This window comes from Pseudomonas sp. S2_F07 (assembly GCF_054668325.1).
Genome location: NZ_CP162758.1, coordinates 5018642 through 5076312 on the forward strand (window position 1 = coordinate 5018642; position 57671 = coordinate 5076312).

A 57671-nucleotide genomic window follows, 5' to 3' on the forward strand; every position below is an offset into this window, starting at 1 on the left:
TGATCAACATGCTCGACGGTGCTGCCTTGCGCGCCGTGATCGAAGCCGAGAAACCGCATTTCATCGTCCCGGAAATCGAAGCCATCGCCACCGCGACCCTGGTGGAGCTGGAAGCCGAAGGCTTCAACGTGATCCCGACCGCCCGTGCCGCGCAATTAACCATGAACCGCGAAGGCATCCGTCGCCTGGCCGCTGAAGAGCTGGACCTGCCAACCTCGCCGTACCACTTCGCCGATACTTTCGAGGACTACAGCAAAGCCGTTGAAGACCTCGGTTTTCCATGCGTGGTCAAGCCGGTCATGAGTTCCTCGGGCAAGGGCCAGAGCCTGCTGCGCAGCATCGATGACGTGCAGAAAGCCTGGGACTACGCCCAGGAAGGCGGCCGTGCCGGTAAAGGTCGGGTGATCATCGAAGGTTTCATCGATTTCGACTACGAAATCACCCTGCTGACCGTGCGCCACGTCGGCGGCACCACCTTCTGCGCACCGGTCGGCCACCGTCAGGAGAAGGGCGACTATCAGGAATCCTGGCAGCCACAAGCCATGAGCCCGGTTGCCTTGGCTGAATCCGAGCGTGTCGCCAAGGCTGTGACCGAAGCCTTGGGTGGCCGTGGTCTGTTCGGCGTCGAGCTGTTCATCAAGGGCGATCAGGTGTGGTTCAGTGAAGTCTCGCCGCGCCCGCATGACACCGGCCTGGTGACCCTGATCTCCCAGGACCTGTCGCAGTTCGCCCTGCATGCCCGCGCGATTCTGGGCCTGCCGATCCCGTTGATCCGTCAGTTCGGGCCTTCGGCCTCGGCGGTGATCCTGGTGGAAGGGCAGTCGACCCAGACCGCTTTCGCCAACCTGGGTGCTGCCTTGAGCGAACCGGATACCGCGCTGCGCCTGTTCGGCAAGCCTGAAGTCAACGGCCAGCGCCGCATGGGCGTGGCCCTGGCCCGCGACGAATCGATCGAAGCCGCCCGCGCCAAGGCGACCCGTGCTTCGCAGGCGGTTGTCGTAGAGCTGTAAAAACTCTCTCGGGCAGGTCTGTAACCCACAGGTTCAGTGGTCCGGCCCGACTTTACGGGTCGACCTATAATTTGTGAATGCTCAAGTTCCTTTATTAAAGCTCCAGGCCTGTACCTCATGAATTCCCAAAGCATCATCGTCCCGAAAATCTCCACCCTGCCGGTACACGAACCCCGGGCCCGGGCCGTCGTGCGCTGGCTGGTGCGCAAGAACATCATCGAGGAAGAGCTGACCACCTGTGGCCGCACCGGCAATCGCATGGCCCACGCCATCGCCGACGGTGCCCGCGCAGTGGTCCTGCACCCCGAAGCCCTGCCGTTCGGCGAGCCGATCAATGGCCTGGAGATCATCACCAAGCGCTGCATCTATACGCCAGCCAAGGGTTTCCTTGAAGAGGCGGGCTGCGCCGAGTGCCGCAAGGAAGTGGGTGAAGCCCTGTTCGAAAGCCTGGAAGACTGGATGCCGGGGCGCACCGACAACTTCACCTGCCCCGAATGCGGGCATGAAGACGACATCAACGGCTTTCTGTTCCTGCAGGAATGCGGCTTCTCCAACCTCGGTTTCATCTTCAATAACTGGGCCGAAGCCGGGTTCAAGCAGAGCTTTATCGATGAGTTCGCCGATTGGCTCGATCAGCCGGTCAGTTGGGTGAAAGTCGAACTCTAAACGCCGTATTCCCCTGTAAGAGCTGCCGCAGGCTGCGATCTTTTGATCTTGTTTTGTGAAAATCAAAGTCAAAAGATCGCAGCCTTCGGCAGCTCCTACGAAAAGCCCAAATCCCCGTATATCTGTAACATCGATAATAGACAGAGTTTTACATTGAACCCGAGGGGGTGTCTGACTATAATGGCGCGCTTCCATTTTCCCGCTCGGGAGCCCCCGCGATGCTGCGTATCAGCCAAGAAGCTCTGACATTCGACGACATTCTCCTAGTGCCCGGTTATTCCGAGGTGCTTCCTAACGAAGTCAGTCTCAAGACCCGCCTTACCCGTGGCATCGAGCTGAATATTCCACTGGTCTCCGCCGCCATGGACACCGTCACTGAAGCCCGTCTGGCAATCGCCATGGCTCAGGAAGGTGGTATCGGTATCATCCACAAGAACATGACCATCGAGCAGCAAGCTGCCGAAGTCCGCAAGGTCAAGCGTTACGAAGCCGGTGTGGTCAAGGATCCGATCACCATCGTCGCCGACGCCACCGTGCGCGAATTGTTCGAACTGACCCGCATGCACAACATCTCCGGCGTTCCGGTGCTGCACAATGGCGACCTGGTCGGCATTGTCACCTCCCGTGACGTGCGTTTCGAGAACCGTCTGGAAGCCACTGTCCGTGAAGTGATGACGCCTAAAGAGCGTCTGGTCACGGTCAAGGAAGGCGCCGACAAGAACGATGTGCGTGAATTGCTGCACAAGCACCGCATCGAACGCGTGCTGATCGTCGACGACAAATTCGCCCTCAAGGGCATGATGACCGTCAACGACATCGAAAAAGCCAAGGCTTACCCGCTGGCCAGCAAGGACGATCAAGGTCGTCTGCGTGTTGGTGCTGCAGTCGGCACCGGTAAAGACACCGGTGACCGCGTTGCTGCACTGGTCGCCGCCGGCGTTGACGTGGTGGTGGTCGACACCGCTCACGGTCACTCCAAGGGCGTGATCGACCGCGTTCGCTGGGTCAAGCAGAACTTCCCTGAAGTGCAGGTCATCGGCGGCAACATCGCCACCGGCGCTGCCGCCAAGGCCCTGGCCGAAGCTGGCGCTGACGCAGTCAAGGTCGGTATCGGCCCCGGCTCGATCTGCACCACCCGTATCGTCGCCGGTGTCGGTGTGCCGCAAATCAGTGCCATCGCCAACGTCGCCGCTGCCCTTGAAGGCACTGGCGTACCGTTGATCGCCGACGGCGGCATCCGTTTCTCCGGTGACCTGTCCAAGGCCATCGTGGCCGGTGCTTCCTGCGTGATGATGGGCTCGATGTTCGCCGGTACCGAAGAAGCGCCGGGCGAGATCGAACTGTTCCAGGGTCGTTCGTACAAGGCTTATCGCGGCATGGGTTCGCTGGGCGCCATGTCCCAGGCCCAAGGTTCCTCCGACCGTTACTTCCAGGACTCCTCGGCAGGCGCCGAGAAGCTGGTTCCGGAAGGCATCGAAGGGCGTGTTCCGTACAAGGGCACCCTGAGCGCGATCATCCATCAGCTGATGGGCGGCCTGCGCTCCTCGATGGGCTACACCGGCAGTGCCGACATCGAAGAGATGCGCACCAAGCCTGAGTTCGTGCGGATCACCGGCGCCGGCATGGCCGAATCCCACGTTCACGACGTGCAGATCACCAAAGAAGCGCCAAACTACCGCGTAGGTTGAGCCTTCAAGCAACAAGCTAAGCAACCGGGGCTGTTTTATTCAGCCCCGAGTTGTTTCTGAATCACGACTGTTTCCGAATTTTTTAGACGAGACTGAATCATGGCCCTCGACATTCACGCCCACCGCATCCTGATCCTCGACTTCGGTTCCCAGTACACCCAGCTGATCGCCCGCCGCGTGCGTGAAATCGGCGTGTACTGCGAACTGCACCCGTTCGACATGGACGAAGATGCGATCCGCGAATTCGCCCCTAAAGGCGTCATCCTCGCCGGCGGCCCGGAGTCGGTTCACGAAGCCAACAGCCCGCGCTGCCCGCAAGCGGTTTTCGATCTGGGCGTGCCGGTCTTCGGTATCTGCTACGGCATGCAGACCATGGCCGAGCAACTGGGCGGCAAGGTTGAAGGTTCCGAGCTGCGTGAGTTCGGCTATGCCCGCGTTGACGTGGTCGGCAAGAGCCGCCTGCTCGACGGCATCGAAGACCACATCGACGCCGATGGCCTGTTCGGCCTCGACGTATGGATGAGTCACGGTGACAAGGTCACCCGCATGCCGGAAGACTTCCACATCCTGGCCAGCACCCCGAGCTGCCCGATTGCCGGCATGTTCAGCGACGAGCGTCGTTACTACGGCGTGCAGTTCCACCCGGAAGTGACCCACACCAAGCAAGGCGGTCGCATCCTGTCGCGTTTCATCCTCGACATCTGCGAGTGTGAAGCGCTGTGGACTCCGTCGAAAATCGCTGAAGACGCCATCGCCCAGGTTCGCGCCCAGGTCGGCACCGACAACGTCCTGCTCGGCCTGTCCGGCGGTGTGGACTCGTCCGTGGTTGCCGCGCTGCTGCACAAGGCCATCGGCGACCAGCTGACTTGCGTATTCGTCGACAACGGCCTGCTGCGCCTGCACGAAGGCGAGCAAGTGATGGCCATGTTCGCCGAGAACATGGGTGTCAAGGTGATCCGCGCCAACGCCGAAGAGCAGTTCCTGGGCAACCTGGCCGGCGAAGCCGACCCGGAGAAGAAGCGCAAGATCATCGGCCGTACCTTCATCGACGTGTTCGATGCCGAATCCTGCAAGCTCGACAACATCAAGTACCTGGCCCAGGGCACCATCTACCCGGACGTGATCGAGTCGGCTGGCGCGAAAAGCGGCAAGGCCCACGTGATCAAGTCGCACCACAACGTGGGCGGCCTGCCGGAAGAAATGAACCTCAAGCTGGTTGAACCATTGCGCGAGCTGTTCAAGGACGAAGTCCGTCGTCTGGGCCTGGAACTGGGCCTGCCGTACGACATGGTCTACCGTCACCCGTTCCCGGGCCCGGGCCTGGGCGTGCGCATCCTCGGTGAAGTGAAGAAGGAATACGCCGACCTGCTGCGTCGTGCCGACCACATCTTCATCGAAGAACTGCGCAAGGCCGACTGGTACCACAAGGTCAGCCAGGCATTCGTGGTGTTCCAGCCGGTGAAATCGGTTGGCGTGGTGGGCGATGGCCGTCGTTACGCTTGGGTCGTGGCCCTGCGTGCCGTGGAAACCATCGACTTCATGACCGCGCGTTGGGCACACCTGCCTTACGAACTGCTGGAAACCGTCAGCGGGCGCATCATCAATGAAATCGAAGGCATCTCCCGCGTCACCTACGACGTGTCGAGCAAGCCGCCGGCGACCATTGAGTGGGAATGATCGTATGAGCCTGTGAAGCCAGGCTCAAATCGATTATGCCAAGAAGCCCCGGGTCGAGAGACCCGGGGCTTCTTGCGTTTCAGGGGATGCGTGTGGGTTTCAAGCCGTTGCGGCGCAGTGCATCCGAAAGGTCGGCCAGGCTGGCAAATCGCTTGCAATTGATGCTGCCCCACTGTGGGCGCTCGATGTACACGCCTGTGGCGTCGGCGTGGATGAGTGTGCGTACCAGTGAGCCGTCGCGGGCGCGGTGAACCAATTCGAGCTGGTTGCCGTACTTCTCGATGCTGAGCATGCCCGGTTGATTGAGTGCAGCCTCGAGTACCAGTTCCCTGGCAAGCTCGGGGGATTCCACTTTCAGGAGCAGGTCGTTCTTGACGATGTATACGGTGGTATCCGTACCGCTGCTTCCGGATTCTCCCGGATCTGGCTCAATGCTCGTGGGCTGGGCGATCTCGGCACTTTTTACCCGCAGTCCGATGCCACCTTCCAGTTCACTGACACCCGCGACGCCTTCCCAGGTATTGGAGTGGGTATTGCCAACCAGTGCAATCCAGCGATGAGGGCCTTTGGCGGCCTGGTCACCTTCGATGATGATCTTGGTAAAGTAATTCATCATTTTTTGCCGGTGGGCGTGAGTTACCTCGAACATGTTATCGACGCGATAGCTGGCGGCGCAGTCGATCGCCTGCACACGAATGTGGTTTTTCTGCGCGGCCTTGATCACCTTCATAAAGGTGAATCGGCCAGAGGGATCGGTGAAATGACCTGCATCGAGGTTCTTCAGGTAACTTTTCAGGCTTTTCGACATTACGCCGCTCTTGTTGAAAACATCCAGGTCCGCCTGATGGAAGTCGTTGAGCAGATGCTCCATGTACAGGGTTTTAACCTTTTGTTTGCTGAGTATTTCCATGTTCTCAATCAAGAACTGTTTGCTACCAATACTGGAGTGGCTTTCGCCGACTACCAGGGCGGGTGACTCTTCGAACAGCGTCTCGATGATGTCCTTGGTTCGGCTCACCGAGCCAAAGGTCGGAATGGTCGGCCTGGGAGGGAGTTCCGGGAGGTTTTGATAGTAGGCCTGAGCGTCTCGATACAGGGTTTTTCTCAGGGCCTTGAACTGCATGAGAGCGCTGTCGGGATTAAGAATGTCGTCGTATGCGTCACTGAGTTCTTTGTCTGCGTTTACGTCAGTGACGAATGGCATCAACTCGGACCGTAACGCCTGGGGTACATCATAGATAGTGCTGGGGCTGGCTACGTCGGGCAAAGGATCTGGCGTCCGCCCCCATGGCCAGCGTCCGAAAATTTTACCGCCGCCATACAGCCCGGGCCGGGTCAGGAGTTCCCATTCACCCTCGGCGTTCAAGCGAACCGGCAGGTTGCGGAAAAAAGAAAACGGGTTGGCGGGGTCGATGATCACCCAGGTCTTCATTTCGTTGACGTAGCGCACCAGGTAGTAGGAATTGTCGATTCGGATGTAATTTTCGCCTCTTGGTGTTTGGTAAACGTTGCGGTATTGGCCTTCGTCGGCCACGACCTCCATCCCATCGAGTACTTCATTGGTCTCGAACGGAGCCAGCGGGTTTTCACCTTCCAGCACATAGGCCCGGCCAGGGGCGGCGACAGTGATTTTCGGCGGGGCGCCAGTGGGGTGTTCGATTTCGTCGGCGAGGTTCTCCTGGGGGGTGAACTCATCGTTGGCTTCATCGACCTCCGCTATTTCGGCCGAGCCGCCGAGCGCCAGTGCATTGAAGAGGGTTTCGATGCTGCTGGAGATGGCGCCGAGCACACCGGCCTTGCGATCTTGGGCATTCTTCCCGTTGACGGCCTGGTCGATGTTCAGGCCGATGTTGGCCAGGCCGGCGCCGACGGCCGCCAGGGCCACCGGCCAGCCCGCCACGGCCATGGCCCCAAAGAGGCGGGTGACGGTGCTGAGGTAGCCGACCCACATTTTTTCCCGTAGGTCGCCATTGGAGCGCAGGGACAGATCGGCATCGTCGAACATACGCTCCCTGACCGAGTCACGGATCCAGCTGAAGGTGTCAACGTTGATGTCAGGTGCGTCCTGATCGAACAGGCTGCTGTCGTATTTGCCCCAGGTCGAATACAACAGGTCGATGGTGTGATTCAGGCCGACGTTGTCGCCGTCCTGTTGTTGCGCCGACAGTGGAAAGTGCGCCATGAACCGGGCGCGATTGTCCGGGTGATTGTTCTGGCATAGCAGCCACCAGTGCAGGTCATGGGAGGTTTCGAACACATGGAAGGCATCTGTTTCGCCAGGTGTATACAGGATCTGCCGACCCTGACGGTCGATGATGCGCAGTATGTCGCAGGCACGGTAGTTGCCGATGTACAACGGCGCGACCCGCAACCCTTCGGCAGGCGGCTCATGGGCGTGGAGCAAATCGAGGGTGATGGGCCGGGAGAGATGGCCGGCCACGGCCTTGAGCACGGTCTTGAGGTTCTCGTTGCTCAGGCGTGAGCCGTCGTGTTCCTCCAGCGCCTTGGAAATGAAGTTGAGCTTGGCCAGGGTTCGGAAGTTGTCCGAATGCCGGCGCCAGAAGGCGCTCATCTTGTCCCAGTAGCGGTCGTGAAAATTGATGCGCCACAGGTCCTTGATGACCTTACTCGGATACATCTTCACTTCGTTGGTTTCGTTGTAGATCCGGGCGTTCGCTCCCTCGTAGTAGAAACCGCCGTCACTGTCCAGCAGGTCGGCGTTGTCCTGGTCATGGGCTTGAAAGCGCTGGATCACCAACTGCGGCAAAGTCAGCGACTCAATGGGCTTGGGGTAGTGTTCCCAGAACAGGAAGGCCTTGGTGCTGGTCACCGAGGTGTTGTCGAAACGGTGCCACCAGATCCGGTCCGGATCGATGTGCCGGATGCCGTACTTGTCGAGAATGCCCTGGGCTTCGATATGGGCCATGTCGTGCATGTCGGGGCACGCTTCCACGAACGGAATCACCAGGTCTTTGAGGGCCTGCACGTCCTCGGGGTTGGGGAGTAGGAATTGTGAGTTTGTATCTGAAGAATTCATTTCTCTCTCCTTGAGAAATAGATGGGTTTGAAGTCGGCACTATGCCCGCGGACTACAGCCGGATCTGTAGGAATGACGGCGCACGGTGTCAGGTATTGATGGATCGGTGCTGTCAGAGGAGGTGCCGAACAGATTGCGGTCCCGCTGCGGCCCGCCGCCGCGCCCTCTTTGCTGTTTCTTTCACAACTGCGGGTGTATCGTATTCGCCTTTTGCGGGCCCCCGGGCCTGTCGCTGAAACGTGAGGTAGTTGAGTTCATGTCGTTTACCCGTCGCCAAATCCTCGGTGGCCTGGCCGGTCTTGTTGTCGTTGGTGTCGGTGCCGGGGGCGCGTCGCGTTACTGGCTGGGCAAGATGGCTGACGCCGAGGCGGGCCACGACTACGAGCTGATCGCGGCGCCGCTGGACGTCGAACTGGTAGCGGGGCACAAGACCCTGGCCTGGGCCTTCGGTCCGTCGGCGCCGGGCACCGAATTGCGGGTGCGCCAGGGTGAATGGCTGCGGGTGCGCTTCATCAACCATCTGCCGGTCGCCACCACCATTCACTGGCACGGTATCCGTCTGCCGCTGGAAATGGACGGTGTGCCTTACGTGTCGCAATTGCCGGTGCTGCCGGGTGAGTACTTCGACTACAAATTCCGCGTGCCGGATGCCGGCAGCTACTGGTATCACCCGCATGTGAACAGCAGTGAGGAGCTCGGTCGTGGCCTGGTCGGCCCTTTGATCATCGAGGAACGCGAGCCGACCGGGTTCAAGTATGAAAAGACCTTGAGCCTCAAGAGCTGGCATGTCGACGACGTCGGTAATTTCGTCGAGTTCAGCATCCCCCGTGAAGCGGCCCGTGGCGGTACGGCGGGGCGCCTGGCGACCATCAATGGCGTGCCGCAAGCGGTGATCGACCTGCCGGCCGGGCAGATCACCCGTGTACGCCTGCTCAACCTCGACAACACCCTGACTTATCGCCTGAACATTCCCGGCGTCGAAGCGCAGATCTATGCGCTGGATGGCAACCCGATCGAGCCACGACCATTGGGCAAGGAATACTGGCTCGGTCCGGGCATGCGCATTTGCCTGGCGATCAAGGCCCCGCCGGCCGGTGAAGAGTTGTCGCTGCGCAACGGCCCGGTGCGCCTGGGCACGTTCCGTTCGGTGGCCAACACCGATGCGCCGACCGAGTGGCCGCCGGCACTGCCGGCCAACCCGATTGCCGAGCCGGACCTGGCCAATGCCGAGAAACTCAACTTCAATTTCGAATGGGTTGGTTCGGTGTCGGTCAACGTCGACAACGGCAAGCCGCCGAGCCTGTGGCAGATCAACGGCAAGGCCTGGGACATCACCGACAAGACCTGCGCCGACCGCCCGATTGCCAGGCTCGAGAAAGGCAAGAGCTACATTTTCGAATTGAAGAACATGACTCAGTACCAGCACCCGATTCACCTGCACGGCATGAGTTTCAAGGTCATCGCCTCGAACCGGCACAAGGTCATTCCGTATTTCACCGACACCTACCTGCTGGGCAAGAACGAGCGCGCGCAGGTAGCGCTGGTGGCGGATAACCCGGGTGTCTGGATGTTCCACTGCCATGTGATCGACCACATGGAAACCGGCCTGATGGCCGCCATCGAGGTGGCATGATGCGTCAGATTCGTCCCGCCGCCATCATCGACCGCAGCCGTGATCGCGAATTCATGCGTGAGGCCCTGGCACTGGCAGCCCAAGGCGCAGCCCTAGGCGAAGTGCCGGTGGGCGCGGTGCTGGTGCAAGATGGAGAGATCATCGGTCGCGGCTTCAACTGTCCGATCACTGGCAGCGATCCGAGCGCTCACGCCGAAATGGTCGCCATCCGCGCCGCCGCCCAGGCGGTTAGCAACTATCGCCTGCCGGGCAGCACGCTGTATGTGACGCTGGAGCCGTGCAGCATGTGCGCAGGCCTGATCGTGCATTCGCGGATTGCGCGGGTGGTGTACGGGGCGCTGGAGCCGAAAGCCGGGATTGTGCAGAGCCAGGGGCAGTTCTTTACCCAGGGATTTTTGAATCACCGGGTGTTGTATGAAGGCGGGGTGTTGGCGCAGGAGTGCGGGGCGGTGCTCAGCGAATTCTTCAAGGCCCGGCGCGCAAAACCTGCAGACTGAACACCGTATCCACATTTTGATCTCCGTTGATCGGGGGATTGGGGTTTACTTACGCGCCACAATCACCGCCCGCATCGGCGCCGGCAGCCCTTCAACGGTCTTGCTGTGATCCTCTGGATCGAGGAAATCACTGAGCGACTGATACTTCATCCACTCCGTCCCGCGCTGTTCCTCGACCGTGGTGGTGCTGACGTCCACGCACTTCACATCCGTGAACCCGGCACGGCGCAGCCACAGCTCCAGCGCCGGCACCGACGGCAGGAACCACACATTACGCATCTGCGCGTAGCGGTCTTCCGGTACCAGCACCTGATGCTTGTCGCCTTCGACCACCAGGGTTTCCAGCACCAGTTCCCCGCCCTTGACCAGGCAATCCTTCAGCGCCAGCAAATGCTCGATGGGCGAACGGCGGTGGTAGAACACCCCCATGGAAAACACTGTGTCGAAACCTTCGAGGTTCGGCGGCAGGTCTTCGAACGGGAAGGGCAGGTGCCAGGCATTCGGCTCGGACAGGTAGCGTTGTACCGCCTGGAATTGGCAGAAGAACAGCCAGTTCGGATCGACACCGATCACGCTGTTGGCGCCGGCGCCGAGCATGCGCCACATGTAATAGCCGTTGCCGCAGCCGACATCGAGGATGCGCTTGCCCTTCAGGTCCAGGTGCGGGGCGACCCGCGACCATTTCCAGTCCGAGCGCCATTCAGTGTCGACGTGCACGCCGAACAGGTCGAACGGCCCCTTGCGCCATGGCGACAGGCCCATCAGCGCGGTGCGCATCTGTGCGCGGGTTTCTTCGTCGCAATCGGTGTCCAGTTTCAAGCCATTGAGCAAGTCGACTTCGCTCGGCTGGATCTTCGGCAGGGCGTCCAGCGCGCTTTGCCAGCGCTCCAGGTCGCCGTGGCCCTTTTCCATTTTCTTGTCGAGTTGCGCTTGCAGGGTGTTGGCCCAATCGGCCAGCGGAGTACCGGCCAGACGGCGGGCGAGGGGAGACAGATCAATCATGGCAAGGCAATCAACGAGGCAAAGTTAAGACACTGGAACCACGGCACGACTTTCGAGAACCCGGCGGCCAGCAGGCGTTCGCGGTGTTCTTCGAGGCTGTCGGGCTTCATGACGTTTTCGATGGCGCTGCGCTTCTGGGCGATTTCCAGCTCGCTGTAGCCGTTGGCGCGTTTGAAGGCGATGTGCAGGTCGGTGAGCAACGCGTGCTCCTGCTCGTCTTCGAAGCGCAGTTTTTCCGAGAGGATCAGCGCACCACCGGGCAACAGCGACTGACGGATGCGCGACAGCAACGCCGTGCGTTGGTCCGGGGCGATGAATTGCAGGGTGAAGTTCAGCGCGACCACCGAGGCCGGCTGGAACTCCAGCGCGAGGATATCGCCCTCGATCACTTCCACCGGCAGCAACTCCTGGAACATCGAATCCTGCCCGTTGAGGTACTCGCGGCAGCGTTCGACCATGGCCGCGGAGTTATCCACAGCAATGACGCGGCAACCGTCGGTGCGCACATGCCGGCGCAGGGCCTGGGTCACGGCCCCCAGGGACGAGCCCAGGTCGTACAACACGCTATTGGGCTGGGCGAACTGGGCAGCGAGCACGCCGAGGTTTTCGACAATGGTCGGATAACCCGGTACCGAGCGCTTGATCATGTCCGGGAACACCCGCACCACGTCTTCGTTGAAGGCGAAGTCAGGCACCTGGGCCAAAGGCTGGGCGAAAAGGCGATCGGGTTCTTTGCTCACGGCGGTTCCAGCGGTGTAGTTGGAAAAGGCCGGTATTTTAGCCAAGTTGGCGCGGGGATGCGCGGGTTGTCTGATAAACCGCCAAATCAAAAGATCGCAGCCTGCGGCAGCTCCTACCCTGGGAATGCGATCCCTGTAGGAGCTGCCGCAGGCTGCGATCTTTTTCTCATGCTGATTGCGTTTTTTTGCTGAAAGCCGAGGCAGTGATACCCCATTGCCCCAGCCAGTAACTGAGGATGATCACATAAGGCGCCGCATCAAACGGCGCCACAAACCGGCTGATGCCAATCACGCTGTCGGAGAACACGAACGCCACTGCGCCCGCCGCCGCCAGCAGCGCCGAACGCTTGGGCACGTCGGTCCCGAGTCGGGCCAGGGCGCGCCAGAGCATGGCGCTGATCGCCGTGCCATAGACAATCACGGGCACCAGCAATGGGCCGAGGCCGTTGGAAATCAGAATCCCCAGCAAGACGGCGCCGACACCGAGGGCCAGCACCAGCGGCAGCACGGCCAGGCGTCGGCAATCGCTCAGATAAGCCTTGAGATAAGCCAGATGCGCGACCAGAAACGCGCCCAGCCCAAACACAAACAAATCCCCCGGCCAGGCCAGCAACACATCGCCGACCAGGGAAAAAATCAACCCCAGGCTGATCCAGCGCCGATATTCGCCGGGCGGTGCGTCGTGCAGCCAGCCGAGCAGGGCCAACACCGGCAGCGGCTTGACCAGCAGGCACAGCAATGACGCATGCACGCTCAAGCCATAAAGGAAGGTCACCGCGCCCATCAGCGCCAGAATCAGCCAGCCCACGGTCAGTTGACCGAGATCGCGCAGTCGAACGAATCCACCGGCAGCACTTCCGGCGCCCATGGTTGTTGCGAAGTTAAACGCAAACGCCCGCTGCCGGGCGCAAAAGCCTGAAAGCGCCAGGTCGAGACCCCGGCCGCGCCGACGATGCCGGCATCTTCCGGATTTCGATAAACCTCTGGCCCCAGGGGGTGCAGTACGCCGCCGGCCGAATCCTGGATCGCCCAGCGATAGCCCGTGGTCGGATTGCTAGGCAGGGTCAGGATCAGGTTTTGCCCGTTGCTGAGCCGCACCGGACATTCGCTTTGTTTTTCCACGGTCACGTTGTGTGCAGGTTGCGTGGCGCATCCGGCCAGCAAGGCGAGGGCGAGGGGGGCAAGCAGGCGAATGGGGGACATGGATTCAGGGGCTCCGGCGTTCACGACGAACGGCGAGCATAACCGAGATGAGACAAAGTGTGACAGTCAGCCTGGACAGTGGTGTCAGGACTGACGCCTTCGCGGGCAAGCCCGCTCCCACAGGTAATTGAGTCGGTCACAAAACTTGTGTGCACCCTCAATCCCTGTGGGAGCGGGCTTGCCCGCGAAGACGGCAGTACAGGCGCTACACGAGCATCAGAACAACACCTTCGCCACATCCGCAAAGCGCTTGGCAAAGTGCACGGTAATGCCTTCCTTCAGATACTCCGGCAGCTCCTCGAAATTGCCCTGGTTGGCCTCCGGCAGAATCAGTTCGAAAATCTTCTGCCGCCGCGCCGCAATCACTTTTTCCCGCACGCCGCCAATCGGCAGTACATGGCCGGTCAACGTCAGTTCGCCGGTCATGGCCACGCCTTTTTTCGGCGGCTGGTTGCGCGCCAGCGATAGCAGGGCGCTGGCCATGGTCACGCCAGCGCTCGGGCCGTCTTTCGGGGTGGCGCCTTCCGGCACGTGCAGGTGAACGAAGGCTTCGTCGAAGAACTTCGGATCGCCGCCAAAGGACTTCAGGTGCGAGCTGACGTAGCTGTAGGCGATTTCCGCCGACTCTTTCATCACGTCACCCAACTGCCCGGTGAGCTTGAAGCCACGGTTGAGGGTATGGATGCGCGTGGCTTCGATCGGCAAGGTGGCGCCGCCCATGCTGGTCCAGGCAAGGCCGGTGATCACGCCGACACCCGACAGCACCTGCTCGTTGCGGAACACCGGTTTGCCGAGGGACGTTTCGAGGTCTTTCGGGCCGAGCTTGATCACCGCCTTTGGGTCGTCGAGCAGTTTCATCACCGCTTTGCGCACCAGTTTGCCGAGGTTTTTTTCCAGCTGGCGCACGCCGGCTTCACGGGCATAACCGTCGACCAACGCCTTGAGCGCACTGTCGGTGATGCTCAGGCTGCCCTTGGACACACCGGCTTTCTCAAGCTGCTTGGGCCACAGGTGACGCTTGGCGATGGCGACTTTTTCTTCGGTGATGTAGCCCGACAGACGAATCACTTCCATCCGGTCCAGTAACGGGACAGGGATCGAGTCGAGAGTGTTGGCGGTGCAGACGAACAGCACCTTCGACAGGTCCATCCGCAGGTCCAGATAGTGGTCGAGGAACTCGACGTTCTGCTCCGGATCAAGGGTTTCCAGCAGTGCCGAGGCCGGGTCGCCCTGGTAGCTCTGGCCCATCTTGTCGATCTCGTCGAGCATGATCACCGGGTTCATCACTTCGACGTCTTTCAACGCCTGAACCAGTTTGCCCGGTTGTGCGCCGATGTAGGTGCGGCGATGACCCTTGATCTCGGCTTCGTCGCGCATGCCGCCAACGCTGAAGCGGTAGAACGGCCGGCCCAGGGATTCGGCGATGGATTTGCCGACGCTGGTTTTACCAACGCCCGGCGGGCCGACCAGCAGCACGATGGAGCCGCTGATTTCGCCTTTATAAGCGCCGACTGCGAGAAATTCGAGGATGCGGTCCTTGATGTCGTCCAGGCCTGCGTGGTGTTTGTCCAGCACCTTGCGCGCGTGCTTGAGGTCGAGTTTGTCCTCGCCGTACACGCCCCAGGGCACCGAGGTCGCCCAGTCGATGTAATTGCGGGTCACCGCATACTCCGGCGAGCCGGTTTCGAGGATCGACAGCTTGTTCATTTCCTCTTCGAGGCGTTTCTGCACCTGCGTCGGCAGGACTTTGCCCACCAGCCGCTGCTCGAACTGTTCGAGGTCGGCACTGCGGTCGTCCTTGGTCAGCCCCAGCTCCTGCTGGATGACCTTGAGTTGTTCCTTGAGGAAGAACTCGCGCTGATGTTCGCCGATCTTGCGATTAACTTCGGCGGAAATCTCTTTTTGCAGGCGCGCGACCTCGACTTCCTTGCGCAGCATCGGCAGGACTTTTTCCATGCGCTTGAGCATTGGCACGCAGTCGAGCACTTCCTGCAGCTCGCTGCCGGTGGCCGATGTCAGCGCGGCGGCGAAGTCGGTCAGCGGCGACGGATCGTTGGGGCTGAAGCGGTTGAGGTAGTTCTTCAGCTCTTCGCTGTACAGCGGGTTGAGCGGCAGCAGTTCCTTGATCGCATTGATCAGCGCCATGCCGTAGGCCTTGACCTCGTCGGTCGGCTCGGTGGGCTGGTGCGGGTATTCGACTTCCACCAGGTACGGCGGGCGGTGATGCTTGAGCCAGGTCTTGAGGCGGACGCGGGTCAGGCCCTGGGCGACGAATTGCAGCTTGCCGTTTTCGCGGCTGGCGTGGTGCACCTTGACCAGGGTGCCGTAGAGCGGCAGGGCCGAGGTGTCGAAGTGGCGCGGGTCTTCCTGGGGCGTGTCCATGTAGAACAGGGCCAGGGAGTGGTGTTCGGACTTGGCCACCAGGTCCAGGGTTTCGGCCCACGGTTCTTCGTTGACGATGACCGGCAGCACTTGGGCCGGGAAGAACGGGCGATTGTGAATCGGGATGATGTAGACCTTGTCCGGCAGGTTCTGACCAGGCAGGGCCAGGCCTTTACCAGGTTTGTGCTGTGTGGCGTTTTCCGGATCGGCGTATTCGCTCGGGTCTTCGGGGAATTCCTGCTGGTCGCTCATGGGGGTACCTGCGCAATGGGTATGGGTCTTAGATGGGGCAGGTTGGCGGTGGTTTCAACGGTCATTTTCTGCAATGCCGTGTTTCGAAGGCGTGTTCAGCGCAGAGACAGGTTAGCTGAACCATGGCCGTGCGCGGTCAAAATGTGGGAGGGCGATGTGGCACAAAAAAGGCGACGTCCTCACGGGCGTCGCCTTTGGTTTTACTGCCGCGAAAACTTACTCGGACAGTTTGTACGCAATCACATAGTCACCCATCTTGGTGCCCAGTGAGCCGTGGCCACCGACGACCAGCAGCACGTACTGCTTGCCGTCCTTGCCGGTGTAGGTCATCGGCGTAGCCTGACCGCCAGCCGGCAGGCGCGCTTTCCAAAGCTCGCTGCCGGTGTTGACGTCATAGGCGCGCAGGTATTGATCCAGCGTGCCGCTCAGGAAGCCGACGCCGCCGGCGGTGACCATCGAGCCACCCATGCTTGGCACGCCGAGTGGCAGGCCGATAGGCAATGGCGAGCTGTCGCGGCTGGTGCCGTTCTTGCGTTTCCACACGACTTTGCCTGTGGTCAGGTCGATGCCGGCCACGTAGCCCCAGGCCGGAGCCTGGCACGGCACGCCGAGCGGCGACATGAACGGGTGCATGATCACCGCGTAAGGGGCGCCCGTGTTCGGTTGCACGCCTGCGGTTTCGCTTTCGCGCTTGCTGTCGGCCGCGACTTCGGCGCGAGGCACCATCTTCGAGACGAAGGCCATGTAGTTCGGGCTGGTGAACAGCATCTGGCGAACCGGGTCGACCGAAACGCCGCCCCAGTTGAAGACGCCGACGTTCCCCGGATAGATCAGGCTGCCCTGTTCCGACGGCGGGGTGTACTGGCCTTCGTAGCGCAGTTCCTTGAACTGGATGCGGCACAGCATCTGGTCGAACGGGCTGGCGCCCCACATGGCTCTTTCGGTCAGTTCCGGGGCCAGCAGGTTCAGGTCCGAACGGGCCTGGGTCGGCGCGGTGTGGTCACCTTTCACGGCGCCTTGCGGAGCCGGAACTTCCTTGATCGGGATGATCGGCGTGCCGTCACGACGGTCGAGGACGTACAGGCTGCCTTGCTTGGTCGGTTGGATCACTGCCGGCTTGATGCCGTCGGCGGTTTTCATGTCCAGCAAGGTTGGCTGGCTGCCGACGTCCATGTCCCACAGGTCATGGTGAGTGAACTGGTAGTTCCAGCGCACCTTGCCGGTGGCCAGGTCCAGTGCGACCAGGCCGGCACTGAACTTCTCGGCGCCCGGGGTGCGGTCCGCGCCCCACTGGTCAGGGGTCTGGTTGCCCAGTGGCAGGTAGACCATGCCGAGTTTTTCGTCGACGCTGGCCAGCGACCACATGTTGGCCGAGTTGCGGCTGTAGTGTTCGCCCTCTGGCAGCGGTTCGGTCGCGTCGGGATTGTTGCTGTCCCAGTTCCATACCAGATGACCGTCGTGTACGTCAAAGGCACGGATCACGCCGGATGGCTCGTTGGTCGACTCGTTGTCGGTGACGTGGCCGCCCATGATCACCAGGTCACGGGTGATCGCTGCCGGCGAGGTGGAGTAGTAGCCACCGGGGGTGAACGGTCCGATGCCTTGAGTCAGGTCAACCACGCCGTTTTTACCGAAACCTTCGCAGACCTTGCCGGTGTCGGCATTGAGTGCGATCAGGCGTGCATCGGCGGTTGGCAGGTACAGACGACGCGGGCAGGCCTGGGCGACGGCTTTGCCGGCCTCGGAAATCACTGCCGAAGCAGCGTTTTCAGACTTGGCGTAGGCTGCTTCGTCGTAGTACGACACGCCACGGCAGGTCATGTGGGCGAAGCCCTTGAAGCCCACCGGGCTCTTGATCTGCGGGTCGAAACGCCACAGTTCCTTGCCGGTGTCCGGGTCCAGCGCCAGCACCTTGCTATGGGCCGTGCAGGCGTAGAGCATGCCGTTGGCCTTGAGCGGGGTGTTTTCGTTGGTCAGTTCCACCGGGTCATCGGCGGTCGGCAGATCGCCGGTCTGGATACGCCAGGCTTCTTGCAGCTTGCCGACGTTGGCCGGGGTGATCTGCTTGAGCGGCGAGTAGCGGTCACCGAATTCGCTGCGGCCATAGGCCTGCCAGTCGCCTTCGGGCATCTGCGGCGCGGTGCTGGTCATGTCCGCGGTATCGCGGCCCAGTTCGCCCAAGGTCTCGCCCGGATGGGTGAACTGGCTGGCCACGGCGGTGGCGCCTGCCAGGACCACGGCCACGCCCAAGGCGCCGGTGCCCATGGGGGCAGGGCCGTTGATCAGCAATGGACGACGGAACCACGGCAGCAGCATCACCACACCGAGGGCGAACCACAGCGCCAGGCGCGGCACCAGTTGCCACCAGTCCAGGCCCACTTCCCACAGCGCCCAAACGGTACTGGCGAACAGCACCAGTGCGTACAGGCCCAGCGCCGCACGACGGGCGGCGATCAGCAAGACACCGCTCAGCGCGATGCCGATACCGGCCAGCAGGTAATACAGCGAGCCGCCGAGCATGCTCAGCTTGATTCCCCCGGCCAGCATGGCCAGGCCCATCAGTAGAAGCAGGATGCCGAGCAGGGTCGGCAACAGACGGCTTCGACCCAAGGCACTATCAGTGCTCATAGTGTGATTCTCCGTGATGTTTCATAGAGTCCCGCGCAAGTTCACTGTAGATGACGATCCGGCGCGGGCGTGGTTCAGATAAAAGCTGTTGGGTTCACGCAATCCCTTGTGGGAGCGGGCTTGCTCGCGAAAGCGGTGGTTCAGGCAGCACAAATGTTGGCTGTGATGACGCCTTCGCGAGCAAGCCCGCTCCCACAGGGTTTTGTGGTGTTTTTTAGAACGAGGACTGGACCTTGATCCCGCCGATCAGCGCGTCATCGACCTCGTTCACGCCACCGGGATGGCGGATGTATTGCAGGTTCGGGCGCACGGTCAGCCAGTGGGTCACGTGCACGCCGTAATAGAGTTCGGCGCTGTATTCGGTGTCCTGGGGCGGCAGGTAGGACGGATTGTCGTAGTCGAAGACGACATTGGCCTGGTTGGTCGCCTCGGCGTTCTTGCGATAGGCCGGGTTGACGTGGACGCGGGCCATGGCAAAGCCGATGTCGTCCCGGGTGCGCGCGTCGAACGGGCCTTTGTAGACGAGGCCGGCCTGGACGTAGTTGTCGATGGCGTTGGTCTTCTTGTCGTGCATCGTGCCGTTGGCGAACAGGCTCAGGCCACGGGAGTGGTCGCTGGCGATACTGGTGACTTGCTGCTGAAGACCCAGCCACACGCCGTGTTTGCTCGACGCGCTGCGGTAGGCTTCGCCGCTCAGGGCGGCAGGCTGGCCATTGCTGTCCTTGTAGACGTCGGTGGCGCTGGCGCTGCTGTAGTAGTAACCGGCGCGGTATTCACCCGGCAGGCCGTTGAGTTTCGGCGTCCACACCAGCTCCACCGGCACGACCGCGCCCTGGGTGCCGCTGCCGCTGAGCTTGAAGCCGTTGTCGCGGTCAAGGTTCGACGGGTTCTGTTCGTACGCGCCAACCTGTGCATAAAGCTCAGGCGTCAGGTGATATTTGACCCGCATCGCCCACTGGCTGACCGGCCAGTTGTACCAGATGTCGCCCGCCCAGTTGCCGACCTGGGAACCGCAGAACGCCAGGTTCTGGAAGTCGCAGGGGAAGCTGTTGAAGTCTTCGCCTTCGCCGAATCGGCCGACCTTGATGTCGAGTTTTTCATCGAGGAATTTCTGCTGGTACCACATCTGCGTCAGGCGCCAGGTCTGGCCGCGGCCCCAGACTTCCTGGGCCGAGGTGAAGCCGCCGACACGCGGGTCGTTGATGCGGTCGTTGCTGATGTTGTTGCCGCTGCGTTCGGTGATGGTCAACTGGAACTCGGCGTCGTCCCAGCCGAGGATCTTCTGCAAGTCCAGGTGAGTGCCCAGGCCGAACTGGTCGCTGTAGCGCGCCGTGCGGTCGTGGTCGTAGCCGCCGTGAAGATTGCTGCCCATTTCACCGGTGTAATCGACTTTGAAGTCGTAGCCTTTTTCCGCGAGTTCTGTGCGAGTGCCATTCCAGTCACCGAGCATCCACGGTGAATCGCTATCGAAGGCAGGTGCCGCCTGAACGCAGGAGGCAAGGCCCAGCGCGGTGAGGCCACCGATCAGGGGCAGGATGTTTCGCTGGGCAGCAGTTGCAAAGACAGCGCTGTCTCGCAAAGATTTAAAGTCAGGCATAGAGACGGAGTTCTTGATCTTTTTCTGGGGGATAAACGGAAAGCAGCAGGCGTGAAGCGAAAGCAGAAGCGTTTCAGCAGGCAGCGGGGTGCAAGGATAATGTTCTGTTACAAATAGAGAAAGTGCTTTTGCTGACATGCATCGTTTCGGATTTGGTAACAGTGACAAAAGATCGCAGCCTGCGGCAGCTCCTACAGGATACGGATTCCAATGTAGGAGCTGCCGCAGGCTGCGATCTTTTCCGTTTCACCTACATTTAACGTAAGGTGCGCGGCTTCCAATTCCCACTCTGCTCGAAGGCCCGGCATGACCGAACACAATACCGATCCGTTGCATGGCGTGACGCTGGAACAGATCCTCAACGCGCTGGTTGAACACTACGAGTGGTCGGGGCTGGCCGAGCGCATCGATATCCGCTGCTTCAAGAGCGAACCGAGCATCAAGTCGAGCCTGACGTTCCTGCGCAAGACTCCGTGGGCGCGGGAGAAGGTCGAACGCCTGTATGTGAAGTTGATGCGCACCAAACGACCGCTTTGAACATGGCCGACCCGTCTGCGTTACGCCGTCGTTTTGTGGCCGTGGCTGCCATGCTCGGCTGGGCGGGATTGAGCATCCAGATGTACCTGATTTTCCATTCGCGCTGGACGCTGGGCGCCAGCCTGATCGGCGGGCTGGTAAGTTTTTTCAGCTATTTCACCGTGCTGAGCAACACCCTGGTGGCGACCGTGCTGACCTGTGAATGGACATCCCGCGAGTCAGCCGCGCGGCGCTGGTTCCTGCAGCCTTGGGTCAGCAGTGGCATTGCCGTGAGCATCGCGGTGGTGAGCCTCGCCTACAACCTGCTGCTGCGCCACTTGTGGCATCCCGAGGGCTGGCAATGGCTGGCCGATGAGCTGTTGCACGACATCATGCCGTTGCTGTTCCTGGGGTATTGGTGGCGTTGTGTGCCCAAGGGCACATTGCGCGTGTGGCATATCGCGCTGTGGGTGATTTATCCGCTGCTGTATTTCGCCTATTCACTGTTGCGCGGGCATCTGCTGGCGGTTTACCCGTATCCCTTCGTGGATGTGGACAAACTGGGTTATCCACAGGTGTTCATCAATGCCGGCGGGTTGTTGGTGGGTTTTGTGGTGATTGCGTTGCTGGCGATCGGGCTGGATCGGTGGCGGGCTCGGAAGTGAGCAACCATGGAAAGTTTGAGCACCTTTGTGGCGAGGGAGCTTGCTCCCGCTCGGCTGCGAAGCAGTCGTAAAATCTGTTCATTGGGTTTTTCAGATAAAACCAAGTAGCAGGTTTTGGCACTGCTGCGCAGTGCAACGGGAGCAAGCTCCCTCGCCACAGAACATCCGGCCCACCTATGGATGATCTTTATTCTTCGCCGCAGTCAGCCAATTTCCAGTAACCCACCGCCTTGACGAACTGCTCGTCCAGCCCGTGCTCATCGAGCAACACCCGGCGAATCTGCCGCGACACCTTGCTCTCGGTCGCCACCCACGCGTACAGGCTGCCGGCAGGCACCTGGATCTGGCGCACGGTGCTCAATAAATGATCTTTGCCGCCTTCGCGCAGCACCCAGATCACATTGACCTCGGCCGCACTGTGCAGCACCTGCTGCTCCTTGCCGTTTTCCACTTCCACGATCACCAGCGCACGGCGGTTGGCCGCCAGGCCTTCCAGGCGCCGGGCGATAGCGGGCAGGGCGGTCTCGTCGCCGATCAGCAGGTAGCTGTCGAAGATGTCCGGGACGATCATCGAACCCCGGGGCCCGCCGATGTGCAGGAACTGCCCGGGTTGGGCCTGTGCCGCCCAGGTCGAGGCCGGGCCGTCGCCGTGCAGCACGAAGTCGATGTCCAGTTCCAGGGTGTTCAGGTCATAGCGGCGCGGGGTGTAGTCGCGCATCTCGGGCAGCGGACCGTTGTCCTTGCCGGCGCCCAGCACCAGGTTTTCCAGGGCCGCGGCCTGCTCGGCGTTCTGCGGGAACAACAGTTTGACGTGATCGTCCGTGCCCAGGCTGACGAACCCTGCCAATTCAGGGCCACCCAGGGTAATCCGGCGCATGCGCGGGGTCAGGTCGACCACGCGCAACACTTCCAGGCGACGGCGTTTGATTTCGTGCATGACACGGTGAATGGTTGAGGCGATCACTTCAGTCATTCGGCGTTCTCCTGAACGGGTTGAACGGCGGGGCCGTCGACGATGGCTTTGGCGGTGTCGTTGAGCAGGTCGCGTACCCGCAGGATTTCGTCCGGGCTCCAGCGTCCATGGTGCATTTGCAGGGCGTGGCGCAGGTTATGCACAGCTTCGTGGATCTCTGCCGGACGATCATGGCCGCGCAGTGAACGCTTGCTGACGTCGATGCGCATGCGCACGCCATCCAGTGCTACAGCTTGCTCTTGCAGGAACAGACGTCCGGCATCGGTGATGGTGTAGCGTTTTTTCCGCCTTCGGCGTCGCCCAGGATCAGTTCGCTTTCTTCCAGGAACGTCAGGGTCGGGTAGATCACGCCGGGACTGGGACAGTAGGCGCCGTCGAACATGCCTTCGATCTGGCGGATCAAGTCGTAGCCGTGGCACGGCTGTTCGGCGATCAATGCCGGCAGCAACAACTTCAGATCACCGGGGGCAAATACCCGGGGGCCGCGACCACCGCGTTCGCGGGCGGGACGTTTCTCGAAGCCGTCGCGGCCATCGCCGTGCTCACGGTGGGGGGAATGATGGTCTCTCATTTTCTGCTTTCTCTCGTCGTGTTTAGATACAACTTAAGATATATCTTAACGATCTGGCAACGGCTCCCGACCAACGGCATTCCCCCGCGTCGACCCTGGTTTGAAGGTCAAATCGAAAAAATAGTGCTTATTAGTACAGGTCAAACCTCCAGAATTAGTGTTAACTCTCTAATGTATTAGTTTGCTCCATTGTTTACTCGGGTTGTGGTATTGGTCTTACAGAAGTTGCTTTGCTAATATCTCGAGTGTCATGGCGGACAGGGCGCCATTTGTAGTCTGTCTCTTACAGTCAAACATTGGGTTTGTAGTTGTTTTGGCTTTTTTCTTTCTGCGGTGATGGCACTCCGGCTACGCACTTGCAGGAACTTTCTTGCTTACTTTAAAGATAAATTGATTGATCATCTTTCGGCGTTGAAAGTTCAGCTGGGCAAATGGCTGCTCGTGACGGTTTTTGCTCGGCATGAACTTTCAATACGTCATCCTTTTAAAAACACAGGTACTGAAAGATGTTCAAGAAAATCGCGTTCGCTGCTCCCCTGGCTGTTCTGGCTCTGAGTTCTTCGATGGCGTTTGCCGCAACCGAAGCCCGACACAACATCAGTCTGGTTGCTACTGTCAATGCTGACGACTTCTATGCGGTGCCGGTTGACTCTGATCTGGTAAACAAGGATCAGGATATGAGCTACAACCCCTCTACCAATTCCATGAGAACCGTGGATGGTTTTTTTGATGTGCTTCATACCGCCGGCAAGGTCAACGCACGACTTGAAGGCATCCCGAAGCTGATTGCCGGTAACAAAAGCATCGACTTGAAAGTCGAGCTCAATGGCAAGGCTCTAACAACTACTTCACAGGAAGTTGTTGGTGATGAAGAGTCCAATACCCGTTATCGCGCACCCTTCAAAATCAGTGCGGTTACCACGCAAAAACCTGATGCAGGTGATTACACTGGCGTCGTGATGTTGGTTGTCGAGCCCTCGGTCTAAGTAATATCGGCGACGGCAAACCGTTTACTTATATCAAGTGACGTTCTCGGTCGGCAAACTTTCCGGTTTGTCGGCCGTGTTTGAACTCCTTTGCAATTAGAGAGCCCGTTCATGTTCCCGATGACGCCCATCGCGGCAGCGCTTGCGCTGCTGTTATGTAGCAGTGCATTTGCGGCGCCCACTTCCGTTGATAACACGCCGCGAAGTTTGCTGGCGCAGGCCAAGGGCTTGCCGGCCGAGTTCGAGGAGCATTTCTTCGATGTTCCCTTGGCGGTTCGGGTTGAACTCGATCAACTACCGCTGGGTGAGGCAATGATTGTGTTGTCCCGTGATGACCAGGTGACGCTGCTGGATTTCAACGACACCAGCGAAAGCCGTTTCAGCGCGAGTGAGCGTGATACCTGGGCCGATGTTCTCAAACCCGGTGTGACGCTGGGCACCTGCACGGGCCAATGCCCGGAGCAGATGCTGGCGGTTCACTACAACCTTGAAAATTCATTGCTGTCGATCGTCACTGAAAATGCCGAGCGCGACAGCGAAGCCAAGCGTTACTACGATCAGCCCGAAGGCGGCAGCAACGGCCTGATGGTACGTAACCAGCTCAACCTCAATGGCGGTCAGGATCAGGACCTGGGTGGTCGTTTCGGCCTGGAGGCCAGCGGCAGCCTGGGCAACTGGAGCCAGACCTTCAACATGCAACTGTCCCGTCTTGGCGGTCCGGACAACAAGACCTACCACGCAGTGCACGAGCTTTATAGCCAGCGTGAACTCGAAGGCCGTTTTTTCCGCCTGGGCTACTTCACCCCCAACTCCGAAGGCCTGACGCGCGAGCCCCGTTCGTTCGGCGCCAGCCCCGATACGGCGGTGGGCGTGATGTTCGGCAGTTCCGACAGCCTGGCGATCGATAGCCCGAAACCCAGCGTCTATCCGGTCTATGTCACGGCCAACCGACAGGGCTCCGTGGAAATTTACCGCGACGGCTTACTAATCAATACCCAATCGGTCCCGGCCGGTTTGCAAACCCTCGACACCCGTCCGTTGCCCGGTGGCATTTACGAGGTGGAAGTGCGGTTGATTGAAGACGGTCAAATCACATCGACCACCCAGGAATTGATTTACAAACCGAACAATTGGCGCAACCACGATGAGCGTTGGCGCTACAACCTGTTTGCCGGACAGGAAAGCAAACTGCTGAGTAACTGGGATGATCAGGACAGCGGCGATGCGACCGTGGGCGCCTCATTCAATTACTTGCTGCACCCGAGGGTGATACTCGGACTGTCGGCACGCCAGATCAGTGACAAGCTGCAGTACGGCAGCTCCATCGATTGGAGCCTGGCCAACAGCGTCAGCCTCTACGCCAACCTGTACCAGACCGAAGACCATGGTACCGGCGCCGACCTTCAAGGCTTGTATAACTATGGCGCCGGCAGTCTGGTGATTAGCCACAACCGCAGTTGGCTCGACACTACCAACACCTACGAAACATTACCCGACGGCACCCGCGTGCGTCAGCGCAATGTGTTCACCGGCCAGACCAGCAACTCTTCACTGGCGCTGAACCACCGGATCAGCCGCAAAAGCTCGCTCAACGCACGGGTGTCCCATAGCGAGGGCAACGTCGAAGGTGTCGGCGTGGACCTGGGCTGGACGCAACGCACCGTTCTGTTCGGCAGCGATGCCAACTGGCGACTCTCGCTGTTCGATCGTCCGGGCAGCTACAGCAGTGGTGATGCGCGTAATCGCGGGGTCGATCTGACCATCAACATGGCGCTCGGTGGCCCGGGGCAGCAGGTTTCCGGCAGCATCGGCAGCCGCACCGCCCGTGATGGCGGCCGTGATAACAACGCCTCCCTGGGGTGGCGAAAGGACCTGCAAGACCACGTGTTGCAGAGCGTATCGGTGACCGCGCTCACCGATACCTACGGTGTCGGATTGTCGAGCCTGGCGAACTTTCGCACCGATGCCATCAACGGTGACGGGTTTATCCAGCGTTCGTCCTTCAACAACAATTTCACCGGTGGTTTGAACCTCGACAGCACGCTTGTCGTTGGAGCGCAGCGCATGGCACTGACCAGTCAGCATCAAGGCCGCGGCGCCGGGATGATTGTCGATGTCGAGTCCGACATCGACGGCATCGCTCTGCGTGCCGACGACCTCAGCGGCGGCAGCGCTGCCTTGCGTCCCGGACGCAATTTCATACCGCTCACCGCTTACAAAAACAGCTCGGTGAGCTTCGACTTCGAAGGCAACGACGTCCCGGCGGCGAGCATTGAACCGGCACGCACGCGCTATCACCTGAACAAGGGGGGCGTGGAGTACCGCAAGATCCGGGTCATGAAAACCCTGACCGTGCTCGGCCGCTTGCTCGACCCGCAAGGACAGCCGCTCAAAGGCCATCACGTCATCAACCACGCCAGTCGTGGGGTCAGCGAAGTCGACGGCTTCTTCTCCATGGAAATGAATGCCGGCTCGCCCACCCTGGAAGTGCGTTACGCGGACCAGTTGCTGTGCCAGTTTCGCCTTGATGTCGACAAGCATCGCAGTGAAAACAACGTGCTGATGATCGGTGATCTGCGTTGTTCGCCGGACACGTTGGCGGATGCCACTTCCAACCGGCGCACGGCAGGTTGAGCGGCCCCGATTCCGATGTTCAAGAGAGTGTGATCATGAAACCTACGTCTACATGTTCCCGCCTGCTGCGGCGCAGTCGCTGGCTGGGGATGCTGGCCGTCGTCGCGGCGCCTTCGGCCCAGGCGGTGAATCAGGAGATCCGGGCGCTGTTCACCCCGGACTCTGCCAACCCGCAACGAAATCTGTTCGTTAATAAAACGCCGGTCAGTGGCTATTGTGCCGACTATCCCAGTGAATGCCGGGACAATGAGACCTTCAGCATTCGCCTGCCCATGCATTTCGAGTCGGCGAGACCCATGCAACCCAATGCGTCGCCGCGCAACAGTGCGATGTTCAGCATTCCGGCCCTGTGGCGTCCGTTAACGGTGACGAACAGGGAAACGGGCGAAACGGAAACCGTCGAGGTGCGTATTGCCGGTTTTGGTTCCCGATACATACTCAGTGATACCGCGGTCAATCTGACAGGTGCCGCGACAGCCATTGAAGGGCATCGGGCCTTATGGGGCGGTCCGGGGGGAGGCTGGGTGAACGCGGCACCTCCCTGCACCTACAGTGGTGTGGGAATGTATTCGGACAACTACTACCGGTTCTTCTGGAAGACTCCGGTACAAGGGACTTGCGTCAAGACGGCGAGTTTTCCGATACCGGCCATGACTTATGACTACCTGGACTTCTCCTATGAACTTAAAACCCCCAATCCGCTGACGATGTCGTCCGGACTTTATACGGGGGACTTGAGTTATCGCATTGGTCCCGGTGGTGACTTCGACATGGGCGATGTGATGTTGCCGACCGACCGCGATTTGACTCTGAATTTTGTGCTGGATGTACAGCACACCCTCAAGGTCGACATCCCCCCCGGCGGCGAGAAAGTCCAACTGGTCCCGGCGGGCGGTTGGCAAAGCTGGTTGCAGGCGGGGCGCAGGCCTGTGCGTTTGTTTCGGGACCAGACGTTCAATATCTCCGCATCTTCGCGCTTCAAGATGCTACTGGAGTGTGAACTCGGTGGTTTTCCCTACGACTGCGTGATTCACGATCCGGTGTCCAAGCGATCGGTCGAATTGCAAGTCAGCGTCAGTCTTCCAAACGGGTTGACCGATCTCGCGGGGCAACCGGTCAAGCGCCGGCGACTCAGGGTTGGACCGGCCAATGCGCAGCAATTTCAACCTGGTTTTTATGTAGATCGGGCGCCGGGAATTCTGCACTTCGAGATCCCGCCACAACAGATGGAGTTCATGTTGCAACCCGGTGTGGCGTCCACCTATCGCGGCAAAGTTACCGTGATCTGGGATTCGGAAGTCTGATGGCCCGCGTATCGATGGCGCGTGTCCGATTTGTGTTCTATGTGATGAGGTTCAAGAGTATGAAACGTTTGTGGGCACTGCTGGGTTTGAGCTGTTTTTCCCTGGCGGCTTTCGCCGGACCGCAAATCAACGTCGGAACGGTTTACGACTACCTCGACAGCGACAAGAGCACCTACCTCAAACGCGTGTTCAACAGCGGTGACAGCACGGCGTTCGTCAAGGTCAGTATCCTGGAAATCATCTACGACGCCGATGGCAGCCCTCGTGAAATTCCGGTCAAGACCCAGGCGGATGGCAGCGGTCGGGATGGCTTGATGGCCAGCCCCGCGCGACTGATTGTGCCGGCCAAGGGCATGCAGGGCACGCGCCTGTTGCACATGGGGGCTCGTGACACCGAGCGTTATTTCCGCGTGCGCTTCGTGCCGGTGGTGCCGGAGAAAGAAGACGAATTCGCCGTGTCGAGTGAAGAGCGCGATGCCTATAAAGAGAACTTGTCGGCGGGGGTCAACGTGATGACCGGGTTTGGCACGGTGTTTTTTGTCCGGCCGAAAAACAGTCGCTTCGACAGCGTGATCGATGACAGTCCCGGCATTTACCGGCTGCGCAACAATGGCAATACCGTGGTGCTGATCGATGAATTTCGCAACTGCTCGCTGAAAAACGAAAGCGAGTGTGAGCCGACCACCAAGCACCACGTTCTGGCCGGTAAAACCTTTGAGTTCGAGAAAAAGCCCGGCCGAGAGTATCGCTTCAACCTGGTGGAAGGCGCATCGAAAAAAACGCTGCGCATCGCCAGCCAGTAATACCGGGAGGGGCGAGTCACCTTGGCTGGCTCGCGGTATTTTTTGACGCAACAGGTACCTGACATGATCAAGCAATCGACCATCGCGGCGTGGATGAGCGTGATGGCGCTGATAAGTACCCAGGCTTTTGCGGCCCGGGAAGAGCGCACGTTCGAGGTGTCGGTGGATATCCCGACGCTGGGGTTTTACATCATTCCGGCCGAGTCGAACTGGATACACCTTGAACAGACGTTAGCGTGGAACATCCATACGAAGACATTGGAGGGGCTGCGCAAGAATTTCGACGTCAAACACGACACCAGCGCGATTGAAGCACGGTTGGAAGCAGAGCCTTACCTGTCCAACGGGCGTGACGATCAGAACATCTATTTGCGCGTCAGCTTCAATGGCAAGGAGTTGAGCCATGACCCACAGCCACGGGAAGTGCTGACTGCCGCGCAAGCAATCGCCGGTGGCCGCTTTCCCTTGGAGATCGTGCCGAAAGTGCCTGCCGGTGGATACAAACCGGGGGTTTATTACGGCAATGTGCAACTGATATTCATCGCCGCTGCACCTTGATGTGCGGCAGCCTGACAAGTCAGGCTGCCTTTGGCTTGCTTTATGACTTTTATTGGCCGGCTTTGCGCAGAGCCTCTCGGGTCAGTTGTCTCGCCAGCTGTTTCTCCTCGTCACCCAGATCGACGAGGAAGCGATCGAAGTCAGATTCGCTGATCGGCTCATCGGCAAAGACTACGGTCTCTGGGACGGGCAGATCGTTGATGAGCTCCCTGAGCCGGTTGCGCAGTTCGGCTTTCTCAACGTCCGACGTCGACTCGAGCCACTGACGCTGGGTTGTGCGCAGTTCCTCCAGTTTCTCGTATTTGCTCTGGTAGAGAAGTTTGTTCGTCTGCGTTTCAACAGGCCAGGTTTCACGCAGATAACTCTCCCAGAAGTCCTGTTCAAGCATTGTGTTGATCAGGCCGTCGCCTTCACCCAGAGCCAGCACCGTGTTATACGCCTCATCGATCATGGCGTCAGTAACGCCGGCAACCGGTCGATACAGCATGCCTTCGGATTGCCACGGCAAGTTCAACCGCGAGGCGAGACCTGTCTGGTACGCCAGGTAGATTTCGACGTCATCAGGGGTGCCGCCACGACTGGCAACGTCAGCCCGGGCGATTTCGTTGACGTGCTCCAACCGTGCGGCACCTTTGGCAAGGGTCACCAGTTTGCGTTGAAGCTGCGCCGGATCGGTGGAGTACGAATAGGCCTCGGAGGCGAGCACGCGAATGCCCATGCTGTTGAACAACTGAGCACCGGCATCGGCACAATCGACCGGGGCAATGGCCATGGTGTAGAGCTGTTCGCGCAGCTGAGTGTCGATGTACACGGCATCGACCATGCGTGCCATACGCTGTACCAATTGCCGGCGAACAGGGCCACCAGCGGCAAAGTCCGACGAGCTTTCCTGTTTGAGCACGGCTTCAATAAACGCATGGGACCGGGGGTCGTCGGTCAGTTCCCGGAAAGAGACGACCCGTTCTACCCCAAACCCGGGTACATCGGCCCAATCATCGGCAGTGGCGCCGTAGTCCGTCGGGTGAGGAATCACCAGTGGCTCGGGAGGCAATCCAACTGAGCGACGAATCTCCTGGTATCGCAGTTGGTTCATCTCCGACAAATCACCGACGTTGAGTCGGGTGCGGGCAATGACCCAGGCTTCTGGCCTGCCGGGTACCACCTCGGGAATAACGCTGAGGGGATTGTCCCGCATATCCAGGAAAAACCCCCTTGGGCGGGTTTTGGCCAGGGTGCCGTCGGGCCAGGTGGCCAGGCCCGTGTTTTTCAAGGCTACGACCTTAAGTCTCGGCATGCGACCAATGTCCGGTGCCATCGCCAGAGGGTTGCCTTCGAGCCTGAGTATTTCCAGGAAGGTCAGTTGCTTGAGTCGCAGGACTGCGCTGGCATCGAACACAATCTGGTTATCACTTAACTGCAGGCGTTCCATGCGGCGCATGTTCCTGATGCTGTCGGGTAGCCGCTTAAGGTCGCAGTTTCGGGCGCTGAGTTCGTGAAGATTTGGGAAGTCTTTCAGCAAGCCATTGAACTCGCTGGAAAAATAAGTTTTGTCGAGTTTCAGCACGTTGACTTTGTCGAGGAACTTTCTCAGCTCGGGAGGCCGCTTTGACCACCAGGTCTCCAGGTCCAGTGGCAGCATTTCTCTGGACAGGTCGAGCGCATAGTTGTCCAGGTCGAGACGGCTGCCGAGTCCGGTTTTTTTGCGCTCGAAACATTCGATTAGGCGCTCGGCGATATGCTGTCCGCCGCCGTCACGAAACTCGTTGCTGCCAGGCCCCCACGTTTGCGGTTGCTGGTATTCCCAGCGGTTGAGAATGACGCGCAGTTCATCGAGTTCATCTTCGCATTGCTCAATGGCTCTCAGTGCATCGCCTCTAGCGATCAGGGCGTCGGCAAACGTGTCGACCTCATGCTCGCTGAAGTCCGAGTACAGGTCCTGAATGCGTTCGTGCAGGGTTTCGCCGGCTCTACTGGTGGAGGCGCCTCGCACCAGCAAGAGTGTCTCATGCTCGGCCACGGCGCGAATGGGAGGCGTGGCCAGAACCGCCCGGCGCTCGCTCGGTGTCTCGATCTTGGCGATGATCCAGTGCTTGAAGAACCCGACATCCTCCGCTCGATATCCAATCGCTCTGCGCCCATCCCGGCCCATGGCCTGGAGCAGGGCAGGAAGAAAATCATCGGCCGCATGGATCAGTTGGTCCTCGGTGTCGCGCACTTCGTATTTTCCGGATTCGTTGCGCACCATGACCCTTACTTGTGCTGCATCTTCGGGCCCTGCGCTGCATCGCAGTTCGCCGTCGAGCGCGCCCTGGCGGATTTCGATGCGTAGCTTGCCGAAGGTATCGGTTTGCATGCGCAAGGTGCCCAGCACCAGGCGTTCGGTATCACCACTGACCAAAGCGTTGTCGTACAGGCCATGGGCGGCGCGCACCGCCTGGGTCTCGAACTGGAGTTCCCGGGCCTGGCATCTCAGGCGCAAGGGCAGGCGTTTGTGCCGGGTCATCTGCTGGAGTTCCGACGGGGTGGCACCGGCGAAGATTTTTTCCGCGACGGGTTCAGGCAGTTCGGGATAATCGCTGAACAATGCAGCCATTTCAGGGGGTAACGCAGGATGCGGATTCACCGGTGCCCCCAGGCGTTGCAGGGTGTCGGTCAGCAAAGGCGGCGGCGGGGCGTGCTCAATGTGCATCCTGCGCAGTTCGGCCTCTTCAGTGCCGCTGATCTGACGGATCCGCTCCAGTTGCGTGTCGCTGAAGGCATCGGTTGTATGGCCCAGGCGTCGCATCAGTGTCGTGCCTTCCCACTCGCGCGGGTTCTCCGTTTCGCAGACCCAGGCACCCTGGCCGTTGTGTCGCAGGGTCGGTGCATAGGCATCGAACCGCTGCGGATGGCGTATGCGCTGTTGCCCGGTAACCGGGTCGTCCAGCACATCGAAGTGTTGATCGTTCAGGCGCAGAATTCGCTGGCCGTGATACTGGTGAATACCCTGTCCATCAGGCCGTGCATCCGCTGGCAAAACCACGTCGGCTTGATGATAAGGGCTCAGGTCAGGGTTCCACAGCCGTGTCTCGCCGTTTGCCAACTGCACCGGTTTCAGATTTTCGAAAAACGGCGAGAGCTTCGCTCGCGCGACATTGCCGATTGCGCCGCCCGCCGCAAATGTCCCCAACTGGATGACGCTTTCCAGCACGTTGATGGTCTGTTCCGCCGCCTCGGCAAAATGACCTTCGGCCAGGTCGACGATACCCTCGACCACTTCATCGGTCAGTTGATAGGCCGTGTAGGCCAGCATCAGTTCGCCCAGGCCGGGGACAAGTGGCGTCGCCACCAGCAGCGCGACGTTGAAAATGTCCGAGAGCATTTTTTCCAGGTTATCCCACCAGGCCCAGCGGGCCATGCGATCGGCGTACTCGGTGGAAATCGCGATTTCCCGCCCATCGTTGAGAATCTTGTTGAGCTTCTGTTGGTAGTAGTAGCCCCAAAGATCATTCTTGAAAACTGTCTCTCTGTCGGTCCTGACGCTCGACAGGCTGAACCTCAGGTCGGGGTTGGCCACGGGGGGTTCACGCCAACTGGGCAAGTTGGAGCCAGGTGGGGCCGGCTGCCATTTGATTTTACTCAGGCGATTATTGAGTCCGGCAAAGAACGGTCCGCGTTGCTGATGGGGCACGAACTGGCTGAAGTACTGTTGATAGCTTTTGCTGGAGGTGCCGTCGCGCAGCTGGCGTGTCAGCTCCGCCATGAAATCCAGCGTCGACGGGTACAGCTTGAGCGGATGCTCCGGATCATGGGGAACATACGCCAGGACCGGGACGGTGCTTGTCGAGGTGTATACATCGGGGGCGATCAGCACAATGCCAACCAGGCGCGTGTCCATCATCGACAGGTTGTAATAACCGACCGGCTGCCCGCGCCATTGCATTTTCAAGCGATCGTTGAGCATGCCTTGCACGACGTCATAGGCCTCCTGGTCGATGTCCTTTTTCATCAGGGCCATTTGTGCCGCAACATTCAACGCGCTTTTCTGACTGCCAATGACGATGTAACGCAGGTAGTTGCTCGCGACCCTGTTGGGCGACAGCAAAAACTCGTTCAGGTGCTGTTGGTATCTGGCACCGATGTTCAGTTCACGGCACAGTGATTTGAACTGATCGATGCTCAGTTTGTGCTTGAGGTGTTTGACCCAGAAATGCCCGCGAGCGTTAGGGCGGGTGATGAATTCGGAGTCTTGGTGAAACGACTCGTCGAGCGAAAAATTATGTACGGCGGCGTCCAGCAGCGAGACGGTTCGGCTGGTGGTGCCGCCGGAAAAATCATGCACCCACCAGGATGTTTTCACCGGTGCATACAGTTGTAGCCAGGTCTGCTCGACATCGTCGTCGACGCCGAAGCGGTCTTTCAGCGCGTGTTGCAGGATGGGCCGGGCAAACGCGTAGACATCCTGCAACTCGCTCAGTGCGCGATCTACCTGGTTTTGCGCAGTCCAACTGAGCCTGATGTCATTTTTCAGTTTTTGCTGCAGCGCCCGGGTGGCTTCCCGTAGCGGGTCTGGAAGGATCACCCTGTCGGCTTTCAGTTCGTTGACACGAGCGATGGAAGTTTCTTTCAGCCAGTAAGGGATAGCCTGTTTGACCCGCTCAAAGTGGATACTTTTATCGGCCGGATCGTCGGCGAGCGAGTCTGGAGTTTTATCGGGGTTGGGCATTGTCTGATCGTCCGTTGATCAAAAATGGAACGAAGAGACTAGGTACGCGTGGCCCCCGAAAAAAGCTCAAAAAATGGTTTGAAAGGGCGCGGTTTTTGCCCCGAGTCCCCCAAAATCAGAGAGTGAAAAATAAATAGTTACCGCCACCCCGGCAGCGTTTTTTTGTAATGGTCAGCGCACAGCCGTTGCCTGGGTTGGCTGGCACATCGTGTGGGAGCCCGGTTGCAGGTATGGCGTCAGAATCGGTGCCATGCCCTTGAGCACCTGCACCGGCAACGCCGAGGTGAAGGTGAAGCTTTCCGCCGAGCGGCCCGGCACGAACGCCGTCAGGGTGCCGAAGTGACTATCGCCGATGTAGAACACGAACGTGGCCGTGCGGTTGAGCGATTTGGAACTCAGGATCCGTCCGCCGGAGCCGATGGCTTCGATGCGGTTGTCACCGGTACCGGTCTTGCCGCCCATGGCCAGCGGGCTGCCATCCGGCAGTTTGAAACTGCCGGCCACGCGTTTGGCGGTACCGGCATCCACCACTTGTGAAAGGGCTTCGCGCATGGCGCTCGCCACCTCGGATGGCATCACCCGTTTGCCGACGTCCGGGTCATTGACCAGTTGGGTTTCATAGGGGGTGTTCGCAGCGAAATGCAGGCTGTCGATGCGCAGGGTTGGCATGCGCACTCCATCGTTGAGGATGGTGCCGATCAATTCGGCCAGGGCGGCGGGGCGGTCGCCGGAGCTGCCGATGGCGGTGGCCAGCGACGGCACCAGGTGATCGAACGGATAGCCGACTTTCTGCCAGCGCTGGTGGATGTCCAGGAAGGCTTCGATCTCCAGCATGGTGCGGATGCGACTGTCGCGGGCGCCCTTGTGCCGGCTTTTGAACAGCCAGCTGTAGACCTCCTGGCGCTCGAACTGGCTGGCTTTGACGATGTCGCTCCACTTGGCGTCGGGGTGATTGAGCAAGTAGCCCATCAGCCACAGGTCCAGCGGGTGGACCTTGGCGATGAAGCCCTGGTCTGGCAAGTCGTAGGCGCCGGGACCGTAGGATTCGTAGAGCCGCACCAGACGTTCGTCGGTGAGTTTTTCCGTGAGCGTGGCGCCCTTGAGGTGCGAGCGCACAAAGGCGTTGAAGCTTTCCTGGCTGGCCTGCGGCAGCAGGTAGCGGTGCACGGCGGCCATGCGGATCGGGGTCGGGCGCATGCTGTCGAGGAAGGTGTCGAGGCGGTCCTGGGTGTCCTTGTTCTTGTACTTCTTCCAGAACTTGAGCAGGAATGAAGTGCCCTCGCGGTCGGCAAATTCGGCCAGGTACTCCTGGCGCCGCGGGTCGCGGTCGTCCTTGAGCAATTCGGCACTGCTGTTGGGGCCGGAGTAGATGGTATAGCGCACCAGGTCTCGCATCAGGCGAATGAACGGCAGGTTGATCGACTCGCGCAGGGCGTCGCGCAGGGGCGGTATCCGGCCGTTGTCTTCCTTGCGGAAGTTGTTGAACACGTGCAGGCCGCCACCGGTGAAGAATGCCTCGCCGGGGCTGGCGGAGTATTTGCGGTCCAGGGCGGCGCCGAGCATTTTTTTCAGGTCGCGGTCCTTGTTCTCGATCAGGTAATCGACCGCCCAGCGGCTCAGGCGGTCCTGATCCGGTACGTCGACTTTCTTCAGTTCCGGAATGGTCATGCCGACGTATTTGTCGTGCAGCTCGGCGATGATTTGCAGGTAGGTGGTCAGCACGCGCATTTTCGCGGTGGAGCCCAGTTCCAGTTTACTGCCTTCGTTGATGTCGAATGGCTGGTCGGTGCTGTCGGTCTGTACCCGAACCCGCGAGCCGTCCGGGGTCAGTTCGAACAAGGTGAAGCTGTAGCGCACCTGGGTGGTGCTGGTGGTGGTCAGGAGGCGTTCGCCGATCAGGCCGATTTGCGTGGCAAACTCAGGGTCGGCGAGTTTTTTCAGGTACGCGGTGGCCTCGCTTTGCAACTCGCCTTGCAGGGTGCTGGTGGCGGAGAGGTCAAGGCGGTCGAGGTCATACAGCGGGCGATTGAGCATGCCGGCCAGACGGCTGCGCGCGACACTGATGCCCTTGTTGGTTTCAATCGGTTGAATGGTCGGCTGGGTGGCCCAGTCGCGGTAGGTCACTTTGCTGGCCAGGGCGGCGGTGGCGAACTCGGCGTCGATCACATGGTTTTGCGCCAGCAGGCGAATATGGCTGTCGGTGAGGTCAGCCAGTTCATCGTGACCTTTGACCAGGTAGTGCGACGGGCGGCGCTGGGCAATCATCAACGACAGCATCTCACGCAGGGCCAGGCCTTTTTCCGCCATGGTTTTTGGATCCGTCGCGGTGCTGGACAGCGCTTCGTTGGCCTGATTGAAGTCGGTGCCGTACCACACGCGCAACCCTTCAGCCATGCCATGCACTTCACCGTGGCCCGGTACGGCCGACAGCGGCACACTGTTGAGGTAGTCGCGAACCACGTTCTGCCGGGCTTCAAGGGTTTGTGGCCCGGCCTGGTAGGCGCGTACGGTGGCGGAAATCATCTGGCGAATCTTCTCCGCGCCATTGAACGTCAAGCCATCGGGGGAATGCCGGTACTTCTCCAGTTGCGTGGCCAGGGTACTGCCACCTGCGGATTGACCGGGTACGTGCAACATCTTGGCCAACTGGGACCACGCCGCCATGCCGAATCGCGGCCAGTCCACTGCCGGGTTGGCCAGCGGTTGTCTGGGGTCGAGCAGGAAGCGGTTCTCGATGAACAGCAGGCTGTTGACCACCACCGGCGGGATCGAGGCAAAGGTCGAGTAAAGCTGCTGTGGATAGTTGTACTGGTACAGCGGCGCTGCGCGGCAATCGGTGATCGATAGCCCGGCCTGGATTTTCTCGGCATAAGGCACGAACAGGCCCTTGTCGCTGTATTTCAACAGCGCCGGGGAAAAGCGGGTTTGTGCTTCGACGACGAAATCACGCTTGATCAGGCGCGGCAGGAACTCATCCAGCGAGCTGTAGCCCAGGCGCCGATCGAACGGACCGTCCCCTGGATAGCGAATCGCATCGCTGGGGCCGGGTTTGAGCTCATAGCTCAGGGACGCGGCGTATTTGCTGACCTCCTGGGCCTGGAACTTCGAGGTACGCATCTCCCTCGCGGCGGAAAGCCCCGCGACAACCGCGATTATCAACAGTAATAGCCAGAACGCTCCCCATCCGTGCCTGGAGCGACGGGGTTTTTCAGGTGTAGGCGCTTCATCCTCTCGTTCATTCGGAACCACGGTTTTACTCGAATCGGTTTGCCACAAAGCGCCCATAGTCGACTGATCCATTCACGCAGATTGATCGGACTTGAATGAAGCTTAGACGGTGGTTGGCGAGGGTGAAGAAAATGTGAAGGGTAAAACGTCGGGTAATGGCCTCTTTTTGTGGCGAGGGAGCTTGCTCCCGCTGGACTGCGAAGCGGTCCCCATACCAGCAACTCTGATCTGTCTGGACGATCTGGTTTTTTGGTTTGCGACTGCTGCGCAGTCGGACGGGACGGTGCGGCGATCCGACAAGCTCCCTCGCCACAGTAGGCAGGAGGGCTGAAACACTTGAACTAGAGCTTTATAGGCTTTGGCTGGGGGCATGACGATGCACCAATGCTGTGCAATACTCCGCGCCCTTTAAATAGCGAAGATTCATACAAAATCCAGTTGATGCCCCTCCGCAAGTCGGGTTATTGCCGGGATTTATGACTGAATTTAGTGGTTTATAGAGTGAATATCTCTGCCGTCAGCTTTTTATACTGCACGACCCGCTGATCCTGCAGGTTTTGTCCTACAGGACGGTTCTGCTTACAAAGCAGGCCCGGTTACGCGAAGCCATTGGCCTATCGGTCGGCGGCTTCAAAGCTCGGTGGTCATATCCAACAACAAGATGAGGTGCCCCTTATGCCCGTAGGCAATCACCAGCCCCAAGGCGAGACCGCTCAGGGCGGTCCGCTTAAACGCGAACTCGGCGAACGGCATATTCGCCTGATGGCGCTCGGTGCCTGTATCGGCGTCGGCCTGTTCCTGGGCTCGGCCAAGGCCATTGAAATGGCCGGCCCGGCCATCATGCTGTCTTACATCATTGGCGGTCTGGCGATCCTGGTGATCATGCGCGCCCTCGGCGAGATGGCCGTGCACAATCCGGTCGCCGGCTCGTTCAGCCGTTACGCCCAGGACTACCTCGGCCCGCTGGCGGGATTCCTGACCGGCTGGAACTACTGGTTTCTGTGGCTGGTGACCTGCGTCGCGGAAATCACGGCCGTGGCGGTGTACATGGGCGTCTGGTTCCCCGATGTGCCGCGCTGGATCTGGGCGCTCGCCGCGCTGATCAGCATGGGCTCGATCAACCTGATCGCGGTCAAGGCCTTCGGTGAATTCGAGTTCTGGTTTGCCCTGATCAAGATCGTCACCATCGTTGCGATGGTGTTCGGCGGTATCGGCATCATCGCCTTCGGTTTCGGCAACGACGGCGTGGCCCTGGGGATTTCCAACCTGTGGACCCACGGCGGCTTCATGCCCAACGGCGTGCAAGGCGTGTTGATGTCCCTGCAAATGGTGATGTTCGCCTACCTGGGCGTGGAGATGATCGGCCTGACCGCCGGTGAAGCGAAGAACCCGCAAAAGACCATTCCCGACGCCATCGGCTCGGTGTTCTGGCGGATTCTGCTGTTCTACGTCGGTGCGTTGTTCGTGATTCTGTCGATCTACCCGTGGAACGAAATCGGCACCCAGGGCAGTCCGTTCGTGATGACCTTCGAGCGCCTGGGCATCAAGACCGCGGCGGGCATCATCAACTTCGTGGTGATCACCGCGGCGTTGTCGTCCTGCAACGGCGGTATCTTCAGTACCGGGCGCATGCTCTACAGCCTGGCGCAGAACGGCCAGGCCCCGGCGGGCTTTGCCAAGACCTCGAACAATGGCGTTCCACGTCGTGCATTGCTGCTGTCGATTGGCGCGTTGCTGCTGGGCGTACTGCTGAACTATCTGGTACCGGAAAAGGTGTTTGTCTGGGTGACGGCGATTGCCACCTTCGGCGCGATCTGGACCTGGGCGATGATCTTGCTGGCCCAGCTGAAATTCCGCAAAGGCCTGAGCGCCAGCGAAGCGGCTGGCCTGAAATATCGCATGTGGCTGTACCCGGTCAGCTCGTACCTGGCGCTGGCGTTCCTGGTGCTGGTGGTGGGCCTGATGGCGTACTTCCCGGACACCCGCGTGGCGCTGTATGTGGGCCCTGCGTTCCTGGTGCTGCTGACGGTGTTGTTCTACGTGTTCAAGCTGCAACCGACCCATGTGGCGCAAGGTGCGGCGCGTTCGGCTTCGTAAGTCGTAATGCCTGAAAGACAAAAGCCCCGGTCGTAAATGATCGGGGCTTTTTGGTTTTGAAGAGCAAATGATCGCAGCCTGCGGCAGCTCCTACAGGAGGATGCGGTCTGATTCTGTAGGAGCTGCCGCAGGTTGCGATCTTTTGATTGTCTGGTTCAAACGCTTGTTGAACTCCAGCCACGCCGCCAGCAACGCCATCAACCCGGCGCCCACCAGCGCCGTGAAGATCTGCATGGCAAAAGCATCGTCGGTCAACGCATTGACCATGTCCGCCAGGGGCGCCAGCAGCACGCCCAGACAGAAAATCTCCAGCGAGAAACGGCCCATGCGGCAACTTTGCTGCGCCAGCCAGTTTTGCGTCCATCCGCTGTCGGGAATCAGTTTCGCCGTGACGTAGGCCAGTGCGAGGAAATGCAGCAGGCGCACGGGTGACAGGTCGGTCTTGCTGATGGGGTACAGGATGTTTTGCAGGCTCGCCGGCACCACGGCATCGTGTATGTCCGGCCAACGCCACAGCACGGTCAACACACCCGCGACCACGACATACAACGCCGCACCGACAAACAACGGCTGGCGAACCAGTGGGCGGGATTCGGGCAGGCGCGGGCGCTGGCTGTGAATCGCAGCGGCACCGCCGAGCACGAACAGCAACTGCCAGGCGACCGGGTTGAAATACCACACGCCGTCCTTGATGGCGGCCAGGTTCCAGCCAGCCAGCGGCACCATCAGGTACAGCGCCAATGACATCGCGACCACCACCCAGGCCTGGCGCACCAGCAGGGGCAGCGCAAGGGGCAAGCCCGCCAACAGCACGATGTACAGCGGCAGCGGGTCCATCAGGTTCGGCTTGAAGCGCAACAGCAGTTCATCGATCAGCGCCTGCTGCGGGTTGCTGATGAAGTGATGCATGCCCATTTCCTCCACCAGGTCCCGTGTTTCCACGTGGCTGTTGGCGAAAAACACAATGCCCATCAGCATCGCCAACAGGAAGATGTGTACCACGTAGAGCACCCACGCCCGGCGCAGGATTTTCACGCAGGCGATCAGAAAGCCTTCGCGCGCCAGGACTTTGCCGTACGCCAATACGGACGCGAAGCCTGCCAGGAACACGAAAATCTCGGCTGCATCGCTGAAACCGAAGTTACGCAGGGTGATTTGCCCCAAGGGGTTGTGGGGCACGTGATCCCAGAAGATGAAGATCAGTGCCAGACCACGAAAAAAGTCGATCCGGTGATCGCGCGCTAAGGTCATGACAGTAGGCTCGTAACAACGGGTGAAAATGGGATTGGCCACAGGCGCAAAGGCCATGTGCCCGATCGGCGGCGCGCAGGGTGGACTGATTCGCGGGCAATTGCAAAGTCGGGATATTACCGGATGTCTCGGGCGTTGCTTCAAGGCTCAACCGCTGGTCTGAAAGGTCCAACAACCTGCGATTTCTGACAGTAGACAGGCTCAAATACTATTGAATGCAACGTTCTGGAAGCGGGAGCCTCCCATGAGACTGTTGTGGAAAGGTCTGTCCAGTTACACGGTGATCGGGGTCGCCAACACCCTGATTCACTGGCAGATCTTTTTCCTGCTGAGCGTGGCGGCCAGCCTCAGCCAGGCGGTCAGCAACCTGGCTGCCTTTTGCGTGGCTGCGTCGTTTTCCTTCTACATGAACGCGCAATTTACCTTCGCCGCCAGTGCCACGGTCGCGGGTTATCTGCTGTTTCTTTTGGGCATGGGGGCATTGAGCCTGGGTGTCGGTCATCTGGGCGACATCTGGCGATTGCACGGTTTGTTCACCGTGGCCCTGTTTTCGGCGTTGAGCCTGGTGTTCGGTTTCCTGTATTCCAAATACGTGGTGTTTCGTGAGCGTGATCGATGAAAATCTCGCTCATTGTCCCGGTGTTCAACGAAGAGCAGTCCATCAACCTGTTTTATCAGGCGGTGCGACGGGAGTTGAGGCTGGGCGACACCGAAGTCGAGATCGTGTTCATCAACGACGGCAGCTCCGACCGCACGGCCGAACAGGCTACGGCACTGGCCCAGGCGGATGATCGGGTCATGCTGATCAATTTCTCGCGCAACTTCGGCAAGGAGCCGGCACTGTTTGCCGGCCTGGAATACGCCAGTGGCGATGCCGTGATCCCGATGGATGTCGACCTGCAGGACCCGATCAACGTCATTCCGTTGTTGATCGAGCAATGGCAAAAGGGGGCCGACGTGGTACTCGCCAAGCGTCGCAGCCGGGCTGACGACGGCTACCTCAGGCGTCACAGCGCGTCGATTTTCTACCATGTGCTCAATCGCATCGCCTACACCCGCATCGAGGAAAACGTCGGGGACTTCCGGCTGATGGATCGCAAGGTGGTCGACGTGATCCGGTCCTTGCCCGAGCATCAGCTGTTCATGAAAGGCGTGCTGTCGTGGGCCGGGTTCAACACCGTGGTGGTGGAGTTCGAGCGGCCAGGAAGGGTGGCGGGGAGCAGCAAGTTCAATGGCTGGAAGCTGTGGAACCTGGCCCTGGAAGGCGTGACCTCATTCAGCACCGTGCCGCTGCGCTTGTGGACTTACGTCGGTGGCGGCATTTCGATTTTCGCGGTGCTCTATGCGGTGTACATGGTGCTGGACAAGATTTTCTTCGGCAACAGCGTCCCCGGTTATCCGTCGCTGATGACTGCGATCCTGTTTCTCGGCGGCGTGCAGTTGATCGGCATCGGCATCCTCGGCGAGTACATCGGTCGCATCTACATCGAGGCCAAGCACCGGCCGCGTTATGTGATCAAGGACATCGTCGGCGGCAAAGACCGGGGCGGGCGTTAGCATGGGCCGGTTCAGCGACCTCTTCGTTCGCGAGCTCAGTCGGCACCAGGTCTGGCGGTTTTTTCTGTTTGCCACCCTGGTGTATATCCTGCCGTTGATCCTCGCCGATTATCCCTACATCGATGACAACTGGCGCTCGCTGTCGGCGGGCATGGCCTGGGCCGAGCAGGGCCGACTCTTCGCCCAGCTGTTCTACAACGCGCTGACCTTCAGCCATGCCGCGCCGAACATCTTTCCCTTGCCCTTGCTGATCGCCACGCTGGCCATGGCGTCGGCGCTGACCAGCCTGACGCTCCATTACTTTCACAAGCCAAGCGTCGCTTGTTGCCTGGTACTGTTGCCGCTCTGGTACAACCCGTTCTTCCTGCAAAACCTGTCCTATCAATACGACGGTCCCACCACGACCCTCAGCCTGGTGGCAGTGATCTACGCCATCACCTTCCGTCACCCGTGGCGTAGCGTGCAATGGCTGGTGCCGGCGTTCCTGATTGCATTGGCGCTGGGGTTGTATCAGGTCAGCCTGAATGTGTTCCTGGGCCTGTGTTGCCTGGAGTTGCTCAGGGCCGCCAACGATAAGACGGCCCCGTTGCCATGGCGCGACCTGCTGGGCTGGAAAGCCGCCCAGGTCATCCTCGGCGGGTTGATCTACAGCGTCAGTGCGGGTCCGTACATGGACTCCAATCGCACATCGTTGCTCGATTGGACGGCGCACCCTTTTTTGCAGATCCAGATCAACATTGCCCGGGTCCTGGAAAAAGTCGTGCTGCTGTTCCATGGCGGATGGCTCTGGGTGTTCGGCGGGTTACTGTTGATCGCGATAGCCGGGGCAGTGCGGTTGGGATTGAACATAGCGGTGCGCCAGGACGGTGGGCCAAAGAAGCTGTTGATCGGCCTGATGTGTTTGCTGACTTTGCCGGTGGTGACGCTGCTGGTGTCCGGTGTCGCGCTGTTTTTTCGCGACTTCAACGAAGGCGCCCGCACCTTGATGGGCTTCGCCGTGTTGTTGGTGTTGCTGTTCTACCTGGGGCATCTGGCGCTGGCCTCGATCCATGAGCGGCTGCCGCTGCTGTTGATGATTCCCCTGTTGGCCATGTTGTCGCTGTCGTTCGCCTATGGTCGGGTGCTGACGGTGCAGAAAACCTTTGCGTCCACGGCACTGGCCGGTCTTGCGTACGACATCGCCAGCCACCAGTCGCTTCGCGAAGCCAGGCGGATCTACATCTCGGTGAGTTATTCCGACTATTGGTTAGTGGCGGCGGCAGGCTCATTCAAGCAGTTGCCGGTGCTGCACTATTTGCTCAATACCGACTTTTACATGCTGGCCGAAAACCTGCCGAAAGCGGGGATCACCAACGTGGTGGCGGAGCAGGAGCGGCGCAACGCGACGCGGGTCGGGTACCAGGGCTATCCGGCGCTGGTGGACAGCCAGTTCTACCGGATTTACCTGATCGGTGATTACGGTTTTATCGTGATGAAGGAACCGACCCCGAGCAAAACACTGCGCTGGTAATGCGCGATTTTGATCGGGGTGGCGAAGTCATGCCGCCGCTATGTCATTGGGCTCGAAACTGTCGGCCCGGGCCATCTGCCACATCCGCGAGTAGAACTCGCCGTTCACTTCGCCAGTCAGCAATTCCCCCGGTTTGAGGAACACGTGCAACTGCGAGAACAATTTGATCTCGGTCGCCGACATGCGTCGCACCAGATGCTTGGCTGACAGCTGTGACGGGTGTTCGAGGCCGGCGGCGGCGAGCATTTCCGCCAGGGCCTTGAGGGTGTTGCGGTGGAAGTTGAACACGCGCTGGGCCTTGTCCGGAACCACCAGCGCGCGCTGGCGCAGGGTGTCCTGGGTGGCGACGCCGGTCGGGCATTTATTGGTGTGGCAGCTCTGCGACTGAATGCAGCCGATGGCGAACATGAAACCGCGCGCCGAGTTGGCCCAGTCGGCGCCGATGGCCAGCACGCTGGCGATGTCGAAGGCGCTGACGATCTTGCCGCTGGCGCCGAGCTTGATCTTGTCCCGCAGGTTCAGGCCCACCAGGGTGTTGTGCACGAACAGCAGGCCTTCGCGCATCGGCACGCCGATGTGGTCGGTGAACTCCACGGGCGCGGCGCCGGTGCCGCCTTCCTTGCCGTCGACGACGATGAAGTCCGGGAGGATGCCCGTCTCCAGCATGGCCTTGGCGATGCCCATGAACTCCCACGGATGGCCGAGGCAGAACTTGAAGCCCACCGGTTTGCCGCCGGACAATTCACGCAGTTGCGCGATGAAATGCATCATTTCAATCGGCGTGGAAAACGCAGCGTGGCGCGACGGTGACACGCAGTCCTCGCCCATCAGGATGCCGCGGGTTTCAGCGATTTCCCGGGTGACCTTGTGCTTGGGCAGGATGCCGCCGTGGCCGGGCTTGGCGCCCTGGCTCATCTTGATTTCGATCATCCGTACCTGCGGCGTCCGGGCTTGCGCCGCAAAGCGTTCCGGGTCGAAACGGCCGTCGCTGGTGCGGCAGCCGAAGTAACCGCTGCCCAGTTCCCAGGTCAGGTCGCCACCGTTTTCCCGGTGATAGGGGCTGATGCTGCCTTCGCCGGTGTCATGGGCGAAGTTGCCGAGCTTGGCACCCTGGTTCAGCGCGCGGATGGCGTTGGCGCTGAGGGAGCCGAAACTCATGGCCGAGATATTGAACACTGACGCCGAATACGGCTGGGTGCACTGCGGGCCGCCGACGGTGACGCGGAAACTGCTCGGGTCGCTCAAGGGCGCGGGGCGCATGGAGTGGCCGATGAATTCGAAACCCGACTGATACACGTCAATCAGCGTGCCGAAGGGTTTGTCGGCGGTTTCATTCTTGGCCCGGGAATAGACCAGCGAGCGCTGGGCCCGGGAGAAGGGCAGGGCGTCACTGTCGGATTCGAGCAGGTACTGGCGGATCTCCGGGCGGATGCCTTCGACCAGGTAGCGGATATTGCCGAGGATCGGGTAATTGCGGCGCACTGCGTGGGGGCTTTGCAGCAGATCGAACACACCGATCAGGCTGAGGACAGCCGTGACGGCGGTGATCGGCCAGAGCCAGTCATAGTCAAGAAAAGGCAGGCTGGCGAGGGTGAATATCACGCAGGCGGCAAAGAAGGCGTAGCGGCTCAGGAGTGACAGGCTCATACGGTTTCCTTGGGTTCGGACTCGAGTTTAAAGATCGCAGCCTTCGGCAGCTCCTACAGGGAATGCGATCCATGTAGGAGCCGCCGAAGGCTGCGATCTTTTCAGGCATTTTGTGCCTGGAGAAAAATCGAAAACAGCTCGGACTGGGATTTGATCCCCAGCTTGCTGTACATGTGTTTCTTGTGGACTTTCACGGTTTCGACAGAGATTTCCAGCTTACGGGCGATTTCTTTACTGGAGCAACCGCTGAGCATCAAACGCCCGACATCCAGCTCCCGGGCCGTCAACTGCGCGCCTTTGAGCTGCTGCACCGAGGCTTCCAGCTGTACCCGCCAGTCGGCGTGTGGCGGTGCGGGGGCCAGGGCCACGGCTTCGTTGATGTCGTAGGGTAGACGCTGGCGCAACAGGCCGAGCACCCACGGCTGGATCAGCGACAACAAGGCGATCTGCTGGCCGCTGAAGCGCTGCTTGCTACCCAGTGACAGGCACAGCGTGCGGTCGCCTTCGAGCTGGCAATTGAACTGGATTTCATCGGCCACCACATTCAGGCGAAAGTAGCGCTGGTAATACTCGGTCAGCTCGAAGTGCTCCGGGGCTACTTCCGACAGACGATAAAGCCCGGTGCGCGACTGCTCGCGGCAGGCGATGTAGAAGGGGTCGAGCAGGTACAGGCCGCGCAGGTAGTCCTGGAACAACTGGTCGGGGCTGCCGTTTTCACCGGGGCATTCGGCGAACACTTGCGGGCGCTGATCGGCACTGAAAAGCAGCGCCACCCAGCTGTCGAAGGGTACGTACTGGTCCAGCAGGCGTACAAGCCGGGTCCAGAAATTGGGCTTGTCCAGGGCGTCGATCAGTTGCCCCACCGAGCGGTGCCAGGCGATGTCGTCCAACGAGAGTGTCATGCATCTACCCCTATCGTGTTACCCCAGCGGCGTGATTCCCCGCCCGGTTGCTTGGTGCGCATACTGGCGCACAGACACCGACCGGGCAATCTTTCTGCCGCCCGGCCCATGACAAGGAATACCCATGAAGGTCGAACTCGCCCAATTGGCAGGCCGTGACAACGACACGGCCTACAACCTCGAACGCACTCTGGCGGCGATGGCTGCGTGTGCAGCCGATACGCAACTGATCCTGTTCCCCGAAGGCCACTTGATGGGCTTCCCTTCGGCCGAGTCCGTGGCCGAGGTGGCCGAACCACTGGACGGCCCGTCCGTCAGCGCGGTAATCGCCGCCGCCCGCCAGCGCAATATCGGCGTGGCCATCGGCATGGCCGAGAACGACAACGGCCGCTTCTACAACACCACGCTGTTGATCACCCCTGAAGGCATCGCGCTGAAGTACCGCAAGACTCACTTGTGGGCCTCGGATCGCGGCGTCTACGAGGCGGGCGATCGCTACGCCACCTGCCTGTGGAACGGCGTGCGCGTGGGCCTGCTGATTTGCTACGACATCGAATTCCCCGAAAGCGCCCGTGCCCTGGCGCAACTGGGGGCCGAACTGTTGATCGTCACCAACGGCAACATGGACCCCTACGGCCCGACCCACCGCACCGCGATCATGGCCCGCGCCCAGGAAAACCAGGCGTTTGCGCTGATGGTCAACCGGGTGGAAGAGGGTGACGGTGGTTTGCTGTTTGCCGGCGGCAGCGCATTGGTCGATCCAATGGGCACCTTGTTGTTCGAAGCCGGACGCGAGGAAGGGCAGTTTGCGGTCGAGCTGGACCTGAACCAGCTGACGGCGGCACGCCAGGATTACCGTTATCTGGATGATCAGCGGCTGAGGTTGCCGGGGGAGGTGGTTGAGCAGGCGGGTGGGCTGCGGGAGCTGCTGATTCCTTCGAACTGAACATCAAAAGATCGCAGCCTTCGGCAGCTCCTACAGGTAAATGCGTTCGGCGTAGGAGCTGCCGAAGGCTGCGATCTTTTCAGGCTTTCAACTGGATTCAACGCCAAAGAACAACAACGCAACACCCGTAATTTGCGCCGAACTCGGCTCTGCCATAAATCCAATAAAATCCGGAGTAGTCGCTCATGGCTCGTTTGCAACGCACCCTGTCACTAGGGTCGGTGGTGCTGTTTGGCATCGCCTACATGACGCCGATCATTGTGCTCGGCACCTTTGGCATCCTCGCCCAATCCACCGCCGGCATGGTGCCGGCCGCGTACCTCGCGGCGCTGGTGGCGATGTTCTTTACCGCCATGAGCTACGGGCGCATGGCCTCGGCGTTCCCGGTGGCCGGCTCGGCCTACAGCTACGTGCGCAAGGCCATCAGCCCGAAGCTCGGGTTCATCGCCGGTTGGGCGGTGCTGCTCGATTACCTGTTCCTGCCCATGGCGATCTGGCTGATCGGCGCGGCTTACCTCAACTCCGCATTCCCGGCGGTGCCGCAGTGGATCTGGGTACTGGCGTTCATCGGCATCACCAGCGCGATCAACATCGTCGGCCTGAAACTGGCCAACGGCATCAATGCCTTGCTAATGCTGGTGCAGTTTCTGGTACTGATCGCCTTCGTCGCACTGTGCGTGCATTACGTCGGCGGTGATGCAAGCACGCCGTTGTGGTCGATCAAACCGTTCTTCAATGGCGACATGCAGATGCCGCTGATCATGAGCGGCGCGGCCATCGCCTGTTACTCGTTCCTGGGCTTCGACGCGGTCAGCACCCTGACCGAGGAAACCCGTGATCCACGCCGCACCATTCCCCGGGCGATCATGCTGATCACCCTGATCGGCGGGCTGATTTTCGTCGGTGTGTCGTACTTCGTGCAGGTCGCCCATCCGTCGTTCCAGTTCGACAGCGTCGACTCGGCGGCCTATGAAATTGCCCGCAACATCGGTGGCGACCTGTTCGTCTCGATCTTCCTGATCGGCCTGATCGTCGGCCAGTTCGCCTCGGGCCTGTCGGCCCAGGCCAGCGGTTCGCGGCTGCTGTACGCCATGGGCCGCGACGGCGTGTTGCCGAAGTCGTTTTTCGGCACCTTGCACGAACGCTTCGGCACGCCGATCAACAGCATCCTGCTGTGCGCGGTGGTGGCGTTGCTGGCACTGAAACTGGACGTCACCACCTCGACCTCGTTCATCAACTTCGGCGCGTTCCTGGCGTTCAGCCTGGTGAACCTGTCGGTGATCTTCCATTACTGGATCGGTGGCGAAAACAAAGGTCTGCGCGAGTTCGTGTTGTTCCTGCTGTTCCCGTTCATCGGCCTGGCAGCGGATTTGTGGCTGATGGTCAGCCTCGATCACCTGGCGATTTACCTGGGCTTGAGCTGGCTGGCAATCGGCGTGGTGTACCTGGCGGTGCTGACCGGCGGGTTCCGTCGGCAGCCGCCGGAGATGGACTTCCAGGAAGCGCTCTGAGGCGCCGTCAGGCGGCCGGTCGGGTCTGGCGTAGCGGTAGTTGTACGCGAAACGTCGTCCCGCTCCCCAGCTCGCTGCTCACCGAAATATCGCCACCGTGTTTTTTCACAATGCCATAGGACAGGGACAGGCCGAGCCCTGTCCCTTGGCCCACCGGTTTAGTAGTGAAAAACGGATCGAAGATTTTTTGCAGGGTGTCGGGCGCGATGCCTGATCCTGTATCGGCGATTTCGATCCATGCCGTCTCGCCCTGCGTCCCGGTGCGAAGGGTGATGGTGCCGCGTTCGGGGCCCATGGCCTGCGCGGCGTTGACCACGAGGTTCATGATGACCTGGTTGATTTGCGACGGCAGGCACTCGATTTCCGGCAGCACCTGATAGTCTTTGACTACATCCGCCTTGTACTTGAGTTCGCTGGCGACGATGTTCAGTGTCGACTCGATGCCCTGTTGCAGATTGGCCCATTGCCATTCCTGATTGTTGTCGATCCGGGAGAAGTCTTTCAGGTCCCTGACGATCTGCCCGACCCGGCTGATTCCCTCCTTCGACTCTTTGATCAGCAGCGGCACATCCTCGCGCAGATACTCAAGTTCGATCTGCTCGCGCATGTGCTCAAGTTGCAACGCTGTCTGGCTGCCCGCCAGGACCTGTTCAGCGCTGTGATAGGCGTCGAGCATGGTCAGCAATTGCTGAAAGTAACCGTCAAGAGTGCCAAGGTTGGAGGAGATGAACCCGATCGGATTGTTGATCTCATGCGCGACACCGGCCGCCAGTTGGCCCAGCGAAGCGAGCTTTTCCGATTGCACCAACTGGCCTTCCAGTTGCTTGCGCTCGTCGATTTCCCGCTGCAAAGCCTCGCTGGCCTGCTTGAGCTGGGCGGTGCGCTGATCCACCAGGTGTTCCAGGTGATGCATCTGCAGCGAGGCCCGTTCGGTCATTTCCCATTTGGTCAGCAAGGTGTTGGCCATCTGCTTGACTTCGATATTGTCGAACGGTTTCTTCAGGATCAGCAGCCGGTCATGGGCATTCAGACGATTGAGCAGATCGTCCCAGGAATAATCGGAGTAGGCGGTACAGACCACCACCTGTAATTGCGGATCCTGCTGCCACAGGTGTTCGATGGTCTTTGCCCCGTCCCAGCCGTCGGGCATACGCATGTCGACAAACGCCAGCGCGTAGGGGCGTTGTTCCTGCAGCGCGAGGTTGAGTTTGCCCAGGCCTTCTTCGCCACCATAGGCCGAATCCAGTTCGAAAATCGGGCGCTCGGGTTGGGTCTGTTCGCCAAACAATGCGGCCTCCATCTCGTCGAGTTCTGCCGAGTGAGCCTGGGGCGGGGCGAGGATCTTGCGAAAATCGTCGTGGATCGACGGCATGTCGTCGATTAACAGAATGCGGCGGTTCGAGAGCTCACTCATGCGTTCTCCGTTACGGTGATCAGCGGTATCTGCAAGGTAAACAACGCGCCAAGGCCGGGGCCGTCGCTATGGGCGGTGAGGTGGCCATTCATCTCGATGGCCGCCAGCGCGCAGCTGTGCAGGCCGAAACCATGACCTTCCTTGCGGGTGGTGAAACCGTGGGCAAAGATCCGCGTCATGTTTTCCGGGGCGATACCTTCGCCATCATCCCTGACGCTGATTTCCAGGAAAGTGTCGTCGACGATTCGCACACCGAGGGTCATTTCCCTTGAGCGGTTGTTGAGGTCGGACATTGCGTACTTGGCATTGCTGATCAGGTTGATCAGGATCAGCAGCAAGCGGTGCTTGTCCCCCATCACCTGAGGCACCTCGCTGTATTCCTTGATCACCGTGACGTGATGCCGGGCCAGCGCACCGGTATTCATGCGCAGTGCGTCTTCGAGCAGTTCGCTGATGTACAGCGGTTCGGTGATGCTGTTGGCCCCGGCATAGGATTGCTGGGTGGCAACGATGTCCTTGATATGGTCGACGCTCTTGCTCATCTGACCCAGTTCGTCGGCCATCTCCTGCTGTTCCTGGGCGATGGCGCCGACCAGTTGATTGAGATAACCGGGCAGTAGCTTGCCCTTTTCGTCCTCGGTCAGGAAATGGCCAAGATCCTCCGGATGGCCGTTGATCAGTTGCATTGCCTTGCCCAGTCCGAGGGTCTTGCTGCTGCGAAGCTTTCGCGCAATCAGGTCGGCAGAGATGTTCACGCTATTGAGCACGTTGCCGACGTTGTGCAGCACGTTGGTCGCGATTTCGGCCATACCGGCCTGGCGCGCGGCGCCGAGCAGTTCGCTCTGGGCATTCCTGAGCTCGCGGGTACGTTCCTCGACCCGCTGTTCGAGCACGTCGTTGGCGGTTTGCAGAGCATTGTTGACCCGGTTGATCTCGGCGAAGCTGCGGATCAGCCGAAATGCCAGCCACATCAGCAGCAATACCAGCAGGCCGGAAAACACCAGCAGGTAGAAATGGTATTTCTTGTCGATTTTCTCGGACCGTTGCTGATCCAGGTTGAGCATGTTGGTGATGTCGTCCAGACGATCCGCCACGGGAACCGCTTCGATGTCTTCGAGCAAAGCGTTGACAAGCGGCTGCTCGCGCAGGATCAGGGCGACGTGATTGCTGAGGATCCTGATCGGGGTATGAAACTCCCCAGGCAAGCGTTGCGCGTTCACCGCCAGTTTGCTCAGCCCCACCTGAATGTCGGCGGCTTTGTCGACGGAGGTGACCTGGGCGAACTCCAGGGCACTGAGCAACAGGTCATAGGTATCGGTGGCGATGTTTTGCACTTGCAGCTTGTCGAGGTCAGGCAGGTCGGCCAGTTGCGCCTGGATGTCGTCCTCGGCGGTGGGCAGGAAGGCCAGCGAGTTGCGCAGCAAGGCGTTGTGCGACTTGAACTGCTCCACCAGTCGGGTCTTTTCCTGCATCGCCTGCAGAAAAGCCTCGTGGGCATCGCTCCATTGCTTTGAGTCGTTGCGCCCATGACCTGACTCCATGGTATCGAACTGCTCCCATAGCCGGTTCATCTCGTTCATTGGCGAAACCAGAGGGTCGTAGTTATGCGAAATCGCCACCCGGGACTTGAGGACCTCGTTTTCCCACTGGGCGTCCTGCTGTTTCATCAGGCGGATCAGATCCCGGGATTCCGAGTAGGTCACGGTCTGTTCCGAGTTGGATTTGAAGTACAGAAAAACCAGGGTCGAGGCCAGGAGCACGGCGACGAGCGCGAGTAACAGCAGGCTGAAGCGGCGTGAAAGCTTTATCATGACTTGCCCTTCCATTCGCCGGTCAGGGTCTTGAGAAACTTCACAATCAGCGCTTTGTCTTCAGCGCTCGGCATGCGCCCCAACTGGTACTGGAACATGACGTCCACGGCTCTTTCGAGGGTGGGCGCCGAGCCGTCGTGAAAGTAGGGGGCGGTCAGCGCGACATTGCGCAGGCTCGGGACCTTGAACACCGAGCGGTCCGCTTCGTCACCGGTAATGTTGAACCGTCCCTGGTCAGCGACGGTCGGGTTGCCGCGATCGGCGATGTAATCACCGAACACCCCGAACTTCTGGAACATGTTGCCACCGATGTTCACGCCCTGATGACAGGCTATGCAGCCGTAGTCCTTGAAGCGCTGATAGCCGTATTTCTCGTCGAGGGTCAGGATGCTTGTATTGCCCAGCAGGTATTGATCGAAACGGGATCCGGGCGTCAGCAGGGTGCGCTCGTAGGCGGCCAGTGCGCTCTGTATATTGGCCTTGGTCACTGCCTTCGGGTACGCCGCGCTGAAGCCTGCGCGGTAGTCTGCATCCTCGTTGATCCGTTGGATGATGGTGTTCCAGTCGCTGCCCATTTCGTGGGGACTGGTAATGACGACGTTGCTTTGCGCCTCGAGCGTTTCGACGCGGCCGTCCCAGAATTGGCGAAAGTTGAGGCTGGCGTTGAATACCGTCGGCGTGTTGATCGATACCGGTTGTCCATCGAAGCCGAGGGAAAGCGCGCGGGTGTCGGCTCCGCTCTTGTCCAGTTGATGACAACTGGCGCAGGACAGGGTGTTGTTGACCGACAGGCGCGGATCACTGAAGAGCTTGCGACCGAGTTCGACCTGAGCGGGGTTCTGTTTCGGTATCTCGGGCAACGGTTTGAGCGGTTCGTCCAGCGGCGCGGCACCGGCGATAGCACTGAGCCCGTAAAGCAGGATCGCAAGGGAGTGGGGGACAAGGGAGATGGGCCATCGTCTCGCGAATTTACCGCCGGACTGTCGTGTCTGCCTGTTCATGAGTCGTCTCGCTGTTCTGCCCAGCCAACGGCCAGCAGCCGCGCAAAAGAGTCTGCCGGCAGGGCCTTGCTGAAGTAGTAACCTTGGCCTTCCTCACATTGATGGGCCTTGAGAAACGCCAGTTGTTCCTCGGTCTCGACGCCTTCGGCGATGACATTCAGATCGAGGCTCCTGCCCAGGCTGATGATCGCGCTGACCAGGGCGGCATCGTTGGTGTCATTGCTCAAGCCACGAATGAACGACTGATCGATTTTCAGCACATCGATGGGGAACCGGCGCAGATAGCTCAAGCTGGAATAACCGGTGCCGAAGTCATCGATCGCCAGGCGCACCCCCAGCGTTTTCAGCCGGTTCAGCGCGGTCATGGTCGTTTCAACGTTCTGCATCAGTACCCCTTCGGTTATTTCCAGTTCCAGCAGGCAGGGGGGCATTTCCGTTTGTTGGAGTATCTGTTCGATACCTTCGACGAAATCACGTTGGCGAAAGTCGATGGCCGATGTGTTGACTGACATGCGGATCGCCGGCAGGCCGGCTGCTTGCCAGCGTTGTGCCTGACGACAGGCTTCGGCCAGAACCCACTTGCTCAGTGGCACGATCAGGCCGCTGTCTTCGGCCACGGGGATGAACTCGGACGGATAGACCAGGCCATGCCCGGGTTTTTGCCAACGCACCAGCGCCTCCGCACCGACTACCCGTCCGCTGCTCAGTTCGATTTTCGGTTGGTAGTGCAGGACGAATTCGTGTCTTTGCAGGGCCTGACGAATGCCCGATTCGATGCTCTGCTGCTCCCTGGCACGCTGGTTCATGGCTTCGATGAAGAAACCGATGTCGTTCGGACCGCTCTCCTTGACATGGCGCATGGCGGACTCGGCTTTTTTGATCAGGTCAATGGCCTCGAACCCGTCATCGGGGTAAACGCTGATACCCAGGCTGGCGGTGATGCTGATCTCTTGGCCGGCGATCGACTGTGGGCTGCGCACGGCACTCAGCAGTTTTTCGGCGATGCCGCGGGTCTGCTGGGGGTGGTTGATGTCGCTGAGGATCACCACGAATTCGTCGGCGCCATAGCGAAAGACCGAGTCGGACTCTCGCACGTACTTGAGCAGTTGTTGCCCGACCCGGTTGAGCATTTCGTCCCCGGCCGGGTGGCCCAGCGCGTTGTTGATGCGCTTGAACCGATCCAGTCCGAGAAACATCACCACCAGGTGCTTGTCATGGCGTCGGGCAGCGGCCAGCGACTGGCTCAGGCGATCACCCAGCAAAGTGCTGTTGGGCAGCCCAGTGAGGGCGTCGTACTGCAGCAGGTGCGACACCTTGAGCAGTTCGTGTACCCGTGCCTCGATGGTCTGCTCAAGGCTCAACAACTTCAGCGCCGCGTCCTGTGCCAGTTGCCATTTCCAGGTCAGGGCATTGGCCATCTGGCGGATTTCCAGGGTATCGAAAGGTTTTTTCAGAATCAGCAACTGGTCACCGAGCTCCAGTCGTTCGGCCATGGCTTCCCAGCTGTAGTCGGTATAGGCGGTGCACAAGGCAATTTGCAGGTTCGGGTCGGCATTCCACAGGTGTTCAATGGTTTCAAGACCGTCCCAGCCAGGCGGCATACGCATGTCGATAAACGCCAGGGCATAGGGGTGGCCATCGGCCAGTGCGCGTTCGACCAACGCCAGGGCTTCCTTGCCCTGGTAGGCGGAGTCGAGCTGGAAGTTGAGGCGCGAAGATTGCCGAGTCCCGAACAGTGAGTGTTCGAGACTGTTCAGATCCGCTTCGCCGTCGGTGTTCGGGGTGAGGATTTTGCGAAAATCGGCATGGATCGCCGGTGTATCGTCGATGATGAGAATACGTCGGTTGGTCTGGGAGAAAAGTGTTTTCATTCCTCATCCTCCCTGGAGGATGGGGGCGCCATGTTCCCGTCCTTGAGCAACCGGGCCGCTTGTTCCGCGCTTACGGCCTCGCTGAAGTACAGGCCTTGTGCGCTTGGCAGCGGGGCGGTTGACGCTGGCGTGCGGGGCCGATCCGATGGCTGGACGCCTTCGGTAATGATGCCGATTCCCAGGTCCCGGGCGAAGTTGACGATTGCCCGCAGGCTGTTGGCGCCAGCCGCATCCTGAGTCGCGCCGTCGATAAAGGATTGGTTGAGCTTCAGGTGATTGACCCGGTAGGTTTTCAGGTAATCGAATGATGAATATTCGGTGCCGAAATCATCGATGGCGATTTTTACCCCCAGCTCACGCAGTCGTGGCAGCACATCGTTTTGGGTCCACTTGGTTTGTGCCAGAGTCGCTTCGGTCACGTCGAAACGCAGGTCCCAGGGGGCGAGTTCCCAGCGCGCAGTGGTGCGCAGCACGTCGTAAATGAGCTCCGGACCACTCTTTAGCTGCGCCAGGGACAGTTTGATCGCCATCACGGGGGGCGCCATTCCCTCGTTACGCCACAGGCTCATCTGCCGGCAGGCCTGATCCAGCACCCAGCGCCCGAGAGGGATGATGGCACCGGTCTTTTCCGCCGCGGGCACGAAGGCCGGCGCCAGCAGTTCGCCGCGCCGGGGATGACACCAGCGCACTTGCGCTGCCATGCCCAGGATCCTGCCGCTGTGCATATCCACTTCCGGAACGTAATGCAGCGCCAGTTCATCGCGCTCGATGGCCGTCATCAAGTCATTGGCGATGGCCATGCGCTCGGCCACTTCTTGGGTGATCTCCTGCGAGTGGAAGTGATATTGGTTGCGGCCCATTTCCTTGGAGCGGTACAGCGCCATGTCCGCCTGGCTCAGCAGGCTGTCGGCGTCGAGGCAGGCGACGCCGTAGCTACTGATGCCTATGCTGACTGAAATATGCAGGGCATTGCCGGCGAGGTTGTACGGCGTCAGCAGCGCATCGCGGATATTGGCCGCCATGGCGGCGGACTGGGTCGGGTCGCTGACGTCCAGTTGCAGGATCGCGAACTCGTCCCCGCCCAGGCGTGCCACCACATCGTTTTCCCGCACGCCGAATTTGATGCGCCGGGCCACTTCCTGCAACAGCAGATCACCCACCGGGTGGCCGAGGGTGTCGTTGATCCGCTTGAAGTGATCAAGGTCCAGATAAAATACCGCGAATGCCTCTGCGCCTCGACGTGCGGCAGCAAAGGCCTGATGCAAGCGTTCGATCAGGGTGGCGCGGTTGGCCAGGCCGGTGAGCCCGTCCGTGCGGGCGAGCAGGGCCATTTTTTCTTCGGCCTGCCGGCGTTCGGTAATGTCGAGAATGATCCCCTCGACTTCCAGCAGGCGACCGTCATGGTCGCGTACGGGAATGTAGCGGTTCTCTACCCAGCGCCATGCTCCCTGGCCGGTGCGCAGGCGAAATTCAATCGAGGCGCCCAGCGCATGACGGTCCAGCACCCGGGCCATGGCCGCATCGACACTGGCCTGGTCTTCCGGGTGGATCAACTGCTGGGCCCAGTTGGCCGAGCCCACCAGATCGGCGGCGACGTGTCCGTAGCGGGTGATGTTATGGGAAATGTACATCAGCGGAAACGACGGTTCGCCACGCAACCGGTAAAGGATGGTCGGGCTGTTCTGCACGATGATATTGGCGTCGGACAGTTCCCGGGTGCGTTCCTGGACCGCTTGTTCCAGCAGGTTCATCTTGAGCGCGGCGTCTTCGGTCATCTGCCATTTGACCGTGAGGGCGCTGGCCATCTGGCGTATTTCAATTGCATCGAAGGGCTTCTTCAGAATCAGCAGGCGGTCGTTCAGCGCCAGCCGTCGGTCAATGTCCTCCCAGGAGTAGTCGGAGTAGGCAGTGCACAGCGCCACCTGCAGTTTGGGATCGACCTGCCACAACCGTTCGATGGTCTCCAGGCCATCCCAGCCTGGTGGCATTCGCATGTCGATGAAAGCCATGGCGTAGGGGCGATCGTTCGCCAGGGCGGCTTCGAGTTTGTCCAGGGCTTCGCGGCCCTGGAACGCCGAGTCCAGTTCAAAGTGTTGGGCCGGTGTGGTGGACAGGGTGCCGAACAGGAGGTTTTCGGTTTGCCCAAGACTGTCATCCTCGACAGCGGCCGGGCTGAGTATCTTGGCGAAATCGGCATGAATCGACGCGGTATCGTCGACGATGAGCACACGACGATTGATGCGCGTCTGCCAGGTGTTCATGGGGCGGTACCGGCAGGAGTACGCGCGTTCATTTTCGGGAGCATCCTTTTCCCTCGTCACATGGCTGCCAGCAGGCCGGTTGTACAGTCCATTGCGTTGAGCATAGTCGCCATTGGCCATTTTGCCCGCAGAACTCAAAACAATAATTAGCGCGAGCGATACGGAAAATCATCTAGCCTGTCATTCAAGCGTAGGCGGGAAAGACGGTAGGCCCGCGCTGCCTGTCACACTAAATGACTCGCTTGAGACCATGCCATGGAAGAGCAATCCGTACCGATGTTGAACAGTCGCCCCAAAGTGTTGCTGGTCGATGATGAGGAGCCGATCCTCAACAGTCTGCGTCGCCTGTTGCGCGGCCAGCCCTACGAGGTGTTGCTGGCCACCAGCGGTGCCCAGGCGTTGGAAATCATGGCGTTGCAGCCAGTGGATCTGGTGATGAGCGATGCACGCATGCCCAATATGGACGGCGCCACGTTGCTGGCCCATGTCCGTCAGCGCTATCCGGCGACCATGCGGATCATGCTCACCGGCTATGCAGACCCCTCGGCGATCATCAAAGCCATCAATGAGGGGCAGATCCACCACTACATCAGCAAACCCTGGAATGACGACGAAATGCTCCTGACCCTGCGCCAGGCCCTGGACCACCAGCATTCGGAGCGTGAGCGCCAGCGCCTGGAACAATTGACCCGGGTGCAGAACGACCAGCTCAAGTTGCTCAACAGCACACTGGAAAAACATGTCGCCGCCCGCACCGCCGAATTGCAGCAGACCGCCGACATGCTCGACCTGGCTTACGAGGAGCTCAAGCACAGCTATGTCACCGGCACCGAGGTGTTCTCGCTGTTGGCCAATCTGCGCCTGCCATCGGCCAAGCAGACCAACCGGCAGATCATCGAACTGGTGCGCGGGTACTGCACGGAACATGGGCTGGATG

General features: G+C 60.0%; 39 protein-coding genes and 1 pseudogene (2 of these 40 running past the window's edge). 20 read left to right on the forward strand and 20 right to left on the reverse strand.

Features of this window, described 5'->3' with window-relative positions; translation table 11 throughout:
• From purT to guaA, 4 genes are all read left to right on the forward strand, one after another.
• A protein-coding gene (purT, locus tag AB4O40_RS22745) for a formate-dependent phosphoribosylglycinamide formyltransferase (RefSeq protein ID WP_056721196.1) crosses the window boundary here: on the forward strand, nt 1-1010 show its 3' portion. It extends 172 nt beyond the left edge of the window; the window shows 1010 of its 1182 coding nt (coding positions 173-1182); its start codon lies off the left edge, out of view; its stop codon occupies nt 1008-1010.
• Nucleotides 1011-1127: 117 nt separating this feature from the next.
• A complete protein-coding gene (locus AB4O40_RS22750; protein WP_046040989.1) occupies nt 1128-1676 on the forward strand; it encodes a hypothetical protein in 549 nt (182 codons plus the stop codon).
• 218 nt (nt 1677-1894) lie between these two features.
• A complete protein-coding gene (gene guaB / locus AB4O40_RS22755; RefSeq protein WP_008053208.1) occupies nt 1895-3364 on the forward strand; it encodes an IMP dehydrogenase in 1470 nt (489 codons plus the stop codon).
• A 99-nt stretch (nt 3365-3463) separates the two neighbouring features.
• Entirely contained in the window at nt 3464-5041 is a 1578-nt protein-coding gene (gene guaA, locus AB4O40_RS22760) for a glutamine-hydrolyzing GMP synthase (protein WP_008053207.1), read from the forward strand.
• Nucleotides 5042-5120: 79 nt separating this feature from the next.
• Here the strand turns inward: guaA and AB4O40_RS22765 are convergent, their stop codons facing one another.
• Nucleotides 5121-8078, reverse strand: a complete 2958-nt coding sequence (locus tag AB4O40_RS22765; protein ID WP_460160112.1) for a dermonecrotic toxin domain-containing protein — start codon at nt 8076-8078, stop codon at nt 5121-5123.
• Between the two features lie 256 nt (nt 8079-8334).
• Here AB4O40_RS22765 and AB4O40_RS22770 point away from each other — a divergent pair, with 256 nt between their 5' ends.
• Together AB4O40_RS22770 and tadA are read left to right on the forward strand one after the other, a co-directional pair.
• Nucleotides 8335-9711, forward strand: a complete 1377-nt coding sequence (locus AB4O40_RS22770) for a multicopper oxidase family protein (RefSeq protein ID WP_056721172.1) — start codon at nt 8335-8337, stop codon at nt 9709-9711.
• Entirely contained in the window at nt 9711-10208 is a 498-nt protein-coding gene (gene tadA / locus AB4O40_RS22775; protein ID WP_056722278.1) for a tRNA adenosine(34) deaminase TadA, read from the forward strand. The genes AB4O40_RS22770 and tadA overlap by 1 nt, the downstream gene beginning before the upstream one ends.
• Before the next feature lie 45 nt (nt 10209-10253).
• Here the strand turns inward: tadA and cmoB are convergent, their stop codons facing one another.
• The 7 genes from cmoB to AB4O40_RS22810 form a co-directional block, all read right to left on the reverse strand.
• Nucleotides 10254-11210 (reverse strand): tRNA 5-methoxyuridine(34)/uridine 5-oxyacetic acid(34) synthase CmoB, encoded by a 957-nt coding sequence (gene cmoB / locus AB4O40_RS22780; protein WP_056721170.1) that lies wholly within the window; start codon nt 11208-11210, stop codon nt 10254-10256.
• Nucleotides 11207-11950, reverse strand: a complete 744-nt coding sequence (gene cmoA / locus AB4O40_RS22785) for a carboxy-S-adenosyl-L-methionine synthase CmoA (RefSeq protein WP_056721169.1) — start codon at nt 11948-11950, stop codon at nt 11207-11209. The genes cmoB and cmoA overlap by 4 nt, the downstream gene beginning before the upstream one ends.
• Nucleotides 11951-12116: 166 nt before the next feature.
• The gene (locus tag AB4O40_RS22790) at nt 12117-12758 is read right to left on the reverse strand and encodes a lysoplasmalogenase (protein WP_409078337.1); all 642 of its coding nucleotides are present in this window, start codon (nt 12756-12758) and stop codon (nt 12117-12119) included.
• A 2-nt stretch (nt 12759-12760) separates the two neighbouring features.
• Nucleotides 12761-13153: a protease inhibitor I42 family protein gene (locus AB4O40_RS22795; protein ID WP_056721165.1), complete on the reverse strand. Its 393-nt coding sequence runs from the start codon at nt 13151-13153 to the stop codon at nt 12761-12763.
• A gap of 216 nt (nt 13154-13369) precedes the next feature.
• Nucleotides 13370-15787 carry an endopeptidase La gene (gene lon / locus AB4O40_RS22800; RefSeq protein ID WP_223542198.1) on the reverse strand — a complete coding sequence of 806 codons (2418 nt, stop codon included), beginning with the start codon at nt 15785-15787 and terminating at the stop codon, nt 13370-13372.
• Nucleotides 15788-16003: 216 nt separating this feature from the next.
• On the reverse strand, nt 16004-18415 hold the full coding sequence (locus AB4O40_RS22805; protein WP_460057946.1) for a glucose/quinate/shikimate family membrane-bound PQQ-dependent dehydrogenase: 2412 nt from the start codon (nt 18413-18415) through the stop codon (nt 16004-16006).
• 214 nt (nt 18416-18629) lie between these two features.
• Nucleotides 18630-20012: a carbohydrate porin gene (locus tag AB4O40_RS22810; protein WP_223542196.1), complete on the reverse strand. Its 1383-nt coding sequence runs from the start codon at nt 20010-20012 to the stop codon at nt 18630-18632.
• Between the two features lie 306 nt (nt 20013-20318).
• Here AB4O40_RS22810 and AB4O40_RS22815 point away from each other — a divergent pair, with 306 nt between their 5' ends.
• Both AB4O40_RS22815 and AB4O40_RS22820 read left to right on the forward strand, forming a co-directional pair.
• Nucleotides 20319-20549 (forward strand): VF530 family protein, encoded by a 231-nt coding sequence (locus AB4O40_RS22815; RefSeq protein WP_046041003.1) that lies wholly within the window; start codon nt 20319-20321, stop codon nt 20547-20549.
• 2 nt (nt 20550-20551) lie between these two features.
• Nucleotides 20552-21193 carry a Pr6Pr family membrane protein gene (locus tag AB4O40_RS22820; protein ID WP_056721157.1) on the forward strand — a complete coding sequence of 214 codons (642 nt, stop codon included), beginning with the start codon at nt 20552-20554 and terminating at the stop codon, nt 21191-21193.
• A gap of 187 nt (nt 21194-21380) precedes the next feature.
• Here the strand turns inward: AB4O40_RS22820 and AB4O40_RS22825 are convergent, their stop codons facing one another.
• Together AB4O40_RS22825 and AB4O40_RS22830 are read right to left on the reverse strand one after the other, a co-directional pair.
• Complete coding sequence (locus AB4O40_RS22825; RefSeq protein WP_223542195.1) at nt 21381-22166, reverse strand: siderophore-interacting protein; 786 nt, start codon at nt 22164-22166, stop codon at nt 21381-21383.
• A pseudogene (locus AB4O40_RS22830) lies at nt 22163-22737 on the reverse strand (PadR family transcriptional regulator). The gene AB4O40_RS22825 and the pseudogene AB4O40_RS22830 overlap by 4 nt, the downstream one beginning before the upstream one ends.
• 506 nt (nt 22738-23243) lie before the next feature.
• Here AB4O40_RS22830 and AB4O40_RS22835 point away from each other — a divergent pair.
• The 5 genes from AB4O40_RS22835 (at nt 23244) to AB4O40_RS22855 (ending at nt 29022) form a co-directional block, all read left to right on the forward strand.
• Nucleotides 23244-23723, forward strand: a complete 480-nt coding sequence (locus AB4O40_RS22835; RefSeq protein WP_056721152.1) for a CS1 type fimbrial major subunit — start codon at nt 23244-23246, stop codon at nt 23721-23723.
• 111 nt (nt 23724-23834) lie between these two features.
• Nucleotides 23835-26357: a CS1-pili formation C-terminal domain-containing protein gene (locus AB4O40_RS22840; RefSeq protein ID WP_056721150.1), complete on the forward strand. Its 2523-nt coding sequence runs from the start codon at nt 23835-23837 to the stop codon at nt 26355-26357.
• A gap of 89 nt (nt 26358-26446) precedes the next feature.
• A complete protein-coding gene (locus AB4O40_RS22845) occupies nt 26447-27661 on the forward strand; it encodes a hypothetical protein (RefSeq protein ID WP_056722276.1) in 1215 nt (404 codons plus the stop codon).
• Nucleotides 27662-27720: 59 nt separating this feature from the next.
• Entirely contained in the window at nt 27721-28464 is a 744-nt protein-coding gene (locus AB4O40_RS22850) for a hypothetical protein (RefSeq protein ID WP_056722274.1), read from the forward strand.
• A gap of 63 nt (nt 28465-28527) precedes the next feature.
• Nucleotides 28528-29022 (forward strand): CS1 type fimbrial major subunit, encoded by a 495-nt coding sequence (locus tag AB4O40_RS22855; protein WP_223542192.1) that lies wholly within the window; start codon nt 28528-28530, stop codon nt 29020-29022.
• Nucleotides 29023-29071: 49 nt separating this feature from the next.
• On the opposite strand, the gene AB4O40_RS22860 is transcribed toward AB4O40_RS22855, so the two are convergent.
• Together AB4O40_RS22860 and AB4O40_RS22865 are read right to left on the reverse strand one after the other, a co-directional pair.
• Nucleotides 29072-33727, reverse strand: a complete 4656-nt coding sequence (locus tag AB4O40_RS22860; protein ID WP_460057938.1) for a dermonecrotic toxin domain-containing protein — start codon at nt 33725-33727, stop codon at nt 29072-29074.
• Nucleotides 33728-33898: 171 nt separating this feature from the next.
• Nucleotides 33899-37012, reverse strand: coding sequence for a transglycosylase domain-containing protein (locus tag AB4O40_RS22865; protein WP_460057935.1), 3114 nt, complete (start codon nt 37010-37012; stop codon nt 33899-33901).
• A gap of 618 nt (nt 37013-37630) precedes the next feature.
• Here AB4O40_RS22865 and AB4O40_RS22870 point away from each other — a divergent pair.
• Nucleotides 37631-39052, forward strand: coding sequence for an amino acid permease (locus tag AB4O40_RS22870; protein ID WP_409078259.1), 1422 nt, complete (start codon nt 37631-37633; stop codon nt 39050-39052).
• Between the two features lie 90 nt (nt 39053-39142).
• Here the strand turns inward: AB4O40_RS22870 and AB4O40_RS22875 are convergent, their stop codons facing one another.
• A complete protein-coding gene (locus AB4O40_RS22875; protein WP_409078258.1) occupies nt 39143-40303 on the reverse strand; it encodes an OpgC family protein in 1161 nt (386 codons plus the stop codon).
• Between the two features lie 244 nt (nt 40304-40547).
• On the opposite strand from AB4O40_RS22875, the gene AB4O40_RS22880 reads away from it, so the two are divergent.
• The 3 genes from AB4O40_RS22880 to AB4O40_RS22890 are packed head-to-tail and all read left to right on the forward strand — an operon-like array spanning nt 40548 to nt 43370.
• Entirely contained in the window at nt 40548-40922 is a 375-nt protein-coding gene (locus AB4O40_RS22880) for a GtrA family protein (RefSeq protein ID WP_056721138.1), read from the forward strand.
• Nucleotides 40919-41860, forward strand: a complete 942-nt coding sequence (locus AB4O40_RS22885; protein WP_056721135.1) for a glycosyltransferase family 2 protein — start codon at nt 40919-40921, stop codon at nt 41858-41860. The genes AB4O40_RS22880 and AB4O40_RS22885 overlap by 4 nt, the downstream gene beginning before the upstream one ends.
• Before the next feature lies 1 nt (nt 41861).
• Nucleotides 41862-43370, forward strand: a complete 1509-nt coding sequence (locus tag AB4O40_RS22890) for a glucosyltransferase domain-containing protein (RefSeq protein ID WP_409078257.1) — start codon at nt 41862-41864, stop codon at nt 43368-43370.
• Between the two features lie 27 nt (nt 43371-43397).
• Here AB4O40_RS22890 and AB4O40_RS22895 read toward each other — a convergent pair whose 3' ends face one another.
• Both AB4O40_RS22895 and AB4O40_RS22900 read right to left on the reverse strand, forming a co-directional pair.
• Complete coding sequence (locus AB4O40_RS22895) at nt 43398-45017, reverse strand: FMN-binding glutamate synthase family protein (protein WP_409078256.1); 1620 nt, start codon at nt 45015-45017, stop codon at nt 43398-43400.
• A 101-nt stretch (nt 45018-45118) separates the two neighbouring features.
• A complete protein-coding gene (locus tag AB4O40_RS22900) occupies nt 45119-45919 on the reverse strand; it encodes a helix-turn-helix transcriptional regulator (RefSeq protein WP_223542189.1) in 801 nt (266 codons plus the stop codon).
• Nucleotides 45920-46043: 124 nt separating this feature from the next.
• Between AB4O40_RS22900 and AB4O40_RS22905 the strand changes: the two genes are divergently transcribed.
• Both AB4O40_RS22905 and AB4O40_RS22910 read left to right on the forward strand, forming a co-directional pair.
• Nucleotides 46044-46865: a carbon-nitrogen hydrolase family protein gene (locus AB4O40_RS22905; RefSeq protein ID WP_056721126.1), complete on the forward strand. Its 822-nt coding sequence runs from the start codon at nt 46044-46046 to the stop codon at nt 46863-46865.
• Nucleotides 46866-47050: 185 nt separating this feature from the next.
• Nucleotides 47051-48376 (forward strand): APC family permease, encoded by a 1326-nt coding sequence (locus AB4O40_RS22910; protein ID WP_460057926.1) that lies wholly within the window; start codon nt 47051-47053, stop codon nt 48374-48376.
• A 7-nt stretch (nt 48377-48383) separates the two neighbouring features.
• On the opposite strand, the gene AB4O40_RS22915 is transcribed toward AB4O40_RS22910, so the two are convergent.
• The 5 genes from AB4O40_RS22915 to AB4O40_RS22935 are packed head-to-tail and all read right to left on the reverse strand — an operon-like array spanning nt 48384 to nt 56734.
• Nucleotides 48384-49790: an ATP-binding protein gene (locus AB4O40_RS22915; RefSeq protein ID WP_056721122.1), complete on the reverse strand. Its 1407-nt coding sequence runs from the start codon at nt 49788-49790 to the stop codon at nt 48384-48386.
• Nucleotides 49787-51601, reverse strand: coding sequence for a DAHL domain-containing protein (locus AB4O40_RS22920; protein WP_056721120.1), 1815 nt, complete (start codon nt 51599-51601; stop codon nt 49787-49789). Before AB4O40_RS22920 ends, AB4O40_RS22915 begins: the two co-directional genes overlap by 4 nt.
• Entirely contained in the window at nt 51598-52602 is a 1005-nt protein-coding gene (locus tag AB4O40_RS22925; protein ID WP_460057922.1) for a cytochrome-c peroxidase, read from the reverse strand. Before AB4O40_RS22925 ends, AB4O40_RS22920 begins: the two co-directional genes overlap by 4 nt.
• The gene (locus AB4O40_RS22930; RefSeq protein ID WP_056721116.1) at nt 52599-54473 is read right to left on the reverse strand and encodes a putative bifunctional diguanylate cyclase/phosphodiesterase; all 1875 of its coding nucleotides are present in this window, start codon (nt 54471-54473) and stop codon (nt 52599-52601) included. The genes AB4O40_RS22925 and AB4O40_RS22930 overlap by 4 nt, the downstream gene beginning before the upstream one ends.
• Nucleotides 54470-56734 carry a GGDEF/EAL domain-containing response regulator gene (locus AB4O40_RS22935; RefSeq protein ID WP_460057916.1) on the reverse strand — a complete coding sequence of 755 codons (2265 nt, stop codon included), beginning with the start codon at nt 56732-56734 and terminating at the stop codon, nt 54470-54472. The genes AB4O40_RS22930 and AB4O40_RS22935 overlap by 4 nt, the downstream gene beginning before the upstream one ends.
• Nucleotides 56735-56989: 255 nt before the next feature.
• Here AB4O40_RS22935 and AB4O40_RS22940 point away from each other — a divergent pair, with 255 nt between their 5' ends.
• Nucleotides 56990-57671 carry the 5' portion of a response regulator c-di-GMP phosphodiesterase, NosR family gene (locus AB4O40_RS22940; RefSeq protein WP_056721111.1) on the forward strand. It continues 677 nt past the right edge of the window, so 682 of the gene's 1359 nt are visible here — the first part of the coding sequence; its start codon is at nt 56990-56992; its stop codon lies off the right edge, out of view.

What these genes read in the sequence shown, in the direction of transcription:
- AB4O40_RS22750 (WP_046040989.1), top strand. Translation starts at nt 1,128, where the DNA reads ATGAATTCCCAAAGCATCATCGTCCCGAAAATCTCCACCCTGCCGGTA.
- guaB (WP_008053208.1), top strand. Translation starts at nt 1,895, where the DNA reads ATGCTGCGTATCAGCCAAGAAGCTCTGACATTCGACGACATTCTCCTA.
- guaA (WP_008053207.1), top strand. Translation starts at nt 3,464, where the DNA reads ATGGCCCTCGACATTCACGCCCACCGCATCCTGATCCTCGACTTCGGT.
- AB4O40_RS22765 (WP_460160112.1), bottom strand. Translation starts at nt 8,078, where the DNA reads ATGAATTCTTCAGATACAAACTCACAATTCCTACTCCCCAACCCCGAG.
- AB4O40_RS22770 (WP_056721172.1), top strand. Translation starts at nt 8,335, where the DNA reads ATGTCGTTTACCCGTCGCCAAATCCTCGGTGGCCTGGCCGGTCTTGTT.
- tadA (WP_056722278.1), top strand. Translation starts at nt 9,711, where the DNA reads ATGCGTCAGATTCGTCCCGCCGCCATCATCGACCGCAGCCGTGATCGC.
- cmoB (WP_056721170.1), bottom strand. Translation starts at nt 11,210, where the DNA reads ATGATTGATCTGTCTCCCCTCGCCCGCCGTCTGGCCGGTACTCCGCTG.
- AB4O40_RS22795 (WP_056721165.1), bottom strand. Translation starts at nt 13,153, where the DNA reads ATGTCCCCCATTCGCCTGCTTGCCCCCCTCGCCCTCGCCTTGCTGGCC.
- lon (WP_223542198.1), bottom strand. Translation starts at nt 15,787, where the DNA reads ATGAGCGACCAGCAGGAATTCCCCGAAGACCCGAGCGAATACGCCGAT.
- AB4O40_RS22805 (WP_460057946.1), bottom strand. Translation starts at nt 18,415, where the DNA reads ATGAGCACTGATAGTGCCTTGGGTCGAAGCCGTCTGTTGCCGACCCTG.
- AB4O40_RS22810 (WP_223542196.1), bottom strand. Translation starts at nt 20,012, where the DNA reads ATGCCTGACTTTAAATCTTTGCGAGACAGCGCTGTCTTTGCAACTGCT.
- AB4O40_RS22815 (WP_046041003.1), top strand. Translation starts at nt 20,319, where the DNA reads ATGACCGAACACAATACCGATCCGTTGCATGGCGTGACGCTGGAACAG.
- AB4O40_RS22820 (WP_056721157.1), top strand. Translation starts at nt 20,552, where the DNA reads ATGGCCGACCCGTCTGCGTTACGCCGTCGTTTTGTGGCCGTGGCTGCC.
- AB4O40_RS22825 (WP_223542195.1), bottom strand. Translation starts at nt 22,166, where the DNA reads ATGACTGAAGTGATCGCCTCAACCATTCACCGTGTCATGCACGAAATC.
- AB4O40_RS22835 (WP_056721152.1), top strand. Translation starts at nt 23,244, where the DNA reads ATGTTCAAGAAAATCGCGTTCGCTGCTCCCCTGGCTGTTCTGGCTCTG.
- AB4O40_RS22840 (WP_056721150.1), top strand. Translation starts at nt 23,835, where the DNA reads ATGTTCCCGATGACGCCCATCGCGGCAGCGCTTGCGCTGCTGTTATGT.
- AB4O40_RS22845 (WP_056722276.1), top strand. Translation starts at nt 26,447, where the DNA reads ATGCTGGCCGTCGTCGCGGCGCCTTCGGCCCAGGCGGTGAATCAGGAG.
- AB4O40_RS22850 (WP_056722274.1), top strand. Translation starts at nt 27,721, where the DNA reads ATGAAACGTTTGTGGGCACTGCTGGGTTTGAGCTGTTTTTCCCTGGCG.
- AB4O40_RS22855 (WP_223542192.1), top strand. Translation starts at nt 28,528, where the DNA reads ATGATCAAGCAATCGACCATCGCGGCGTGGATGAGCGTGATGGCGCTG.
- AB4O40_RS22860 (WP_460057938.1), bottom strand. Translation starts at nt 33,727, where the DNA reads ATGCCCAACCCCGATAAAACTCCAGACTCGCTCGCCGACGATCCGGCC.
- AB4O40_RS22865 (WP_460057935.1), bottom strand. Translation starts at nt 37,012, where the DNA reads ATGGGCGCTTTGTGGCAAACCGATTCGAGTAAAACCGTGGTTCCGAAT.
- AB4O40_RS22870 (WP_409078259.1), top strand. Translation starts at nt 37,631, where the DNA reads ATGCCCGTAGGCAATCACCAGCCCCAAGGCGAGACCGCTCAGGGCGGT.
- AB4O40_RS22875 (WP_409078258.1), bottom strand. Translation starts at nt 40,303, where the DNA reads ATGACCTTAGCGCGCGATCACCGGATCGACTTTTTTCGTGGTCTGGCA.
- AB4O40_RS22880 (WP_056721138.1), top strand. Translation starts at nt 40,548, where the DNA reads ATGAGACTGTTGTGGAAAGGTCTGTCCAGTTACACGGTGATCGGGGTC.
- AB4O40_RS22885 (WP_056721135.1), top strand. Translation starts at nt 40,919, where the DNA reads ATGAAAATCTCGCTCATTGTCCCGGTGTTCAACGAAGAGCAGTCCATC.
- AB4O40_RS22890 (WP_409078257.1), top strand. Translation starts at nt 41,862, where the DNA reads ATGGGCCGGTTCAGCGACCTCTTCGTTCGCGAGCTCAGTCGGCACCAG.
- AB4O40_RS22895 (WP_409078256.1), bottom strand. Translation starts at nt 45,017, where the DNA reads ATGAGCCTGTCACTCCTGAGCCGCTACGCCTTCTTTGCCGCCTGCGTG.
- AB4O40_RS22900 (WP_223542189.1), bottom strand. Translation starts at nt 45,919, where the DNA reads ATGACACTCTCGTTGGACGACATCGCCTGGCACCGCTCGGTGGGGCAA.
- AB4O40_RS22905 (WP_056721126.1), top strand. Translation starts at nt 46,044, where the DNA reads ATGAAGGTCGAACTCGCCCAATTGGCAGGCCGTGACAACGACACGGCC.
- AB4O40_RS22910 (WP_460057926.1), top strand. Translation starts at nt 47,051, where the DNA reads ATGGCTCGTTTGCAACGCACCCTGTCACTAGGGTCGGTGGTGCTGTTT.
- AB4O40_RS22915 (WP_056721122.1), bottom strand. Translation starts at nt 49,790, where the DNA reads ATGAGTGAGCTCTCGAACCGCCGCATTCTGTTAATCGACGACATGCCG.
- AB4O40_RS22920 (WP_056721120.1), bottom strand. Translation starts at nt 51,601, where the DNA reads ATGATAAAGCTTTCACGCCGCTTCAGCCTGCTGTTACTCGCGCTCGTC.
- AB4O40_RS22925 (WP_460057922.1), bottom strand. Translation starts at nt 52,602, where the DNA reads ATGAACAGGCAGACACGACAGTCCGGCGGTAAATTCGCGAGACGATGG.
- AB4O40_RS22930 (WP_056721116.1), bottom strand. Translation starts at nt 54,473, where the DNA reads ATGAAAACACTTTTCTCCCAGACCAACCGACGTATTCTCATCATCGAC.
- AB4O40_RS22935 (WP_460057916.1), bottom strand. Translation starts at nt 56,734, where the DNA reads ATGAACACCTGGCAGACGCGCATCAATCGTCGTGTGCTCATCGTCGAC.